The sequence below is a fragment of the Cryomorphaceae bacterium 1068 genome (assembly GCA_027214385.1).
Classification (GTDB): Bacteria; Bacteroidota; Bacteroidia; order Flavobacteriales_D; family Cryomorphaceae; genus JAKVAV01.
Genome location: JAPVXR010000014.1, coordinates 1 through 57,671 on the forward strand (window position 1 = coordinate 1; position 57,671 = coordinate 57,671).

At 42.5% G+C, this 57,671-nt stretch carries 49 protein-coding genes (1 of these 49 running past the window's edge); 29 read left to right on the forward strand and 20 right to left on the reverse strand.

Annotated elements, in window-relative coordinates; all coding sequences use genetic code 11:
• From O3Q51_14890 to O3Q51_14900, 3 genes are all read left to right on the forward strand, one after another.
• The coding region (locus O3Q51_14890; protein MCZ4410107.1) for a fasciclin domain-containing protein at positions 1–1,525 on the forward strand (1,525 nt) is incomplete at its 5' end.
• A gap of 441 nt (positions 1,526–1,966) precedes the next feature.
• Positions 1,967–2,515 carry a hypothetical protein gene (locus O3Q51_14895; GenBank protein MCZ4410108.1) on the forward strand — a complete coding sequence of 183 codons (549 nt, stop codon included), beginning with the start codon at positions 1,967–1,969 and terminating at the stop codon, positions 2,513–2,515.
• Between the two features lie 375 nt (positions 2,516–2,890).
• Entirely contained in the window at positions 2,891–3,781 is an 891-nt protein-coding gene (locus tag O3Q51_14900; GenBank protein MCZ4410109.1) for a class II glutamine amidotransferase, read from the forward strand.
• Positions 3,782–4,084: 303 nt separating this feature from the next.
• On the opposite strand, the gene O3Q51_14905 is transcribed toward O3Q51_14900, so the two are convergent.
• Positions 4,085–4,918 carry a hypothetical protein gene (locus tag O3Q51_14905; GenBank protein ID MCZ4410110.1) on the reverse strand — a complete coding sequence of 278 codons (834 nt, stop codon included), beginning with the start codon at positions 4,916–4,918 and terminating at the stop codon, positions 4,085–4,087.
• A gap of 158 nt (positions 4,919–5,076) precedes the next feature.
• Positions 5,077–6,897, reverse strand: coding sequence for a hypothetical protein (locus O3Q51_14910; GenBank protein MCZ4410111.1), 1,821 nt, complete (start codon positions 6,895–6,897; stop codon positions 5,077–5,079).
• Between the two features lie 116 nt (positions 6,898–7,013).
• Between O3Q51_14910 and O3Q51_14915 the strand changes: the two genes are divergently transcribed.
• From O3Q51_14915 to O3Q51_14930, 4 genes are all read left to right on the forward strand, one after another.
• Positions 7,014–7,871, forward strand: coding sequence for a hypothetical protein (locus O3Q51_14915; GenBank protein MCZ4410112.1), 858 nt, complete (start codon positions 7,014–7,016; stop codon positions 7,869–7,871).
• A gap of 56 nt (positions 7,872–7,927) precedes the next feature.
• On the forward strand, positions 7,928–8,272 hold the full coding sequence (locus O3Q51_14920) for a hypothetical protein (protein MCZ4410113.1): 345 nt from the start codon (positions 7,928–7,930) through the stop codon (positions 8,270–8,272).
• 27 nt (positions 8,273–8,299) lie between these two features.
• Entirely contained in the window at positions 8,300–8,578 is a 279-nt protein-coding gene (locus O3Q51_14925) for a hypothetical protein (GenBank protein MCZ4410114.1), read from the forward strand.
• 70 nt (positions 8,579–8,648) lie between these two features.
• Positions 8,649–11,786 carry a triple tyrosine motif-containing protein gene (locus O3Q51_14930; protein ID MCZ4410115.1) on the forward strand — a complete coding sequence of 1,046 codons (3,138 nt, stop codon included), beginning with the start codon at positions 8,649–8,651 and terminating at the stop codon, positions 11,784–11,786.
• A 7-nt stretch (positions 11,787–11,793) separates the two neighbouring features.
• On the opposite strand, the gene O3Q51_14935 is transcribed toward O3Q51_14930, so the two are convergent.
• Entirely contained in the window at positions 11,794–12,573 is a 780-nt protein-coding gene (locus tag O3Q51_14935) for a TMEM175 family protein (protein ID MCZ4410116.1), read from the reverse strand.
• Between the two features lie 40 nt (positions 12,574–12,613).
• Positions 12,614–13,435, reverse strand: a complete 822-nt coding sequence (locus O3Q51_14940) for a universal stress protein (GenBank protein ID MCZ4410117.1) — start codon at positions 13,433–13,435, stop codon at positions 12,614–12,616.
• Positions 13,436–13,569: 134 nt separating this feature from the next.
• Between O3Q51_14940 and O3Q51_14945 the strand changes: the two genes are divergently transcribed.
• Complete coding sequence (locus O3Q51_14945) at positions 13,570–14,145, forward strand: HD domain-containing protein (protein MCZ4410118.1); 576 nt, start codon at positions 13,570–13,572, stop codon at positions 14,143–14,145.
• Between the two features lie 8 nt (positions 14,146–14,153).
• On the forward strand, positions 14,154–15,041 hold the full coding sequence (locus tag O3Q51_14950) for an RluA family pseudouridine synthase (GenBank protein MCZ4410119.1): 888 nt from the start codon (positions 14,154–14,156) through the stop codon (positions 15,039–15,041).
• 1 nt (position 15,042) lies between these two features.
• Here the strand turns inward: O3Q51_14950 and O3Q51_14955 are convergent, their stop codons facing one another.
• The 5 genes from O3Q51_14955 to O3Q51_14975 all read right to left on the reverse strand — a co-directional run bounded on the left by O3Q51_14955 (position 15,043) and on the right by O3Q51_14975 (position 20,552).
• Entirely contained in the window at positions 15,043–16,263 is a 1,221-nt protein-coding gene (locus tag O3Q51_14955; GenBank protein MCZ4410120.1) for a helix-turn-helix domain-containing protein, read from the reverse strand.
• 70 nt (positions 16,264–16,333) lie between these two features.
• Positions 16,334–17,995 (reverse strand): T9SS type A sorting domain-containing protein, encoded by a 1,662-nt coding sequence (locus O3Q51_14960; protein MCZ4410121.1) that lies wholly within the window; start codon positions 17,993–17,995, stop codon positions 16,334–16,336.
• Between the two features lie 185 nt (positions 17,996–18,180).
• Positions 18,181–18,684 carry a CIA30 family protein gene (locus O3Q51_14965; GenBank protein ID MCZ4410122.1) on the reverse strand — a complete coding sequence of 168 codons (504 nt, stop codon included), beginning with the start codon at positions 18,682–18,684 and terminating at the stop codon, positions 18,181–18,183.
• Between the two features lie 139 nt (positions 18,685–18,823).
• Positions 18,824–19,252: a large-conductance mechanosensitive channel protein MscL gene (mscL, locus tag O3Q51_14970; protein ID MCZ4410123.1), complete on the reverse strand. Its 429-nt coding sequence runs from the start codon at positions 19,250–19,252 to the stop codon at positions 18,824–18,826.
• 160 nt (positions 19,253–19,412) lie between these two features.
• Positions 19,413–20,552, reverse strand: a complete 1,140-nt coding sequence (locus tag O3Q51_14975; GenBank protein MCZ4410124.1) for a T9SS type A sorting domain-containing protein — start codon at positions 20,550–20,552, stop codon at positions 19,413–19,415.
• Between the two features lie 132 nt (positions 20,553–20,684).
• Here O3Q51_14975 and O3Q51_14980 point away from each other — a divergent pair, with 132 nt between their 5' ends.
• The 3 genes from O3Q51_14980 (at position 20,685) to O3Q51_14990 (ending at position 25,205) form a co-directional block, all read left to right on the forward strand.
• A complete protein-coding gene (locus O3Q51_14980) occupies positions 20,685–22,199 on the forward strand; it encodes a HAMP domain-containing sensor histidine kinase (protein MCZ4410125.1) in 1,515 nt (504 codons plus the stop codon).
• Positions 22,189–22,869, forward strand: coding sequence for a response regulator transcription factor (locus O3Q51_14985; GenBank protein ID MCZ4410126.1), 681 nt, complete (start codon positions 22,189–22,191; stop codon positions 22,867–22,869). The genes O3Q51_14980 and O3Q51_14985 overlap by 11 nt, the downstream gene beginning before the upstream one ends.
• A gap of 152 nt (positions 22,870–23,021) precedes the next feature.
• Entirely contained in the window at positions 23,022–25,205 is a 2,184-nt protein-coding gene (locus O3Q51_14990) for a bifunctional alpha,alpha-trehalose-phosphate synthase (UDP-forming)/trehalose-phosphatase (protein ID MCZ4410127.1), read from the forward strand.
• On the opposite strand, the gene O3Q51_14995 is transcribed toward O3Q51_14990, so the two are convergent.
• Positions 25,197–26,984, reverse strand: coding sequence for a glycoside hydrolase family 15 protein (locus O3Q51_14995; GenBank protein ID MCZ4410128.1), 1,788 nt, complete (start codon positions 26,982–26,984; stop codon positions 25,197–25,199). The genes O3Q51_14990 and O3Q51_14995 overlap by 9 nt on opposite strands.
• A 266-nt stretch (positions 26,985–27,250) precedes the next feature.
• On the opposite strand from O3Q51_14995, the gene O3Q51_15000 reads away from it, so the two are divergent.
• The 8 genes from O3Q51_15000 to O3Q51_15035 all read left to right on the forward strand — a co-directional run bounded on the left by O3Q51_15000 (position 27,251) and on the right by O3Q51_15035 (position 34,157).
• Complete coding sequence (locus O3Q51_15000; protein ID MCZ4410129.1) at positions 27,251–27,715, forward strand: hypothetical protein; 465 nt, start codon at positions 27,251–27,253, stop codon at positions 27,713–27,715.
• A 3-nt stretch (positions 27,716–27,718) separates the two neighbouring features.
• Entirely contained in the window at positions 27,719–28,129 is a 411-nt protein-coding gene (locus O3Q51_15005) for an OsmC family protein (protein ID MCZ4410130.1), read from the forward strand.
• Positions 28,130–28,274: 145 nt separating this feature from the next.
• Complete coding sequence (locus O3Q51_15010) at positions 28,275–28,733, forward strand: hypothetical protein (protein ID MCZ4410131.1); 459 nt, start codon at positions 28,275–28,277, stop codon at positions 28,731–28,733.
• Positions 28,734–28,809: 76 nt separating this feature from the next.
• Positions 28,810–30,351 (forward strand): S8 family serine peptidase, encoded by a 1,542-nt coding sequence (locus tag O3Q51_15015; protein MCZ4410132.1) that lies wholly within the window; start codon positions 28,810–28,812, stop codon positions 30,349–30,351.
• 66 nt (positions 30,352–30,417) lie between these two features.
• Positions 30,418–31,671 carry a hypothetical protein gene (locus O3Q51_15020; GenBank protein ID MCZ4410133.1) on the forward strand — a complete coding sequence of 418 codons (1,254 nt, stop codon included), beginning with the start codon at positions 30,418–30,420 and terminating at the stop codon, positions 31,669–31,671.
• Positions 31,672–31,724: 53 nt separating this feature from the next.
• Positions 31,725–32,927, forward strand: coding sequence for an ergothioneine biosynthesis protein EgtB (gene egtB, locus O3Q51_15025; protein ID MCZ4410134.1), 1,203 nt, complete (start codon positions 31,725–31,727; stop codon positions 32,925–32,927).
• Between the two features lies 1 nt (position 32,928).
• On the forward strand, positions 32,929–33,870 hold the full coding sequence (gene egtD, locus O3Q51_15030; protein ID MCZ4410135.1) for an L-histidine N(alpha)-methyltransferase: 942 nt from the start codon (positions 32,929–32,931) through the stop codon (positions 33,868–33,870).
• Positions 33,867–34,157: a DUF427 domain-containing protein gene (locus tag O3Q51_15035; protein MCZ4410136.1), complete on the forward strand. Its 291-nt coding sequence runs from the start codon at positions 33,867–33,869 to the stop codon at positions 34,155–34,157. The genes egtD and O3Q51_15035 overlap by 4 nt, the downstream gene beginning before the upstream one ends.
• Here the strand turns inward: O3Q51_15035 and O3Q51_15040 are convergent.
• The 5 genes from O3Q51_15040 to O3Q51_15060 form a co-directional block, all read right to left on the reverse strand.
• Positions 34,154–35,575 (reverse strand): HD domain-containing protein, encoded by a 1,422-nt coding sequence (locus tag O3Q51_15040; GenBank protein MCZ4410137.1) that lies wholly within the window; start codon positions 35,573–35,575, stop codon positions 34,154–34,156. The genes O3Q51_15035 and O3Q51_15040 overlap by 4 nt on opposite strands.
• 5 nt (positions 35,576–35,580) lie before the next feature.
• Complete coding sequence (locus tag O3Q51_15045) at positions 35,581–36,150, reverse strand: Sua5/YciO/YrdC/YwlC family protein (protein MCZ4410138.1); 570 nt, start codon at positions 36,148–36,150, stop codon at positions 35,581–35,583.
• Positions 36,128–37,129 (reverse strand): glycosyltransferase family 9 protein, encoded by a 1,002-nt coding sequence (locus O3Q51_15050; protein ID MCZ4410139.1) that lies wholly within the window; start codon positions 37,127–37,129, stop codon positions 36,128–36,130. The genes O3Q51_15045 and O3Q51_15050 overlap by 23 nt, the downstream gene beginning before the upstream one ends.
• Before the next feature lie 7 nt (positions 37,130–37,136).
• Positions 37,137–37,949 (reverse strand): 2,3,4,5-tetrahydropyridine-2,6-dicarboxylate N-succinyltransferase, encoded by an 813-nt coding sequence (locus O3Q51_15055; GenBank protein ID MCZ4410140.1) that lies wholly within the window; start codon positions 37,947–37,949, stop codon positions 37,137–37,139.
• Positions 37,950–38,032: 83 nt separating this feature from the next.
• Positions 38,033–39,466, reverse strand: coding sequence for an alpha/beta fold hydrolase (locus O3Q51_15060; GenBank protein MCZ4410141.1), 1,434 nt, complete (start codon positions 39,464–39,466; stop codon positions 38,033–38,035).
• A gap of 57 nt (positions 39,467–39,523) precedes the next feature.
• On the opposite strand from O3Q51_15060, the gene ruvX reads away from it, so the two are divergent.
• Positions 39,524–39,952, forward strand: a complete 429-nt coding sequence (gene ruvX, locus O3Q51_15065) for a Holliday junction resolvase RuvX (GenBank protein MCZ4410142.1) — start codon at positions 39,524–39,526, stop codon at positions 39,950–39,952.
• Positions 39,949–40,524 carry an ATP-dependent Clp protease proteolytic subunit gene (locus tag O3Q51_15070; protein MCZ4410143.1) on the forward strand — a complete coding sequence of 192 codons (576 nt, stop codon included), beginning with the start codon at positions 39,949–39,951 and terminating at the stop codon, positions 40,522–40,524. Before ruvX ends, O3Q51_15070 begins: the two co-directional genes overlap by 4 nt.
• A 51-nt stretch (positions 40,525–40,575) precedes the next feature.
• On the opposite strand, the gene O3Q51_15075 is transcribed toward O3Q51_15070, so the two are convergent.
• Positions 40,576–42,783 carry a BamA/TamA family outer membrane protein gene (locus O3Q51_15075; protein ID MCZ4410144.1) on the reverse strand — a complete coding sequence of 736 codons (2,208 nt, stop codon included), beginning with the start codon at positions 42,781–42,783 and terminating at the stop codon, positions 40,576–40,578.
• Positions 42,784–42,848: 65 nt separating this feature from the next.
• A complete protein-coding gene (locus tag O3Q51_15080) occupies positions 42,849–47,801 on the reverse strand; it encodes a translocation/assembly module TamB domain-containing protein (GenBank protein MCZ4410145.1) in 4,953 nt (1,650 codons plus the stop codon).
• Positions 47,802–47,830: 29 nt separating this feature from the next.
• Here O3Q51_15080 and O3Q51_15085 point away from each other — a divergent pair, with 29 nt between their 5' ends.
• Together O3Q51_15085 and O3Q51_15090 are read left to right on the forward strand one after the other, a co-directional pair.
• A complete protein-coding gene (locus O3Q51_15085) occupies positions 47,831–49,327 on the forward strand; it encodes a hypothetical protein (protein MCZ4410146.1) in 1,497 nt (498 codons plus the stop codon).
• An 11-nt stretch (positions 49,328–49,338) separates the two neighbouring features.
• Positions 49,339–49,920 carry a TIGR00730 family Rossman fold protein gene (locus tag O3Q51_15090; GenBank protein MCZ4410147.1) on the forward strand — a complete coding sequence of 194 codons (582 nt, stop codon included), beginning with the start codon at positions 49,339–49,341 and terminating at the stop codon, positions 49,918–49,920.
• Between the two features lie 87 nt (positions 49,921–50,007).
• On the opposite strand, the gene O3Q51_15095 is transcribed toward O3Q51_15090, so the two are convergent.
• On the reverse strand, positions 50,008–52,578 hold the full coding sequence (locus O3Q51_15095) for a phosphoenolpyruvate carboxylase (GenBank protein MCZ4410148.1): 2,571 nt from the start codon (positions 52,576–52,578) through the stop codon (positions 50,008–50,010).
• Positions 52,579–52,677: 99 nt separating this feature from the next.
• Here O3Q51_15095 and O3Q51_15100 point away from each other — a divergent pair, with 99 nt between their 5' ends.
• From O3Q51_15100 to O3Q51_15110, 3 genes are all read left to right on the forward strand, one after another.
• Positions 52,678–54,195: a DEAD/DEAH box helicase gene (locus O3Q51_15100; GenBank protein ID MCZ4410149.1), complete on the forward strand. Its 1,518-nt coding sequence runs from the start codon at positions 52,678–52,680 to the stop codon at positions 54,193–54,195.
• 2 nt (positions 54,196–54,197) lie between these two features.
• Positions 54,198–54,863, forward strand: coding sequence for a uracil-DNA glycosylase (ung, locus tag O3Q51_15105; protein ID MCZ4410150.1), 666 nt, complete (start codon positions 54,198–54,200; stop codon positions 54,861–54,863).
• 222 nt (positions 54,864–55,085) lie between these two features.
• Positions 55,086–55,445 (forward strand): hypothetical protein, encoded by a 360-nt coding sequence (locus O3Q51_15110; protein ID MCZ4410151.1) that lies wholly within the window; start codon positions 55,086–55,088, stop codon positions 55,443–55,445.
• Here O3Q51_15110 and O3Q51_15115 read toward each other — a convergent pair.
• Together O3Q51_15115 and O3Q51_15120 are read right to left on the reverse strand one after the other, a co-directional pair.
• On the reverse strand, positions 55,423–56,352 hold the full coding sequence (locus O3Q51_15115) for a bile acid:sodium symporter family protein (protein MCZ4410152.1): 930 nt from the start codon (positions 56,350–56,352) through the stop codon (positions 55,423–55,425). The genes O3Q51_15110 and O3Q51_15115 overlap by 23 nt on opposite strands.
• Before the next feature lie 386 nt (positions 56,353–56,738).
• The gene (locus O3Q51_15120) at positions 56,739–56,921 is read right to left on the reverse strand and encodes a CPXCG motif-containing cysteine-rich protein (GenBank protein MCZ4410153.1); all 183 of its coding nucleotides are present in this window, start codon (positions 56,919–56,921) and stop codon (positions 56,739–56,741) included.
• A 67-nt stretch (positions 56,922–56,988) separates the two neighbouring features.
• Between O3Q51_15120 and O3Q51_15125 the strand changes: the two genes are divergently transcribed.
• Both O3Q51_15125 and O3Q51_15130 read left to right on the forward strand, forming a co-directional pair.
• The gene (locus O3Q51_15125; GenBank protein ID MCZ4410154.1) at positions 56,989–57,339 is read left to right on the forward strand and encodes a hypothetical protein; all 351 of its coding nucleotides are present in this window, start codon (positions 56,989–56,991) and stop codon (positions 57,337–57,339) included.
• Between the two features lie 10 nt (positions 57,340–57,349).
• Positions 57,350–57,671, forward strand: partial view of a hypothetical protein gene (locus O3Q51_15130; GenBank protein ID MCZ4410155.1) — the start only. 791 nt of this gene lie beyond the right edge of the window; 322 of the gene's 1,113 nt are visible here — the first part of the coding sequence; it begins with the start codon at positions 57,350–57,352; its stop codon lies off the right edge, out of view.

A 57,671-nucleotide genomic window follows, 5' to 3' on the forward strand; every position in this document is an offset into this window, starting at 1 on the left:
CATCAATCAAGCGGTAGTAGAACTAGCTGATGTAGGTGCCGACAATGGAATCGTACACGCCATCGACGCGGTATTGCTTAGCTCAGAAACTGTAGTCGATGTAGCCATCGATAATGGATTTACGTCACTGACTGCTGCGGTAGTAACGGCTGAATTGCTTCCTGCGTTAACTGACCCGTTTGCGGACTTTACTGTATTTGCCCCGAGCAATGAAGCATTTGTAGAATTGGCAAATGAGCTAGGAACCAACGCTCAAGGAATATTAACCAATCCTGAATTAGCTAATATTCTTTTGTATCACGTTTTGGATGGTGCAGTGATGTCATCAATGATCAACAATGGAGACATTGTGACTCCACTGAACGATGCGAATACACTTAAACTCACTGCTACTTCCGGTGGAGATGTTTTCGTGAATCAGGCTCAAGTAGAACTAGCCGATGTTGGCGCCGACAATGGTGTAGTGCATGCCATCGATGGCGTACTGCTTAGTTCTGAAACTGTAGTAGATATTGCCATTGACAATAGCTTTACGACGCTCACTACCGCGGTGGTGACCGCAGAGCTTCTTCCGGCTTTGACTGATCCGTTCGCAAATCATACTGTATTTGCGCCAACTGATGAGGCATTTGATATGCTTGCTGCAGAACTAGAAACAGATTTGGATGGTCTGTTGGGATTACCAAATCTCGCTGATATACTACTCTATCATGTTGTTGGTGAAGACCTTCTATCCACAGAGTTGACAGAAGGTGGTTTGTTGATGTTGAACGGTCAAAACACAGTTATTGATTTAAGCGATGGCGTTCAAATCAATAACGCCACGGTAATAGGGCCAGACAATGGAGCTGATAACGGAATAGTACACATCATCAACGCAGTGCTTGATCAAAACTTCGTTAACTGCGAAACAGACTTTTTCCTTGCGCCTCAAAACTTGGAAGTAGTACAATCGCAATTCTCTGAAGATATTACGTTTCAGTGGGATCCGGTTCCGGGATCAGTTATTTGTCAACTGAGGCTTCAAACTTTCATTACCGAAACTGCGGAGAATATTTTCGTGGAAGCAGATGAGGACGGAAGTGAGCCTTCTCAAATAACTCTTTCTCAATCTGATTTTGACGGCAATGATATTTACCAAGTCAAAGTTCGCTGTGCTTGTTCTATAGACCCATTGGTTGCGAGTGATTTTTCTCAAATAGTATTGTTCGTTCCTTTCGGAGACAATGTAATCTCTTCGGAACAAGGCATTCAAACAGCTAATGGAATCAATACGATGACTGTCTTCCCAAATCCATCGAATCTAGGATATATCAACCTAAGGATTTCGAATTCTGAGAATACTGCCAGTGAGGGTTTGCTCGAAATAAGAGACATTACCGGAAGAAGTGTTGCATCGAGAAGAGTGGTGGTTGAAGCAAATCAACTACTTCAAGTAGAAACGAATAATATGCCTGCAGGGATGTACACGGTTTCTTATACTTCCGGTTCAGAAAGAGTAACGGAACGATTTGTAGTAGAATAACTACCGTCCATTCTAACATTTATATTAAAATGACTAAGAGGCTGTCCCTACAAAAGAGACAGCCTCTTTTCTATGAAAGATCTTCAATTTTAAGCATTCCCGCTTTAGTGAATGTGTTTTCACTCTAAAACAAACTGTAGTTCATTTGATTGTTGCTGTTGAATTGCATTGTGGTGCTTCAATTTGTTTTATTCCCTTTTGAATCTTTATTTATAATCAGCCACTTTTCTTAATGTCTCACACCTATTCTGAGATCAAACTACTTGGTAAAGTCTCCTCAGACCTTGAAGCATGATTTTGCGAAGTGCTTTCAACTTAAAAGATGCAAGTACTTTATCATAATTGGTAAAGCAAGCCAGAGCCTGAAGTTTTTCATCTACAAGGAGAGTTGAGCATCCTTAAAATGTCACAAATCCTTATCTTCGAGCAAACAAATGTAATATGAGACAATTTACAAGCATTTTGATTTGCTCCTTTTTGGTTCTGTTCTTCTTTTCTTGTGAGGAGATTTTCGAAGACGATGCCCAAAATCTTGGAGAAGAGTACTTCGAATGCAAAATAAATGGAGAGCCTTTCGAAGGGATTGGTATTCCCGCTCAATGCAATAAATTGACTTTTGATTATTTCCCTGAGCCTTATCTGGATTTACCGGCGGGCTATATGGCGATGGGTGCCAATAATTGTGTCGACACGATGTCTTTTCTCTTGACGTTTCAAGGAATATCACCTGAAGCTAATGGAATGACGTCTCTTGGGTCCCTCAGTTATGCAGACGCTTTCAGACCTTCATTGCGCTTGACCAATAACACAACTTATGATCGCTTGCTGGATGGTAGTTTTAAAATCGACCAGTTCAATGGGCGCAAGAAGCACGGAGCAGGCAGGCTAACAGGAACCTTCGAAATGAGGTTGATAGATTCCGAAAAAACTGACACCTTGACCATTACGGATGGTCGGTTCAATTTTTACATTACGCAAAAGCTTCATTGAAAAAAATCTAAGAAAAGATAGTTTAGAAAGCCGCTTCACAAGCGGCTTTCTTGTTTAGTTGCAATCGGGAGCACTGAAGGCTACAGTTTTAGTGTTGCCTCTGGAGATGGCCGTTGTCATTTCAAATCTCAAGGTGCGTGAGATCGAGGCAGGCAGTTAAGCTTGAAAATATTAACTACTTAAAAAAGCTTCCAATCTACCCGAGGTGAGGGTATTTAAAGAGATTAATACCGTCTAAAAGCCATGATAGTATCTCGTTATCACCATTGTATGTAATCGAATATTGACTAACTTTAAACTAGTCGAAAAGCTCGAATAGTAAGCCGCTAAATTCTAGTATTTGACATCAGTGACTAACAACTAAAATCATATGTCATGTGTAGATTTGTAGCATATTTAGGAGACCCTATCATAGTAGAAGACATTATTGTAAAACCTGCCAATTCGTTGATTCACCAAAGTTATGACGCCGAAGAGTCGGTTATGACTGTAAATGGTGATGGTTTCGGTTTAGGTTGGTATAATTCGGGGATTAGAAAAGAGCCTGGGTTGTTCAAATCCGTGCTACCTGCATGGAACGACATGAATTTATTGAGTAATGCTTCTATAATCAAAACCAATTGCTTCTTTGCACATATTCGGGCAGCAACTAATGGAGGAGTTTCCATAGAAAATTGCCACCCCTTTAAATACGACGAGTTTTTAATGATGCATAATGGGGGGATTCAAGATTTTGAAAAGATTAAGTATCATCTCGTTTCATTATTGGATGAAGAGGCTTTTATATGGATAAAAGGGCAAAATGATACGCAATACATTCTAGCTTTATTTATGACTAATTTCAGAGAAATGGAAATTGCAAGACCTGCAAGCCATCAACAATTAGTCGATTGCTTCAATAAAACTTTCCTTGATATAGAAAACTTAAAATCGGCTAAGGGAATAGATAGCATTTCAAACTACAATATCGTGCTGACTGACGGCAAAAGAATGATTGCCACGCGTTATTGTACAGATCCGAAAAAGGATAGTAGATCTTTACACTTTGCAGAGAAAATCACCTGTAATATTGATAAGCACGGTGGAGAATTAATGTTAGACGATGTCGCATCACATGAAAGAAGTGCAGCGTTGATTTCATCAGAAAGGCTTACAGGGGACGGGCATTTCTGGAAGGAAATACCTCAGAATCATTTGGTGGTGATTGATGCTAATATGGAAGTGAACTTATATAAATTGGAAGAGGTCAAAAACGATGAAGTATAAGTTCCTTCGATTAAACTCTTAAGGTTTTTAATAGCATATAACCACGATTTCGTAGGATGTGACATTCCGGAGTACTCGTAACTGGCGATATGCTTCCACTTGGAATTACTGAATTCTTGAGGATGCTGAAAGTAAGTTCTAATAAATGTTAGATGCCGTTTACACGAGACCGTTATCCGATGAATATTTGTCCTTTAGATGAGCTGACCGATCTGTACCTAAATTAAAAAAAGCCCCGACACAGTTGTCGGAGCTCTCTCTTCAATCAGTCCCGAAAATATTTCGGGATGATTTTTTCAAATTCTAGTATAGATCAAAGATCTCTGATACAATCCCTTCAGAAACGGAATAGAAACAAAACTGAGTTCCATCTGCGCTGAATAGAAGTTCATCGATGCGGTTGGGCTCGATGTAGCGACATGCCGCACTGATCCTATCAAATGGGATAAGGCCGTCAGCACCGCCACAATTGTTTTCTGCTGTCCATAGATCAGTATCAAAAGGACCATCAGAGAAGAAGAATCCCGGGATATCATATGGTTGCATTTGGTCACCGTTGCTATCGGCCATGTTCATCGTTTGGTATTCAACGAAAGCATCGAAGCAACCATCTCCGGGATTGGTAAGGGTCCACATTGCAGATACACGATCAAAGGATATGGTATTATCGGGACCCCATTGATTGGTATTGCTAAATCCGCTGCTCCACTCAAAGAGATCTTCGTCGTTCCACCCTCCTTCCACATCAGAATCGTCGAATTCGGCGAACGTATATTGCTCACCCTCCTCGTTAAAAATATAGAGCCTACTTGCTGTCGTAAGGCAAGCTGCCCCTGCAGAAGGAAGTTGAGAGTCGCGAAAGATGCTTTCACTATCATCGAAGTCTAAGACTACTTTTACTTCTTCGTCCTCATACCAAGCATATTTGTCTCCATCTTGATTGAAGAGAAGCATTACACCCATGCCAAGATCTGTTGCGGCACCAATTCCATTTCCATCAAAAATTCCCTGAAGCGCACGGTATTTTTCGGGAATCGGATTATCGGCAGGAGTGGCGGTTTCTGTATTGTCGTCGTCATCTTTATTGCAGGCGAGGAAAACGAAAGAGAACAGTAAATAGAAGAGTACTTTTTTCATGATATTTAAGTTTTTGTGATTGAAGAATTGCTTGAGTACAAGTATCCTTCAGTCTTAAGTCAAAAACTAAAATGCACGGTAGACATTAAGGGGACAGCCGTAAGAATAGGTTAGGACAAATCGTGGACAGAAATCCTAGATGCCAGAAAAATAGATTGTTACAGATTTACGATAAAAGTCTCTAAACTGGCTTCGGCAGATAGGTTGAGTTTTTTTCTAAACCGATGACGGGCTTTTTTTACTCCATCAGTTGTGATGTTTAAAGTTGATGCAATCTCCTTTGAGCTTAAATTCATCTTCAGTAGAGCGGCCAACCTTAGGTCGTTTTTGGTTATTCCATCCGCCTTGGAATTCAAACGCTGATAGAACGCAGGGTTGATTTCCTGAAATTGTCTGGTGAATTCATCCCAGTTGCTATCGATTGATTTTTCGATTTTTAAGGTGTTAAGCACTTCTTTGACGCTTTTGTCGGCCTCCGCATCCAAAGAAATGTTTTTTACTTCTTCCCGCAGACTTTCCAGTACTTCGTTCTTTTGGGCGATCTGTAATGCTTGACTGGCAAGCTCACGTTTTTTGAAAGACAACTCCTCTTGGAGTCTTTGTTCATGCTCCTTTTGTAATTCAATCTCTTTTTGGTGGAGTAATTTGGCCTTCTTCCGTCGCTGTATTTCTCTGTTGATAATCAGAATGGCTGCAACGAGCACTACCATGACCAAAATGATCAAACCGTTCTTTTTTTGTTTTTCGAGCTCTGCCTCTTGAGCCAACTTTTCGATTTCTCTTTCTCGCTTTTCGGCGTCAAGTTCTTCTTGCATGGCAGCCACTTTTTCATCGCGGGATATACTGCGCAAACTATCTTTGAGCTGAATATAATCGAGTGCGGCTTTGTGAGAAGCATCATATTTTTCCACCTCATGAGCGGCGGACATTTTAAATTGAAAGATATTCAGTAAACCTTCATAATCGGAGGTCTCCTCAGCGAACTGCTCCGCCTTTAGTATATGCTCATAAGCTTTCTCATGATCTCCCATGCCTGTGTAACACTGCGACCTGGATATCTCGATTTCCATCAAAAAGCGGGGAAAATCAATATCTGCACATACAACTGAAGATTCCTCGTAAAGCTCCAGCGCTTTTTGGTAATCCTCTTTAAGCATATAGGCTTCGCCCAGATTGTACACTGCAATGGCGACTCCTAGCGCATATTCACTTTCCCGGTAGTATTCAATTGCCTCAGGCAGTCTTTTAATTACGGAGTCAGGTCTGTTTTGATCCAGATAATTGGCACAGAGATCAGTGATGCAGTTGGCATAACGAAGATCAAGCCCCATTTCTTTAAAGATCTTCGCCGATTCCAGCATGATTTTATTTGCTCCATCCAAATCATCCATTGAGGCATAGATGTAAGCCATTTCCTGATTGCTAATGGCCACCATTTCTCTGTTGCCCAGCTCTTGATACAAACGCAATTCCTCCGTATGAGCTTCGATAGCAGCGGCGTATTCACCTGCATCTTGATAAGCTAATCCCATACTGGCGTAGCAGAATGCCAAGATCTCTTTGTCGCCGCATTGCTTGGCTAGTTCCAGGGCTTCTTTCGTAAGTTGCATCCCCAGATCTCCCTCTTCGCTTGTTTGGAGAAAAGCTGCGCGGGCTCTCCTCGCTAATGCTCTGCCGCAAATCCAGCCGGCCTTCTCATAAAGTTCTTCGGCACGGAAGAATAGTTTTTTTACCTCTTCGTCCCACACCCCCATGTCTTTGCGTATCTGTGCCAACTCGATGAGGAGTCGGGCTGAAGCGGTATCTGACTTTGCCGCCATGGCATAATCAATTGCTTCTTTGAACAAGTCATCGCAGTTTTGCTCTCCTTCAGATTCGCAGTTCGCATAAGCCTCAAATGGAGATGAATTTTCAGCTAAAAGCGTTTTTTGAAAGACAAAAAAGAGGAGTAGGAGAAAGGCGTATTTGATTGTGTTCAATTGTGGTCGTTTTCTTGGGCGTCTAAAGTAAATTTTTTTCATAAACCTCCGGAGTATTGCCATTTCGGAAGCTTTTCGATCTTTACCGCTTCGATTGTGCCAATGAAAGCCTCACGATGAGCCGAATTAAAAACTTCATAAAAGATAGATTTCTGATACTCAAAATCAGAAACAGATTCAATCCGTCAGTCCAGATCGGTCAGCGGCAGTTGTTTCTGCAGTACCGCGAGCAAGCCAAGAAGAAAGAATTGCCCTCCATCTCTGAAACGGGGTTTCGCGTTTTTTCTCAGTTCGAAGAAGACGGAATGCTGCTTTTCATCTTTTCCGTTCTTGGAATGGACAAGAAAGTCTTTGTAGAAATAGGCTCGGATGATGGAGTGAACAGCAATTCGGCCAATCTCTATTTCAATTTCGGTTGGAGAGGGTTATTCATCGATGGCAATCCCATCAGTATCAATCGTGGTAGAAGGTTCTTTAGCAAGTATCCGCACTCTTGGTTTTACAAGCCTACCTTTCTTTGCGCCAAAGTAAATCGGGAGAATGTGAATGACCTGATTTCGAATGCAGGATTTACCGGCGAGATAGGCCTGCTGTCTATTGATATAGACGGTTACGACTACTGGGTTTGGGACGCTTTGGAAGTGATAGACCCTCAAGTGGTGATCATCGAAACGCACAATGAATTTGGGATGGAGAACATCGTGGTGCCTTACGATCCCAATTATTCTTATCCGGGCAAGCATCCGATTTACCACGGGGCATCTCCTGTTGCCATGACCAAATTGGCCAATAAAAAGGGCTATCGATTGGTGGGAGCCAACGAGCTGGGTTTCAATTTTATTTTTGTGAAAAACGGATTGGCCGATGACCTCATTCCCGAAGTCTCAGTAGAATCTGTATTGACTCATCCTTCCGTTGCCGAGGGACATCAGCAGTTTGAAGAGATCAAGGATTGGGAATACCTGAAAGGGTAGATGCCCATTCATTGCCCCCATTTCGTTTTTGCTAACTTCACTGAAACTTCATGTTTATGGAACAAATCAAAACCGGGTTGCAGAAGTCTGTACCGAAATGGATTTTGCCTTATTCTATTGTCGTAACCGTTTTGCATGGGGCTGTTCTCGTGTCGTGGCTGGTTCTTTTCAATCTTACTCCCGAATTGGGTCATTCAGATCGCGTAACTCTTTTCGCAGGGTATTGGCTTGTTCCCGAAGTGATCGGAACCAAATGGTTTACGGGAATTTTGCTTTTGTTTTCGTTGAGCGTTGTTATCATTGCCGGAAGGCTGGCCGAGCAAGGTAAAAGCAGTTTGGCAATCATTCTTTTGGTGCTGAATCTTTGCTTTGTTCTAATGAGCGGGTGGAGTTTGTCCTAGGTTTATAATACTTCACTAGATTAGAGGATGTCTTCTTTCGGTCACGTGCGAGATATGATGGAGCGTTACGCTGCCAGTCGTGAGTTGCTTCAAGCAAAGCGAAATCGCCATTTTCGAAAATCACATCTATACGATGATGTGCGCTTCAAAGAAAGCTCAGGCCAGCTGAGAGAATTGGATAAAGCCGAATGGGAGCGCGTCAAAAATCGCATCAGAGCCGGAAAGAAAAGAGAGAAATGGCTTTGGATTTATACGTCAATCATAGTGTTGATTTCTTTATTATTGCTCATCCATTGGTTCTTCTGATTCGAACCTGACTAAAGCATTCTACTTGGGCCTATTTTTTTTCGATAGCAAGGATTTTCAATCAGGCCGTTTGGCCTTCCGGCAATATTATCTCCTTTTTCTATTTCTGCTTCTTCTTTCATTTTCGGCGAAAAGCCAGAGCTACCATTTCAGAAACTTTGGCATCTCTGATGGTCTTATTTCCAATAATCTGGAGTCGGTTGTTCAAGACAGCTTGGGTTTTATCTGGATTTCGGGAGAGTTGGGATTGAGTCGATACGATGGCTCTTCTTTCACTCATTACTACAGTGAGGTAGGAGATTCTGCATCGCTCATGAACAAGAGCGCGGGGAATATGTATGTGGACGAGAAGGGCAGACTTTGGATTGGTATGAGGCAAGGAGGCTTGGCACGGTACCTTCCGGAAACGGATAATTTTAAGAATTACCCGGTGGCAAAAGCTGATTCGGGCGAAATCTATTTATCGGCTACTTATTACTTTACGACGGATGCAGAAGGAAGCCTAATCATCCGCACCGTAGACCAGATGACTTTTCGCTACAGCGAAGAGGAAGATATTTTTGAGGAGTATTCACCTTGGAGCGAAATCAAGACCGATGAATCTACCCCGCCATATCCTGTTTATTTCGATTCAGATTCTCGTTTTTGGCTATCAACTCTTATAAATGGAAGGCGGTATTTAAAAGCATTTAACGAATCAAATGTGGATTCCACCAATGCAGGTTTTCGTGTTCACGGTTTTGTGAACTGCGCCGTTGAGGCACCCGAGGGAGTCCTTTGGATCGGAACATGGGGAGCTGGCCTGTACCGATACGATATCAAGACCGACTTAGCTTCGAGGTATTTTCCAAGTGAAAGTGCGGATAGTTTGCCGGGCAGTGTTATAGAGGATTTGGAACTTGACAAAGACGGAAATCTTTGGATTGCGACTGAACAAGGTTTGGCTTTGGTAGAGAGCGAAGTCCTTAAAGGAAACGGAAAAGGCGTTGCCTTTATTCGACCTGTTAGCTCGGCTACAGGGAGGAGTTTGAACGAAAGTTTCAAAGAAATACTTTGTGACACGGGAGGAAGGCTCTGGTTTGCATCACCCTCGGGAGGTCTTTATCTCCATGACCCGCGGTCAATGCCTTACAGAGTCATCACATTGCAGAAAGGTAAGAGTCAGGAGCCTGTGATTGTTCGCTCTGTTTATGACATAGAAGATTCTGATGGTCTTCAGTGGTATGCCTTGACAGACAGTGTGCTTCGTTATGATCCGAAAACAGAAGAACAAGCGATTATCGATCTCAACTACAGTGAAAAGCCCGAAGGAGGATTAAAGACCGTTACGAATCTTTCCATGGCTGCGGATGGCCGAATCATGGTGACATATCAAGGTGGAACATTCGTGCTCCTGGATCCGATTACGCTGGATCAGGAATACTTTCCCTATGATGATAAATCCATTGTTCCCAGAGGAGTTCTGAACACTTATCGCGATTCCCGAGGGGCACTTTGGGTCTCAACCTACCGTGGAGTTTTGCGCCATCCCGGTAGCGACTTGATGGAATTCGACACCATTGTAACAAACTTTGACGGCCGAGAAATCATCGAAGATCAAAGCGGTATAATTTGGGTGGGTTCATGGAATCAAGGAGTAGTGCGAATTGATCCGAATACACTTGAGATCAAAAGATTTGATCCCACACGATTTGATGATACCGGTTTGATGGGAAGCGACGCCCAAAATTTAGTGTTGAGCATGGATGGCAGGCTGTGGACACTCACTTCAAAAGGACTGAACGTTTACGATCAAGAAAAGGATCGATTTGAATTTCTTGACCCATCTGCCAATAATGAACTACAGTTGACCGATTGTTTCACTATTGATCATCAAGGAAACGTCTGGTTTAGCTCGCTTAAAGGCCTCTATCATTGGAGGCGAAAAACCAAAAAGGTGATGTTTTTGGACGAGGATTACGGTTTGCCTCAAACTGAGTTTTATGAAATAAGATCAGGTTCTGACGGAGACATTTATGTTTCAACGGGTATTGGATGTCTTCGTTTTGATCCTAATCAAGTTCCCGATCCTGTCTCTCCCGGTGAGGTGCTTTTTACGACATTACTTGTAGAGAGCGAAAGCGGGGAAACCAAACAGAGCTTACTCGGGATAAAAGAATTTCAGATTTCTTATCGCGAAAATTTTGTTGAAATTGACTTTGCACCGCTCAACTTCGATTTGGATGGAAAGATCAATTACGAGTACATGCTCGACGGTGGTTCGGGAGTTTGGGTGGATATCAAGCAAGAAACCAAGGTCAGCTTTTTGGATATACCGCACGGGGATTACGAGCTGAAGGTGAGAGGCAGAAATGATTGGGATGAATATGGGCCGGTATCGAGTATCTCTTTTCAGGTGAGTCCACCATGGTGGTTTTCGAAAATCGCCATATTTGGTTATTCGTTCCTTTTGGTTTTGGTTGTTCTGCTTTACAATCGATTCAGAACAACTCAGCTGCTGCGCAGACAGAAAAAGCTAGAGCTCATTGTTGAAGAAAGAACGGAACAAATTACGCTCGAGCGCGACCGATCGGAATCGCTTTTGCTAAATATCCTTCCCTCGGAAATAGCAGAGGAGTTAAAACACAGCGGACAAGCTCAAGCGAAAAAGATTAATCACGTAACCGTATTATTTACAGATTTTAAAGGGTTTACGAAGTATTCTGAAAAGGTAAGTCCCGAATCTTTGGTTCGAGATTTACACGAGAGCTTTACTGCCTTTGACGAAATCATGGTCAAACACGGCGTAGAAAAAATAAAGACCATCGGCGATGCTTACATGGCAGCGGGTGGATTGCCGACTCCCAATGAAACTCATGCTCAAGATGTGCTGGCTGCTGCGTTTGAAATTCGAGATTTCATTGAAGCGGGAAAGGCAAAAAAAATCGCGAATGGGTTACCGTATTTCGAAATTAGAATAGGAATTCACACAGGGCCGGTTGTTGCGGGAATCGTAGGAGTGAAAAAGTTCAGTTACGATATTTGGGGCGATACGGTAAATACAGCTTCGCGCATGGAGAGCAGCGGCCATGAAGGAAAGGTGAACATCTCTCAAACAACCTATGAATTGGTTAAGGCGATGAGCGACTACACGTTTGAGTCGCGTGGAAAGATCAAAGCAAAAGGAAAGGGAGAGATGGAAATGTTTTTTGTTGAACGGGTGAATTAGAAACACTCTACTCCAAGAGATCCTTTGCAGATTGCTTTTGCTTCTTGAGGCGTCTCTTCTTGTTCAATCCCAAAGCAAGAGGAACTAAGGCATAAACAGAGCCCGAGTAGGCAGAAGCCGTTCCACCGAATACCAAAACAATACTCATTGAAAGTACTGAAATCATTACGAGAATCGAATAGCTCTGAATGAAGGTTTTGGTTTCATAAATTTCTGTCTCGTTCAAATCGAGAGATTCCTTTTTTCTCAAAGCATGCACATGCATCAAACCCAAAAGGAGATAGATGAAGAAAAGCCCCAGTCCGAATCTAATCATGATGTTCTCCCACTCGGGTGTGGTAAGGTTTGATTCGTTCAGTTTGGAGAGCGCAAGTTGGAGCGCTTCAGAGCTGTCGCCCATTTCTATTTTCACTCGGGCGTAAAGCGAAGTGCCCAAATAGGAAAATAAATACTTTAGCGGATAGATATAGAAAAGGAGGAGAAAGAGAAATAGGAAGGTCAAGGTTTTGGTAAGCCTGTCCTGCATCCCATAATACAGAAAGAAGTTATTGTGGTTATTCCAAATTCCCAATAGTAAAAGGATACAAAAGATAAATCCGCTGAATCCGTACATGGAAGCTTCAAGCTCTACGTAGTTTGTCGGAACTTCTGAAGCGATCACCAAAAGGGTAATGGAAAATCCAAAAACGGCATCCGTGAGGTTTTCAAGCCGACTGGTTATGATTCCTCTATATCGAAAGCCAGTGGCCGAAACTTTTTGTCTTCGCTTGTAAGATTTCGATAGCATTAAATCTGTTTTTCTGTTTATCACTTAAAGCCGACCTGCCCTATTCCGAAACCAACAGAATGGAGATTCCTTTCTCATTATTGATAAGGTTTTCTCGATCTACCGAGGAAATAAAGGAAAGGTTTCCGCTATCATTAGCCATTACAGCGATCATATCTGCACCCATCGTTTCGGCGTATTTTATGGTTTGGTTCGCAAATCCTACCGAAAATTGAGTCATGTCTTCCCTAACTCGCTCGGTAGATATTCCTTCCTGATTGAAAAATTCTTCTGCCTTATCAATGTTTTTATGGATGCTTTTACTGATTTCCGCCGCAGGTCTATTGACCGAGTAAAAATGGACATCTGCATTAAAATGACTCGCCAGCATCGCTACTGCATTTACCTTATTCTCGAAGTTTTCGTGCCCACCGTGAGGGAAAATGATGCGGCTGATCCCAGACTTAACGTCTACCACATCAGGAACAGTCAAAACAGGAGCGGGAGAGCGCTCTGCTATTTTTAGTGCATCGGCCCCGAAAAGTTTTTGTCTGAGCCCCCTTGTGCCGTGAGTTCCCATTACTACCAATTCAATTTCGGGCTCAGAAGCAACAGATGGAATTGTCGTTAAAATACTTCCTTCTTCAATACGGTAATTTGCTTTTACAGCGTGCCGCTCTATAGCGCTTTTGCACAATTCATCGAGGTACTCCTCTAATTGATCGAAAGTTTTGTCTTTTTCTTTGAGAAGTTTTTCCGTTGATCCACCTTTGATATGAAGGAGCTCAATCTCTTGATTGCCTACTGATGATACTTGACAAGCGAGTTCAAATGCATTTTCTGCAGCGGAAGAAAAGTCGGTGGGAACTAAAATTTTGCTCATGGAAGGTGTATTTCAGTGCTAAATGTGCAAACTTTTTTTCAATCAAATGACGAATTGATTGCTAGAGAATTGCGTTGGAAAATGAAACTATTAACTTAGGCACTGAGTTTAGTAAGTGACGACTCAAATTTGGAATGACAAAATACAACCACATTTACGACAGAATCTTCAAAAAACTTGAAGAAAATCTGGATCCGAACTTGACTTACCACAACTTGGAGCATACCAATTTGGTGCTCAATTGGGCGCGAGAAATTGCGAAAACCGAGGGTGTCAATAAGCGCGAGTTAGCACTCATCGAAATAGCAGCACTTTATCACGACTGCGGGTTTCTTGTCTCTCGAGAAGAACACGAAAAGCGTGGTTGCGAATTGGCCAGAGCTGATTTGGCCGACGAGGATTTTAGCCATGAAGAGATAGAATCCGTCTGCGGGATGATTATGGCGACAAAGATTCCTCAAAATCCCACCAACCAGTTGGAAAGGGTTTTGGTCGATGCCGACTTATATTATTTAGGCACTGACGATTATGATAAATATTCGAGTTTTCTCTACCAGGAATTAAAGTACTTCAATCCTTCATTGACTGATGAGGAGTGGAAACAGATCCAAATCAAGTTTCTCGAAACCCATCAATACACCACAGACTTCGCCAAGAACAATTTGGAACCCGCCAAGAAGGTACATCTAGAAAGAATTAAAAAATCATAACCAGAATCATGAATACCTCCAATACTGAAACGGTTGGGCACGGAGACAATGATTTTAAATTTAACTGCCTTGAAGAGCACTTAGTACCGTGTACTCCTCAAATGCGTCTGAGCGACTACGCCGTCTCCAAATTCGAGTCTTTACCCTCGCGCAAAAGCGTAAAAAAAGCTATTAAAAGAGGGCTACTTTTGGTCAATGGAGAGGTGTCTGAAACAGGCCATTGGGTGAAGAAAGGAGAAGTTCTCACCGTAATTTACGATGAAACGGTTAGGCCTATTTACGAAAGAACCATCGAGGTACTTTATCAAGATGATCATCTGGCGGCGGTTCAAAAACCTGCCGATATTCCCGTAAGCGGAAACTCTTTTCGTACACTGCAAAATTCGCTTTCATTCAATTTAGAGCCTTCCTCTCAAAAAGATGCCTTAGCAGTTCCTCGTCCCGTTCATCGGCTGGATCGCTTGACGGGAGGTGTTATTTTAATTGCAAAAACATTGAGCGCAGCAGCGCATTTGGGTAGTCAATTCGAAAATAGAACGGTAGAAAAGACCTATTTCGCGTGGGTTTCGGGATTGATTGAATCTCCCTTGATTCTTGAGGAACCTATTGATAAAAAAGAAGCAATTACCGGGATATTGCCTCTGAGGAGTTTGAAACACCGACGGTTCTCTGAACTAACATTAGTAGAAGCCAAACCAAAGACAGGTAGACGAAATCAAATAAGAATACATCTATCAGAAGCTGGTTATCCCATCTTGGGCGACCTTAATTTCAATGGGCTAAAGTCGGGAAAGGGTCTATTCCTATTTGCCAAGAAGATCAGTTTCGTTCACCCAAAGTCGAGTGAACAGATTGAAGTAGGAGCCAAGATTCCAAGGAAGTTCCAATTGACTTAATCTATGCGCTAGCCTTTTGCAATGCGCTTTCTTGAGTTTTTTTATATGCCGACGGAGATTGGCCCGTCTGTTGTTTGAAGACTCGATTGAAACTCGTTTTAGATTTAAATCCCGATTCGTAAGCGAGCGCCAAAAGTGTGAGGTGAGCATATGAATGGTCCATCAACTTTTCCTTAAAAGCGGCCACACGGTAGCTGTTGACGAAGTCATAAAAATTTGTCTCTAAATGTTTGTTCAGCAACTCAGAAAGCCTCTTATCTGTTAGGTCGATTCTGTTGGCTAAATCACTGAGAGCTAAGCTTTCATCCAAATAGGGGTGTTCAACTTCCATGACCTCTATCAATTGAATCTCAGCTTCTTTGGCCTGTTTTTCGCTAAAAAGGGAATCTGCTGAAGTAATTGATTTTGAAGAGCTAGGTTGCTGTTTTTCCAAAAGAAAATCTGGCAATAGAATCTTAGCCTGCACAGTGCCCTTGTAACCCAAAATGGCAAAGAATGCGATAAGAAGGATAGCAATAATAAGTCCTGGATTCAGAACCAACTCCACAGGCGGATAGATCAATTCGTAAATGGAAAGCAGTGAATCTGTCAGGACGATGATTCCTATGCCATAAACGAGTGTTTTGCACCAACTCAAATCTTCTATGCCCAAAGTCGAAAAGCTTTGCTTCACCAAGCCTTCTGTCTTTTGCACTTCTCGATAAGCTAGGTATGCGTAAAAAATCAAGAAGGCATTTTCGACAAGATTGGTGAAGTCTGCTATGTCAGCAAGAACCTGACTGTAGTCAGGAAACCAGTTTTGAAAGATTAAATTAAGACCTAAAGGAAGGCTAATGAGTATCCAATTCACAAGGTAGGGGGTGAGTTGGATCAGGTAGGGTCTTATGAATTTCGATTTTTCCTCCCGCAAAGACTTCACGAAAAAAAGCAGACTTGGCCCAAGAAGGAAACCCATTCCTTGCCCAAAGATTATTGCTATACCGGCCAGTACACCTGCGCGATGCATAAATGCGTAGTAATAGAGCGCGAAGAAAAATCCCGATGCAAAAAAGAGTGCGGGGAGTTTGCCTGAAAAGGTTATTCGTGTCTTCAGGATAAAAAATACCATCAATGCAGCGAGTGTCATACCCGCTACCAAAATAAAATTGATAAGCATCTGGAGGTTTTCCATCCGCCAAAAGTCGAAACGAATTTCGTGAGGGCCAAATGCGAATTCCTCCATTTTAGGATTTTTATGAAAAGGCCTCGACACGAATTGCCGAGGCCCTAGCTCTAAACTTGCAGGTTTGATATTAATTCTTGATGAATTTGGCTGATCGGAATCCATCCACTTGAAAAAGATACAGTCCCTTAGCGAGGTCGTGAATATTGACACGTTCACTGATGAGAATTCCTTGTCGAACGGTTTTTCCCAGTGCATCAACAATACGGAAATGAGTTCCTGAAAGCCCATTTACGGCAATCGATTCCTTAGCTGGATTTGGGTATAGACCAATCTCAGGTAATTCTTCGTTACTCACTGACACTGGGCTTGGCGATAGCTTAATAAGGTAACTGTCTCTGAATGCTACAACGCTAACGTTATCTGCAGCGTCAGGATCAGGATTGATATCTACCGTATTTTGATAGGCAGCACTCAAGTAAATATTCCCCTCTGAATCGGTATCAACACCGTGATGCTCGGTAAAATTTGAACCGCCAAAATTTGCTGCGTAGATCAGTTCGCCGTCAGAATTGAGCAATGTAACAAAGGCATCAAAGGGCTCACTTGACTCTTTAGCCAACAAGAATGCTTCATCGGAAGGGTCAAAATCGACTTCTCCCCCAAAGTATCCTGCGAGAACAACATTCCCGTTAGGATCTGTATTGACATCATATGCATTTTGAAAATTGAGACCTTGGAAGGCTGCAGCCCACAATACATCACCAAAAGCATCTATCTTCACAACAAAAGCATCTTCGAATTCAAGCGAAGTGATGGGCGAGTCAAAACCTGTGGAGAATGATCCTGTGAATGAACCTGCTGCAAGGGCATTTCCATCTGAATCAATCGCGACATCATAAGCTGTTGCACTTCCTACTCCTCCAAAAGTCGCGGCGTAAACAAACTCGCCGTCAGTGTTTAACTTGAGCACAAAGCTATCTGAACTGCTGATAGGAGTGCGCTCTTCTACTGATGGGCTCGGGTCAAAATCAACTGTACTCGAAAAAGGTCCTGTTAGGAAAACGTCGCCTTCAGGGCTTACATCCATTCCCAGGAGAAGTTCCTGTTGAGCCCCGCCAACATTATAGGCCCAGACGAATTGACCGTTTCCGTCTAATTTTACGACAAATGCATCTTGACTCCCGTTTGAGGTCAATTCAAACTCGCCTTCTCCCGGATCGTAGTCACCTGTAGAAGAGAAGTATCCACCTATGTATACATTACCGTCGTCATCTGTCCCGATTGAAACCGGTTCTTCGTAAGCAGGACTTCCCATGCTTACTGCCCAGATCAGCTGGCCTTGAGGACTAAGTTTCAATGCAAAAATATCTTCAGCACCTAATGAGGTCAGTTCAAAAGTTTGATCGGACGGATCAAAATCCACTGTTTCTTGGTACACTCCTGTCAAATAAATATTTCCTTCACCGTCTACTTCTATTCCTGTGCCATAATCAAAAAATTCACCTCCAAAACCGAAAGCACCGACCAGATTTCCGTCTGGATCAACTTTCTGTATGAATATGTCGAAGAAACCATTTGAAACCAGAATGCTTTGATTTTCCATTGGGTCAAGATCTGCAGTGTCGGTGAAATATCCCGTAGTGTAGACATTCCCCGCGTCATCAACGGCCATAGCACGGACAACATCATCGCCGACTCCGCCAAAGGATCCTCCCCATTGATAGGTTTGCCCAATTGCAGTAATACTGCCAATAAAAAATGTGATTAAGAGTAGTTGAATTCGTTTCATGCAAGTCTGTTTTTTGTTTTCGAAAAATTAAGAGATGCAATATCACTCAACTACTAGTTTGGAACGCCCCATTGGAAGCAATGAACCAATTAAATACTAAAGACAGAATGATACTGTTCTCTTTTTCAGTATGCTATGTGTCTTTGAGAATTATCAGAAATATTTTGAAAATTGGTTCTGAAAGCCTAATCGAATCGAATAAAATCAACTTCCAGTTGAAATGGAATTTCTTTTTTATCACTTTTTATTATCCCCATTCTGATAATCTCCGACAGGTCATCCTTTGAAATTTTGTCACCTGTTTTATCTGCTAGCCTCCATTCAGGCATTTCGCTTAAATCGAAACTTGATTCCTGCCACTCTTCGGTCGGTGTGAATTCGACCTTGTAATACGGCATATAGAATGGCTCCGAAGTTTTGAGTCTGAAACCGAAAGTCCCACCATATCCTCGATGCTTTATGGTTATAGTCTTAAAGCTTGAGAGATCGTATTCTCCGCGTCTTCCTTGGAAGGAAGCGAATCCACCATTGTTTGCCAAGCTCAGCTCACCTTCAAAAATCACGGAACTTTCTGTATAGGTTAGTTTTCCCTTAGAGAGTCCACCCATCACACCATCATTCACGACATTCCAGTCGTTGGTGTCGGAAGTGTTGAAATTCAGAAGGTAAGTAGAAGTTAAAAGGGACATGAGAAGTAAAAATGCTTGCATGCTTCTAAAACACCCGAAATGAAAAACTGTTCTGAATAAAAAAAGTGGATACATCTTTCGACGCATCCACTTCCTTATTTCTGATTCACTTGTCAGTTCAATCTGACAAATGCGAAAATTACTTTTTCAAAAGGTCTCTGATCTCACCAAGCAATACTTCTTCTTTCGTTGGCGCGGGTGGTGGAGCCGGAGTCTCTTCAGCCTTCTTCGCCATCTTGTCTTTCATTTTATTGTAAGATCTGATAACCATAAAGACGGCAAATGCAACAATAATAAAAGTTAGAATGGCATTGATAAATACACCGTAAGAAATCGCAACTTCAGCAACTGCATCTCCTGCTCCTTCCATGCTTTCTGCCTTGCCTGCGGTAAGGACGTACTTCAACTCGGCGAAATCGACTCCACCTAGTAAAAGCCCTATTGGAGGCATAATGATATCATTTACCAACGATTTGATAATTGCACCAAAATAAGTGGCAAGGATCAAACCTACAGCCATCTCCATTACATTTCCTCGGCTAATGAACTTCTTAAACTCTTCAATCATGTTATTGGGTTTTATTGGTTTTTACAGCGCGCAATATATGTAATGAATCAAGACCGTAACATACTTAACCTGCTTTATTTCGAATAGTTAGAGGTGTCCATAAAAAAAGCCGCCTACACTTTGCAGACGGCTTAGCCAGATTAATGTTTAACCGGATTGCTTAATTCACAATCAGTTTTTCAGCCAATCTTAAATTGTTTTGGGTAATCTGCATCACGTAATGGCCTGAATCAAGATTGGAAATGTCAATATTGTCGTTATAAGCTCCTTGGAAGTTTCCCAGATTCTCATCGAATACCATCCTACCGGTCATGTCGTAAATTTGAATTTGGGTTTGTCCTCGCTCGGGAAGAAAAAATTCAAGTCTGAACTTACCTTCACTCGGATTGGGGTAGTATGACGGGCCTTCGATGGGAAGCAATGCAGGGTCCGAAATGAAGCTTTCGTCATTTTGGTTTTTGTCATCAGAGATTTTACTAACTATGGCGATGGTGTGCTCGAAGTCCATAATCTCGTCCATGTCCAAGTCCATTTTATGTACGGTTATATTTTCGCCGTCGCCAAAACGCTCTTTTCTCACTTCTGAGCGAACTACAATCACTTGCGCGTGTTGATCTCCCTCACTTTTCAATTCATAAACTACGGGACTTTCTTCGTCTTGAATTCCGTCCAGTCCTTCTTTTATTAATCCCAAATGTACTTCTGAAAGATTTTCATTTTCGTCAAGCTTGTCAATGTCAATTGTTTCTCCGTTCAGTTCAATGGTTATGCTGCCGTTGACATTTTCAATCTTTACATTATCCTCATTATTGGTTACGTTGTAAAAGAAAGTGTCCTCGCCTTCACCTTGCATTTCTTCGACTATCACTTCTATTTCCTCACCTCCTGTAAATTCTTCTCCTATTATTTCTTCAGTTATCACCTCAATCTCTCCTTCATTTTCTTCTGTGACTACGGCGATTTTGCGTATGTTTTTGACAACAAACTCGTTTTCACCGTCGGGCTTCCAATCGTTGTCTTGACGCATGTATAAGAAGGAACTCTCGCCTTCAAAAATGTGCTTTCCATCAAACGCATCAGTATCAATGATTTTCGCTTTATCAGGATTGAGTCCATTATCGATCAAGAATTGCTCAGCAGTATATTCCGATTCTGCGTCAAATATGGTATCCATCACGGTGGTTTCACCATGGCTGTAATGCAATACGCTTACCTTTATTTGTTCTCCGTTTTTTGTTGCAGCTCCCGCAAGGATTAGAGCTGATACAGTCGCTCCGATTAAGTAGTTCTTTAGATTCATGACCTTATGTTTTTAGTTCGATACAAACTTATGGCAGACTCTGGGCTGATTTGGTTAACAGTCAGTCAATGAAGGTTAAAGAAAGGTTAAAGTCCTTGTGAAGCGCATGGTGTAGGCTTAGTTTTGTTCGCAATGAGAGGAAATAGACTTTCTGCGATTATCTTCTTAATGACTATTTCGATCATCGGAATAATCGGGCTACAAACTTATTGGTTGCAAAACGCCATTGAGGAGAAAACTCAAGAGTTTGATAAAAGTGCAAAGCGCGCACTCTACGCCACCATAAAGGATTTGGCCAGGTCTCAAGCAGAAACGACCTTCATAGCTCGCTTTGGTGAAATGCCTGATGTCGAGCAAATTTGGGAAGAGGCGGAGATCGAAGTGGAAAATGTGCTCATCGAACGTGACACGGTTTTTTATGTTGATGGAGTTAGAGTCAACTCAAGTGAACGAATTGAGAACCTTTCTACCCCAAACGGAGATAATGTTTACATCATTGAAAGGCACAGTAGTAAAGGCTCGGGTGAGGAGGATATTCGAGTAACGAATACTCAGACTATCGAGATTATTGAGGAAGCTATTCAGAATGTCGTTGTTCGTGGAATTACGCAGGAACCAAATTTGGAAACTCGAATTGGCGAAAAAGACATGCAGGAAATTCTGGCTAAAAACCTGGAGCTTGAGGGTGTGCAGCTTGACTTTTCATATGCAGTCATTAAAGATACATTGGTTGCCGCTTACTCTAATGTCGATCAGGTCGATAGCACATATTTCTCTGCTTCACTTTTTCCTGACTTTCCTGGCTACTCTGCTCTTTATCTAGGATTTCCTTCCAAAGGGCTTTTTGTTCTTCAAGCTATGGGCGGAATGCTATTATTTGTGCTCGTGTTCTCGATTTTGATGGTTACCAGTTTTATTTATGCCGTTCGGTATATGCTTCAGCAAAAGCGACTTTCTGCTATGAAGAGTGACTTCATCAATAACATGACACATGAATTTAAAACGCCACTTGCCACAATTGGGCTGGCCGCCGAAAGCATCATTCACCCCAAGATGAAAGGGGACGATACATCTCTACAACGTTATTCGGAACTTATCCTTCACGAGAGCAAACGACTCAATTACCACGTTGAAAATATTTTGCAAATGGCTAAAATTGAGCGAAAGGAGTTGATGCTCAAAAAGGAACAGGTTTCTATTTCTGAGTTGGTCTTGGATGCCATTGATACGCATAGGCTGATGATCGAGAAAAGAAGCGCGAAGGTTGAAAAGAGCTTTTGCCAAGAGGATGACAAAGTGTTTGGAGATGTGCACCACCTCTGCAATGCCATTTCAAATCTAATCGACAATGCGCTAAAGTATTCTTTCGATACCCCTCACGTCGCGGTTGATGTCACTGTCGAAAAAGGGTTTGTTTGTTTGATCGTGGCAGATCAAGGAATAGGTATGAATGCAGAAGCCAAAGAGAAAGCCTTTGATGCTTTTTACCGAGCTGAGTCCGGCGATGTACATACCGTAAAAGGTTTTGGCGTAGGGCTTAGCTATGTAAAGGAGATCGTGGACAGGCACAATGGAGAAGTGATTTTAAAAAGCAAGTTGGGTCAGGGCACTACAGTAACTATAAAGATTCCACAAAATGAAAGCTAGAATTTTACTTGTGGAAGACGAGGAAAATTTTGGACTCGTTTTGAAAAATTACCTCGAGTTATCGGACTACACCGTGGATTTAGCTCCTGACGGAGATGTGGGATTTGCAAAGTTCAAGAGCAACAGCTACGACTTGGGAATACTCGATGTAATGATGCCTTTGCGTGACGGCTTCACTTTGGCCAAAGACATCCGCAAGATCAATACTGAATTGCCTCTAATATTTCTTACCGCTCGTAGCGAAAAAGAAGACCACATCAAAGGATATCAAGTTGGAGGCGATGACTACCTGACCAAACCATTCGATTCGGAAGTACTTCTATTGAAGATTGAAGCAATTCTGGGCAGGCGGAATTACAATGCAAAAAGTGAAGAGAGAATTTGGTTAGGAGAATTTGAATATTTGCCATCAAAACGAGAACTGAAATATCATTCTGATACAACTAAGCTTTCACCTAAAGAAAATGAATTATTGAATCTCTTGAATAGCTACTCCAATCGTGTGATGCCGAGGTCGGAAGCACTCAACAAAATCTGGGGTAATGAAGACTATTTCACAACGCGAAGTATGGATGTTTACATCGCTAAATTGCGAAAGAAGCTTTCTAAAGACCAGAAAATCAGTATTGAAAACATTCACGGTAGCGGATACATTTTGACTATTTCATAAATTCGAATCATTTGCCGATTTCTCAATTGGTGCAAAGTTTTTATTCAAAGCGTACTTTCAGTACATATTTCCAATATTCTGAGCTCTTCAAGTAGGTGTTTTGCGCTATTTCAGATAGATTAAGTATACTCTCCTCGAAATCTTGAAGCTATATGTCAAAAACCATCATCGTATCAAATCGACTACCTGTAAGAATTGAAAAAGACGGAGATAAGTTAAGCTATAAATCGAGCGAAGGAGGACTGGCTACAGGCTTAGGTTCTATTTACAAGGAAGGAAACAACATTTGGATAGGTTGGCCGGGTGCTTCTTTTCAGACAGAAGAGTTGAAAGAAGAAGTGAGCGAAGGACTCAAAGCGGAAAGCATGCGACCTGTCTTTCTAACCGAGGACGAGGTAGAGTCTTTCTATTTGGGTTTCAGTAATCAAACACTATGGCCCGCCTTTCACTACTTTATTCAATACATCGATTACAAAGACGATAATTGGGAAAGTTACTGCCGGGTAAATGAAAAGTTTGCAGAAGCAATAGCTCAAAATTTAGAAGAGGATGATACTGTCTGGATTCACGATTACCAGCTTATGTTGGTGCCTGAATTATTGAGAAAAAGCCACCCGAATATTACAATTGGATTTTATCAGCACATTCCATTTCCCTCTTACGAAGTCTTTAGAACACTTCCTTGGCGAAGAGAGTTGCTCGAAGGAGTTTTGGGGTCTGACTACATCGCTTTTCATACCTATGATGACATGCGTCACTTCTTGAGTTCTGTGCACCGATTGGTGGGGTATCCTTATCACGGGAGTGAGATTCAGACGAACAGTAGGGTAGTGGTGGCAGATTCCTTGCCGATGGGAATCGATTATGAGAAGTACGAAGAAAATGCCAAACACCCGGAAGCATTGGAGCGAGAAGACCGCTACCGAGAGTCTCTAGGTGATCAGAGGCTCATTCTGTCTATGGATCGCTTGGATTACTCAAAGGGTATTCCGAGGCGATTGGAGGCATTCGATGCGTTTTTAGAGGCTTACCCTCAATACAAGGAAAAGGTCTCTCTTCTATTGATCGTTGTGCCCTCACGTGACCAAGTGCCAAATTACCAATTACTCAAAGAGCAGGTGGATGAGCTCGTTGGCAAAATCAATAGCAAGTATGGCCGCATTAGTTGGACTCCCATCCATTATTTCTACCGTAGCTATCCATTTCGTGCTTTAGGAGCTTTTTACCGAATGTGCGATGTAGCCATGATTACACCACTGCGGGACGGGATGAACTTAGTGTGCAAGGAATATGTAGCCTCTCGGGAAAACAAAGATGGTGTCTTGATCTTGAGTGAGATGGCAGGAGCTTCTAAAGAGCTTTCAGACGCTGTTTTGGTAAATCCTACCAATCAAAAGCAGATGGTAGAAGCCATTAAGCAGGCACTCGAAATGAGCCTTTCAGAGCAGCGTTCTCGAATGGAATTAATGCAGGTCACCGTTAAGAAGTACAATATTTTCAATTGGGTCAATCTCTTTTTTAATAACCTTCAGAATACCAAGGACAATCAGAAGGCTAGGGCTGTCTTAAAATTGGAAGGAGAAAAGCTGGAGATGATGATGGATAAATACAAGAATGCCCAAAACAGATTGATTCTTTTGGATTATGACGGCACCTTGGTGGAATTCAATGAGGACCCTGAAGCATGCGCACCTGATACCGATTTATTGAAAGCTTTAAAGAAACTTGGAAATGTAGCCGGGAATAAAGTAGTCATCATCAGCGGCCGTAAAAAAGAAACTTTGGGAGAGTGGCTGGAAAAATTGCCTGTTGAATTGGTGGCGGAGCACGGAATGTGGTCAAAAGAAAAAGATGGCGAGTGGCAACAGAACAGCCGTGATTCCGGAGTAGAATGGAAAGAAGAAACAATGGAGATCATGAATTTTTATGTAGACAGAACTCCGGGTTCTTTTGTCGAGAAGAAAAGTCATTCACTAGCGTGGCATTACCGAAAGGTGGAAAAAGGCTTGGGCGAGGTGCGAAAGAGTGAATTGAGCAGCCACCTCAAACACATGATGAATGAGCGAGGTTTTCACGTGCTTGATGGCGATCACGTTATTGAGTTAAAGCCCGACTACACAAATAAAGGAATTGTGGCCAAACAGCTTTTCGATCAAATCAATCCTGACTACGCCATGTGCGTAGGTGATGATACGACCGATGAGTACATGTTTGAAGCGTTACCAAGCGAATCTTTCACCATCAAAGTGGGTAGCGGTTCCAGTCATGCTCGATTTGGATTGGAATCAGTTAATGAGGTGAGAACATTGCTGGATAAACTTCTTGACTTAGGATAAGAAGCCAGGTTTATCCAGCCTGCCGTTAATACGTGCAGCAGCATTGATTAAGCCAACATGGCTGTAAGCCTGTGGGAAGTTCCCCCACATCGAGCCATCTTTCGAATCAACGTCTTCACTCAGTAAGCCGAGTGAGTTGGAATAAGTGACGAGCTCTTCAAAGGCTTTTCTGGCGTCATCGATTCGGCCGACACATGCGAGGGCTTCGGCATACCAAAATCCACAAATAAGAAAAGTCGAATCGGGCTCACCAAAATCATCTTTGACGCGGTATCGATAGAATAATCCGTCGTTCACTTTGAGTTCCTTTTCCAGAGCGATCAAGTGATTTTTCGCAGCATCTGAATCGTGAGGGATGTAACCCATGATGATCAGCTGCAGTGTACTGGCATCCATATAGCCAAACTCTTGCGCGGCACCGTAAGCCTTTTGCTCTTTTAGATAAGTCGATTCGATGTGGTCGTGTGCCCGTTTTGCCAAGCTTTCGGCCTTTTTGGTCAGAAGGTCATTCCCCAATTTTCTGGCTACCAATGCCGCTGCCTTGCTTCCCGCCCATTGGAATAAATTCGAATAGGCGTGGCGCTGAGATCGGTTTCTGAATTCCCAGATCCCTGCGTCCGTTTCGTCGATAGTTGCTTCTATTTTCTTTAGAAGTGTCGCGACCAAGTCCAAAGATTGAGCACCTTCATGATCCGTAAATCTATGGTCGACGTATAGAGGTAGCACGGCCATGAGTATCTGTCCGTAGACGTCGTTTTGGACGTGAGTATATGCATCATTCCCCGACCTTACGGGAACATTTCCTTTGTAGCCCGGGAGACTGTGTTCAATCTCGGTCAACTTTGATTCACCTGTGATACTGTACAATGGTTGTATTCGATTCCCATCGGGCACGGGTAGGTTTGAGATAAAAGAAAAGTATTTCTCCATTTCCTCGAAGTGACCTACACTATTAAATGCTTGTAACGTGTAGTACGTATCTCTCATCCAGCAGAAGCGATAATCCCAATTCCTGGTACTCCCCGGCGATTCCGGCAAAGAGGTGGTAGGAGCTGCTATGATGGCGCCCGTGTCTTCGTATTGACATATTTTTAGAGTCAGCGCTGATCGGATAACCTGAGACTGATATAAATTGCCAATACTCGTGGACTTTACCCAACGCTGCCAATAGGTAATGGTCTTATTTAGAAAGCTTTCTGCCGTCTCTCTAATGGGCCCCTCCAATGGAACACCATAGGTGAGAATCATGTAATAAGTTTCCCTGAGTACAAATTCCTTTTCCTCAGCAATGTAAGTGAGGGGAATGTTCGTGGTCAATCGCAAGGTTTCCTCTAGTCCACTGAAGCGTATATGGTTACTTCCCGTTTCGACTTCCAAGTCATTCTCACCATAGTTTCCTTTTGGCTTACACATGACTTTGACTCTTGGATTTCCCTTCGTCGGTTCTATTTTTCGAATGATCACCCGTGGTCGGTAGTATCTGTCCAATTGCATAAACCGAGGGGCGAAATCAGTAACTTGATATTCGTGATCTCCCTCGCTAATAGTTGTGCAGAGCACATTCGTATTCTCGATATACTTATGTTCGGATGAATAGTCATCGCCACATGGCTTCACACTAAATTCCCCTCCTTTTTTCTCTCCTGCTATCAATGACCCGAAAACGAAACTGCTGTCAAATCTTGGTAAGCACATCCATTCGAAGTTGGTGTCTTTTCCTATTAGAGCTAGAAATGAGCAATTGCCTATAAGGCCGAAATCATAAGTGTGTTTGTTCATATAAAATCTTATTTTCCTAATCCGCAGTTTAGTTATTGAAGTCGAATTATCAAGTTATTATAATGAGAACTTGATAGGAATGCAAACGATGCAGTCCAAAGAGGGGTTTTATTGAAATACTGCTATTCTCGGAAGTGCGAGCTCTCCAAACTTACATAGATCAGAAAGCAACTTACACGATGAATTAACAAGCGTATTTCAGTATAATAAGGACAGCTTTTTCTTTTGACATTCTTATATTTCCGCAAAAGATTAAAAAACAGCTGATGTCAACACCCAAAATAGACGTTTCTCTAAAAAAATCAATAATCAAGTCGTTCAAAGATCATAAAGAAGAAGTGCTGAATGATTTCAGACAGGAAGAGCGTACCCGATTAGATCAGGTAGCCAATGACGATATGGACAACAGGCATATTGATTCCAAAAATGAGGAAACCCTGCATGAGATGGATTTTCTAACTCATAGTATGGAAATTCTGGAAAAGGAAATTTATATGCTCAGAAGTATTTCTACTGAAGTTATAAGCGAAAAAGTAGAATTCGGTTCCTTGATAAAAACCGATAAGCTAGTTGCCTTGGTTGGGGCGGCTCATGAGAGAATGGACGTGAATGGTATCAGTGTAGTAGGTGTGTCAATGGCTGCGCCTTTGATGCGTGCGCTGGAAGGTAAACGAGTAGGTGAAAAAGTACAACTCGGTTCTATGACGCATATTCTCGAAGAGATTTGCTGATTTATGGATAAGCGAGTATCCATTCGAAGGCTCGATGACAATCTTCATTTTGAAGCTGTTAATCCTTCAGGTAAAAGGATTGAAATTGATGGTAGTGATGAGGAGAAAGCGATGTTGCCTATCGAATTACTTCTGGCTGCAATCGGTTCTTGCAGTGCTTTCGATGTAGCAATGATGCTGGAAAGGCAAGGTCAAAAAATAGACGATTTGCACATTGAGGTGGATGGGCAACGAAGGGAAGAAGGCGAATGCAAGCCTTACCATGCCATGCATATGATTTTCACTATCCACGGTGAAATAGATCCAAATAGAGCCGAAAGGGCTGTTGCCTTAGCCGTAGAAAAATATTGCTCAGTTGGCGCCACTTTCCGTCCCGAGACTAAAGTGACTTACGAGCTTCAGATGCAGTCTTGATCTTTAAAATCACATTCCGTTTCAGTCAGATTTAGTGACAGCTTAGCTGTACTTTTCAGAATATGGATAAAGATGCCATGAACCATTATTACGCCCTTTTGACATCAAGCAAAATTCTATATTTGCCAACCTAAAAAATGAAAACATGTTAAAGAGATTTGCATTTGCTTTATCTGTCGCTTGCCTGCCAGTTGTGGCTTTTGCTCAAAGCCCTATTGGCCAAGGAGGAAAACAGCTTAATCTTGGGGTTGGCCTGTTCGATAGTGGTATTCCGATATATGCGGGGATGGATTTTGGAGTACATCCCGATATCACTGTAGGTGGCCAGTTAGGTCTGGATCTTGGTTTTGACTATTTTACATTATCAGGTAGAGGAGATTACCACTTCAATACACTTCTTGAAATTCCTCGCGATTGGGATTTTTATGCAGGATTAAGTCTCGGATTTATTGCAGGTATAGATAATGATTTCAATTCTGGTTTTGACCTTGGCGTGCAAGTTGGTGGTCGATACTACTGGAATAGCGATTGGGGGATTAATCTTGAATTTGGTGGTGGAAATAACCTATCCGGCGGGAGATTCGGAGTCTCTAAAAGATTTTGATATTTAACAAGAATTGCACTCTGACCGCCAACCTGATGACAGCGTTGGCGTTTCTTTTTTGTACAAAACGAGATCAATGAAATTTATCACTCATCTTACCATTCTTTTTTTTATCCCTTTATCCGGTCAAGCTCAGCAGAAAACTGACTGGTTCAACCTTTCCTTCGTAGAGGGTGAAACAGCAGGAGCTGATGTCAGTGATGCTCTTAAACTTATTGGAGATAGCCCTCTAGATACAATCATAGTAGCAGTAATAGATGATGGAGTGGATATTTATCATGAAGACTTTGAAGGGAAAATCTGGACAAATATCGACGAGATTCCCGATAACGGTCTGGACGACGATGGAAACGGATACATTGATGATGTACACGGTTGGAATTATCTTGGGAATCCGAACGGGGAAAATATAAAATATGAAACGCTGGAATTAACCCGGCTCTACAGGCAGTATTCTAAGGAATTTGAACACAGAGAGGCTTCATCTATTTCTAAATCAGAAGATAAGGATTATAAGACTTACCTTCAATACAAAGAAGAGTTTGAGGAAGAGTTGACTGCAATCGAAACTCAGTTCTCAGAGTATGCCCAACTCGCAGCCTTATACAAGGGAGCTCAAGCCTTTTATTTCGAAGAAGTAGGTGGTGATACTTTTTCTATAGAAATATTAAACGGATGGAATCCTAGATCGCAAGATGGGGAGCAGGTTAAAAGCTTCCTGCTTTTAGCTGAGCGAGAAGGACTCAGCGAATACCTCGAAGAGGGAGCTGAGTATTTTGAGAACTTTCTAGAGTATAATTTGAACATTGACTTTGATCCCAGGCCTTTGGTAAATGAAGAGGAACTTCCCATTGGATATGGAAACCAGATGGTATGGGCTGAAGATCCATCACATGGTACGCATGTAGCCGGAATAATCGCAGCCGTTCGATCCAATGGAAAAGGTATTGACGGTATTGCTCCAAATGCCATCATTATGCCTTTACGAGCGGTGCCGGGTGGCGATGAGCGTGACAAGGATATTGCTTTGGCTATTCGCTACGCTGTTGATAACGGTGCGAAGATTATCAACATGAGTTTCGGAAAAGCATACTCTCCGCAAGCCGAGCTTGTTTTTGATGCCATTAAGTATGCGGCAAAAAATGATGTTTTATTGGTTCATGCTGCTGGCAACGATGCTTCGGACAATGATGAAGTTCTGAACTACCCTGACGGAACACTGGGTAAGTCTAAAAGCGCCAAAAACCTTCTGACTGTCGCAGCAGGAAGTTCTGATCCTGATGCCTCATTTTTAGCTGACTTTTCGAATTATGGCAAAAAGTCGGTAGACATTATTGCTCCGGGAGTTGAGATAAATAGCTTGGCACCCGATAATCAAACGGCGTCTCAGTCAGGTACCAGTATGGCCGCTCCCGTTGTATCAGGAGTCGCCGCACTTGTTTGGGGTTTAGATCCCGACTTGTCAGCCGTAAAACTAAAGCGTCTGTTGGTCAATTCTGCAAATGATCTGGAAGACTTGATGATAGTAGTGGAGGGTAAAACTTTACCACTCGGAGATTTCTTGAGAAATCCCGCAGTTGTTTCCGCTGAAGGCGCTGTGGAAGAACTCCTAGACTAGTCATGGTATAGTAATTCCGGTATCTTAGACGAAAGTTTCGTACCTTAAGCGACTGATTGCGAGTCAATGTTTCGTTTAAAGCCTACCATACTAGCCCTAGTCGTGCTCTTTTCGGCCTTTTCAGGCCAAGCACAATCGGGTATGGACGAGAAGTCCGGAGCGATGAATGACTTCTTCGGTTTTGATGGGTTGAGGCTCAATAATCCCGAATTACTTTACAATCAACGATTCCTAAGAGACTCTACCTATTTTTACGAGAAACAAGATACAGACGCTGATTTTCTTTTGGCTAGGAAGATTGGTTTTGATTATGATAATCAAGGTCGACTCTTAGTTGAAAATGAGTTTGAGAATAAATCAGGTACTTGGAGTAAATCATCAAAGCGAATTTTCAATTACAATAGCGATGGACTTGTTGAATACAGCGTAGTTAAAACGTGGAATGCCACCATAGAAGAATTTGAAAATGACCAAAGAACCTTTCTCTTCAGAAATTACTTAGGCTTGATATCTGAAGAGATTGTTGAGCTTCACGGGGGCATTGACTGGATGTTGCACTCAAAGCGAGAATATCAGTACAACGATCATAACAAGATATCTGAAGAATTAAGTTTTGAATGGCTAGCTGAGCAAATGGCTTGGGAACCGCAAAGAAGGAAGCTATACGAATATAACGAGAATAAAGAACTGAGTTCAGAGGTATATCAAGTTTGGGTTGACACTTTGGGAGCTTGGGTAAATACCTCTTTGCGCGATTACGAATACAATGACGAAAATCAACTTGTAAATCTTTCGCAAAGTACTTGGAATAAAAATTTGGGTCAGTGGATAGAACAGTCTTTTCAGGCACTTTCTTATACTTCTCTCGGCCAAATTGAGAACTCGAACTCCTATAATTCTCTTGATCCGGACGGAGATGCTCAGGCCAGTGTTGAAGTAACCTATGACGAAAACGGCAATCTGGATTTGACACTTTTTAAAGAGTGGAATTCCGAAGAGAACGCATGGAATACTTATGAAAAACATGAGCATTTTTGGAACGAGTACCTTATCGGAAATTTAGATTATTCCAATAAAAATATTGAGTGCTTTTATGCAAACCCCCATACAATCGGATTGCCTTGGTATTGCAATAGCCTCCTCAAAGATGAAACGTATACCTTGTCGGTATTTGATCACAACGGAGGCTTGCATCACTCTCAACAATTTCGAGGAGGAGATACATTCAGATTGACTAAAAGTCTGAACAATGGCCTCTACATGATTGTCATTACAGGAGGGCTCACCATCCATACCGAAAAGGTTATAATCAGAAATTAGATCACTTCACCTCTAGCCCTATTTATAATTGTAATTTTAGGACTGGAAATTCTATGGAATCTATTACCGAAACTAAGACTGGCGAAAGCACAACTGCTCCAAAGCCATTATCAATGCGTTTTTTGGAAGTAAGAAACAGAACCTACGAAATCTGTAAACCGCTTAAAACCGAAGACTACCCTGTTCAGCCCGTTACGGATGTATCGCCGCCAAAGTGGCATTTGGCCCACACTACTTGGTTTTTTGAGACATTCGCTCTGAAGGAGTTTGATCCGAATTACCAAGAGTTTGATCCGACTTTCGGATTTCATTTCAACAGCTATTACAACAATGTTGGGGAACGTGTACAGCGTTCAAATAGAGGGGCGATGACACGACCTGAGACTGCCCGAATCTTTGAGTATCGCAAATACGTCAATGAAAAGCTGATTGATTTGCTCAGTACAGCAAGAAACAGTAAGAATCTGTACGACGTCATTGAGCTTGGACTACAGCATGAAATGCAGCATCAGGAACTATTGCTCACGGATATTAAATACATTTTAGGGCACCAACCGTTTTTCCCATGTTACCGTGTAGATTCATATATAGATCGGCAACTAGCCGATGTGAACTTTGATTGGGTCAAAATTGAATCTGGATTAAAGCCCATTGGATACGAGGGAGATGGGTTTTTCTTTGACAATGAGAAAGGAAGTCATCAAGTTTATTTGGAAGAATTCAGTATTGCCAATAGGCCTATTACCTTCGGCGAGTACATCGAATTCATCGAATCCGGAGGCTATCAGGACTTTAATCTTTGGCATTCCGATGCATGGGAATTCATAGACCAAAATGGAATAGTCGCACCATTATTCGTCCACAAAATTGATGGAGAATGGCAGCGCTATACCTTGTCGGGATTGCAAAAGATCAAGGGAGATGAGATTCTCGTTCATGTTAGTTACTACGAAGCTGCTGCATTCGCTCAATGGAAAGGTTTTCGACTCCCCACTGAGTTTGAGTGGGAGGTAGCCTCTGAAAAGTTTAACTGGGGTCAGTGTTGGGAATGGACCAATAGTGCTTATCTACCCTATCCGCGTTTTGCCAAAGCTCCGGGAGCATTGGGAGAGTACAACGGCAAATTCATGATCAACCAAATGGTATTGCGCGGTGCATCAGGAGCTACAGCTCCCGGTCATAGCCGAAAAACGTATCGAAATTTCTTTCACCCTCACTTACAATGGCAATTCGCCGGTATTCGTCTAGCAAAATAATATGGGATTAGCAGAAGATGTGGCCGCAGGCCTATCGTCCGAGGTTAAGTATTTACTTTCAAAATACTTTTATGATGCAGAGGGAGATCAGCTCTTTCAGCAGATTATGAAAATGCCCGAGTACTACTTAACTGATTGTGAGTATGAAATATTCTCGACCCGTGGTGCTGACATTTTGAAGGCATTCTCAAAAGATTCGAAGCCGTTTGATTTACTGGAGTTTGGAGCAGGAGATGGCACCAAAACCAGGATTCTGCTAAAGCGTCTCCTAGAAAACGGGGCAGATTTTCGCTATGTACCGATCGATATTTCAAAAGATGTCTTAGAAAACCTAAAAAAGGACCTTTCGGAAGAGTTTCCTCAATTGACAGTTCGACCTGAAAATGCGGACTATTTCTCAGCATTGGATAATGTGCGATTAGAATCAGATCGACCAAAGCTTGTACTTTTTATCGGGTCGAGTATTGGCAATTTTCGAGAAGAAGTCATCCATCGCTTTATGGCAGAGCTTTATAAAAAGCTAAATTCGGGTGATGAGGTGCTACTTGGTTATGACCTGATGAAGAATCCACAGACCATTCTTCGCGCATACAATGATCCTACGGGAATTACCAAAGCTTTTAATCTCAATATTCTGAGAAGAATTAACCGTGAATTGGGTGCAGATTTTAACATTGAAGCATTCGAGCACTATCCTTATTACGACCCCGAGACGGGATTGGCAAAAAGCTATCTGGTCAGTCTGAAACAGCAGATAGTTAAGGTTGATAGGCTAGATCAAACCTTTCAGTTTGAAGTGGGAGAGGTGATTCACACCGAAATCAGTCGTAAGTTTAGGGTAGAGGATATAGAGACTTATTTTGAGAAAGCGGGATTCGACGTTGTCGAACATTTCTACGATTGCAAGCATTACTTTGTAGACACTCTAGTAAAGAAACCATGAAAGTTCAAGCCAAATTCAAAGGACAAATTATAGCTGAAAGCGAAAACACAAAGCAACTGGAAGGGAACCATTACTTTCCTGTCTCTGATGTCAAAAAGGAGTTCCTTAAAACTTCCGATACAGAAACTGTGTGTCATTGGAAAGGCACCGCATCCTACTACAGCATTGATGTAAATGGTGAAATAGGATCTGATGCTGCGTGGTATTACCCCGAGCCGAAAGACGCTGCAAAAGCCATCAAAGATCACATTGCTTTTTGGAGAGGCGTGGAAGTGAGCGAAGTTTAATTTTTCGGCGCAAGCCCTAGTTTCTCTCCTTCTTTCAGCATGAATTGCCGAGCTTCCTCGGGATCATTGGAAATTTCTCCTTCCAAGATAGCCTCCTTGATGCTATTCTTTATGATCCCTACTTCTCTCGACGGCTTTATGCCAAAAAAGCTCATAATCTCATCCCCTGAAATAGGTGGCTGCCAATTGCGCACCTTGTCTTTTTCTTCTACTTCTATCAAGCGCTCTTTTACCCGTTCGTAATTAGACAGGTACTTTCTGACTTTCTTCTCATTTTTAGAAGTGATGTCAGATTTACAGAGGATCATCAAGTCGTCAATGTCGTCTCCTGCATCAAAGAGTAGTCTGCGAATAGCTGAGTCTGTTGCTTCTTCTTTGGTAAGTGCAATAGGGCGTAAGTGCAGTGCAACCATCTTCTGCACGTATTTCAATTGATGATCCAATGGAAGTTTGAGCCGTTTGAAAATTTTTGGAGCCATTCGAGCGCCTTTGTCCTCATGTCCGTGAAAGGTCCAGCCTATTCCCTGGTGAAAACGCTTCGTAGGTGGTTTAGCAATATCGTGAAGGATGGCACTCCATCTAAGCCAGAGATTATCCGATTCAGCAGCTACATTGTCCAACACCTCGAGTGTGTGGTAAAAATTATCCTTATGGCGGATTCCATTTTGCTCTTCAACTCCTTGAAGGCTGACTAGCTCAGGAAAAAACTCATTCAATAGTCCCGTTTTGAATAGCAGCTTAAAACCAATTGATGGCTTCTTCGCCATGATGATCTTATTCAATTCTACGCTTATCCTTTCTGCACTAACAATTTCAATACGCTGCTTCATTTCACTTATCGCAGCAAGAGAACTTTTTTCAATCGTAAATCCTAGCTGAGTGGCGAAACGAATGGCCCTCATCATTCGCAAAGGGTCATCGCTAAAAGTGGTGTGCGGGTCGGTCGGGGTACGGATAATACCTGATTTCAAATCAGCGACCCCATTGAATGGATCAGATAGTTCACCTCGATCGTAATTATTCAGGCTAATGGCCAATGCGTTGATGGAAAAATCTCGACGCAGTTGATCGTCGCGCAAGGTTCCGGGCTCAACTTCAGGCTTCCTCGAATCTCTTACGTAGCTTTCTTTCCTTGCTCCAACGAATTCCAAATCCCACTCTTCAAATTTGAGCATTGCAGTCCCAAAGTTTTTAAAAACCTTGACGGGTTGGTTGTCCAATTTTTTGCTCACACACTGAGCGAAGTCAATGCCATTTCCGACGGTTACCACATCCAAGTCTTTGACTTCCCGACCCAATAGGAGGTCTCGAACGAAACCACCAATGACGTACGCCTCAGTTCCTGTTTCGTCAGCAACTTCCGACAGCGTCTTGAATATCGGCATATCCAAGATTACTTTGTGGTCATTAAAATCCATTTTGGTCAGGGTCGAATGATTTTCACTTCCCCGTCCAGGCTCAGCTTGACAATGGGAATCTGCTTTTTGTCCTTGAATTTTGAAAGGGTGGGCAAATTTAGAAGATAATCTACCTCTTCCAAGAGCGAATTTTCAGCATCTTCAGGTTTATCGACAGCTAAACCTGATGCATCGAGCAAAGCGGTGCAGGCAACGGGACCATTTACCATTTGAACTAGCTTTCTTTCTGCTGGATCTTTTACCAATCTAATGGCAATGCTGCCATCGGCTGCCAAAGCTTGTTTATCCACATTTCTTCCTCCTGGTAAGATCAAAATCAAATCGCCATCGCTTGTGTCCAGTATATCCCAAGCTATCGAGGGAATATCGGTAACCAATCGATTTAACCGAGCATCACTTTCCACTAAAACAGTAAATCCACTTTCTGCGCCGCGATTTTTCAAACTACGCAATGTTTTTAAAGCATCGTTGTTTCGGGCGTGACACAACAGGCTCCATCCGGCCGAAGTTGGAGCAACGAGAAGGTTTCCTTCTACTATTTTAAGATGGCCATTATCTTGATTTATTTTTTCCAACCTTCAAGATTTCAGAAGTATCAATAGTATAAGCACATTTAAAATGTCCTTTCGGACAGGCTTTTTTTCCGTGTAAGCCACATGGCCTGCAATCCAGACTTTCTTGTGTCTCAACTACGAATGCTTTCTCTCCGATTGGTCCAAAGCCAAATTGTGGAATAGTACTGCAGAAAACAGCAGTAACAGGGGCATTCACGGCAGAAGCGATATGAAGCGGGGCAGAATCATTGACGAAGTTCATTCTCGCATCTTTCATCAAAGCTGCGGATTGTAAAAAGGTGAGTTCACCTGCTAAAATGCGAATATTGCCGTGAACGGACTTTTGCTGAATCTCGGCACAGGTATCTAAATCACCGGGAGCTCCAAGGAGGTAAACCGGGGTATCGTGATTTATTCGATCAATCATTTCAACCCATTTCTCAGCAGGAAACTGCTTGGTGAACCAAACCGATCCGGGAGCTACGCAGTAATAGGCGCCGTTTCGTTTTAGCGGGGCAATTTTGTCGAAATCAGTCTGAGAAGGGTAGAGGACAGGCGGTTGAAAAGAACTGTCTGTCAATTCCTCGATCAAACTCAAGTTTCTTTGGACTTCATGCATTTTCTGGTCAATGACATGAGGGAATTTATGAGTGAAGGCGAAAGAAAATGGATTTTTGGCAAATCCTATTTTAACTTTTGCTTTGGACGAGGTCGTAAGTAATCCCGATGAGGCAAAGCGCTGAAGGTTGATCAAGAGATCGTACTTATTTCTTCGCACCTCGCGTCCTAGCTTAGCCAGACTATTGTATTTGGATTTCTTTTTATCCCAAATCAAGACCCGGTTGATTTTGGGGTGGTCTTTTAGTAATCCTTCATTTCCCTTTCTCAAAAGAAAATCAATTTCTGCCTTCGGATAAAAATTTTTGAGCTTCTCGATGAGCGGAGTAGCCAAAATCACATCGCCAATAAAGGCCGTTTGTATGATGAGAATTCTCTTCATAAACAGACTAGACGGCTACTTGATACTCACGAAGAGCATCGTTTAATGAAGTTTTTAAATCGGTTCCTGCATTTCTCTGACCAATGATCAGTGCACACGGTACTTGATAATCTCCGGCAGGAAATGTCTTCGTATAACTTCCGGGTATCACAACGGATCTCTCAGGAACTTCACCTTTAAAAGTGACAGCTTCATCGCCTGTTACGTCGATGATGTGTGTGCTTTTTGTCAATACAACGTTCGCACCGAGCACTGCCCCTTTTCCCACTCTCACACCTTCTACGACTATGCTGCGTGACCCTATGAATGCTCCGTCTTCAATAATCACGGGAGATGCCTGAAGTGGCTCCAGTACACCACCGATCCCAACTCCTCCGCTCAAATGGACATTTTTGCCTATCTGTGCACAGCTTCCAACAGTGGCCCATGTGTCTACCATGGTGTTTTCGTCTACGTAGGCTCCAATGTTGACATAGGAGGGCATCATCACTACGCCACGCGCTAAAAAAGCTCCGTATCTCGCAATAGCATGCGGAACAACTCGAACACCTTTTTCTTTGTAGTTCGACTTGAGCCGCATCTTATCGTGAAACTCAAAAGGACCGACTTCGATGGTATGCATTTCCCGCATGGGAAAATACAGAACCACTGCTTTCTTGACCCATTCGTTCACAGCCCAACCATCGTCTGAAGGAGCTGCACAGCGGAGCTCTCCCAGGTCAATTTTTTCAATGACTTCTTCAATCGCTTGGCGATGAGAAGGGTTATTTATCAGACTTCGATCGTTCCAGGCTTCTTCAATAAGAGACTCTAAATCCATGGTGCTTTCTTGAGGGTGGACAAAGATAAGATATCCTGAAAGCTTCAGGAGGTTTAGATGTCACTGAGCCTGTGTCCTTGATGTTATTTTTTTACAACGAGTAAAGTTCCATACTGAGCACCGTTGTGAGTAATCGTCAAAATATAATTCCCGTTTGGCAAATCGCTCACGTCGAAAGTGGACAACTCCGAGTTCACGATTTGCTCTTTGAGCAATCGACCATTCACATCGTAAAGTGCCATTTGGCCTGAGCCAAGAGCAAAGATTATTTGTACTACATCTCGCGCGGGATTTGGCCATATGGCAATTGACTCTTCAGCTGCATCAGTTACCGATAAGGTAGAAGAGCATCCGGAAGCCAATCCATCAAAGAATTCATAAGTCGCGAAGAGGGCAGGTTCAACACATCCTCCGTGATTGGCTCCAGGTAGTACATTTTCAGAAGCTACATCCTCGGCGCCATTATCGTTCATGATTTGATCGGTGGTGGTACTATTGGTGAAAGCTACCTGCTCGTCCCCATCGCAATAAAACATGCGCAGCGGCATTTCGGGAGACCAGTCGAATAGATCATTGTCTTCAAGTGCTACTCTGAGCGGATGATTCGGGTTGGTCTCAAAATTAGTCAGTACTGAATCTCTTAGCAGTTCGTCGATATTTCCGGGAAGAAGCGCATTGACTACCGTCATTTCAAATTCGTCTTGCTCACCGTCAAAATAAGGTGCTACGAGGTCGGCATAAGGTTCTTGAACGATGTCGCTTAATTCAGTGTAAAGGTTTCCGTAAACGCTGTTGTAACCAACTAAGAGATAAATGATGTAACCGGGGTTAGAATAGGGCTCTCCGCTCAAAATAACTTCAGATTGAGAGCCAGACATATTATATGGGCCGCTCAATGGTGCACCTGCTACAATGCCTAGTTCATCCACCAGATCATTCTCTTGTGCATACTTAAGGGCCGCCATTGATGCATGGCCTCCTTGTGAATAGCCGGTGATGAATACCTCTCCATTGTCTTGCATATCCGATGTTCCCAAGAATTCTCTCACAGCGCTGATTAAATCTATGGTAGCCGTTGCTTGAGATTCCGCGTGAACATAGGGGTGAACACCTTCATCAACCCCTAATCCCAAATAATCAGGAGCAATTCCAATATATCCCGCTGATGATAGCACGGTAACTACCAAGCTCTCGAAGTTGCGCTCAGACGGCACATCATAACGTTTGAGAACGGTACCGTGACAATAAGCCACCATAGGGAAAGAATTGCATGAGCCGGATACGGGCAGGGTAAAGGCTCCTGATGCGATAGTAGGTTCTCCATCAGTATCTGTAGTAGTATATGTTATTCGGTAGAAATCTACCGCATATTCGACAGGAAGGGGGAAGCCAAGGAAGCTGATTAAAGCGGTGTTGTAGTTAAATACCAGTTCAGCTGAAACGAGTTCTTGAGCCTTAGCGGAATTGAAGCTGATCAGTGCTGCTAAGATTGCCAATATCATGTAGATTCTTTTCATCTTTTTTAATTTTTGCGAGTGTGAATTTAGGTCTTTCAATCCTATTACTTTTGTGCAGTGCCTCGAATACTTTCTATTGATTACGGAACAAAGCGTTGCGGTATTGCCGAAACCGATGATATGCAGATAATTGCCAGTGCATTAGAAACCATTGAGCGCCGACAATTGTTCCCTTTCCTTGATAAATACTTCAAATTTCGTGAAGTCAATGAAGTGGTAGTCGGACAGCCTTTTAAAATGACGGGAGAACTGAATGAGTTGGAAGATGAAATTCAGAAGTTTTTGCACACATTTACGCAGCGGTATCCTAAAGTTAAAGTTCACAGACTGAATGAGGCATTTACTTCAAAGATGGCATTGGAGTCGATGATCGCAGCAGGGAGCAAAAAAAAAGACAGACGAAAGAAGGAAAATATCGATAAGATTGCCGCAACCATTATCTTGCAAGAGTTTTTAGAAAATAGAAGAAATCAACGATTAACATGAGCGAAAAGGAAAAAGAAGATAAAAAGAAAGATCCCGGTCTTTCTAAATTAATTGAAGATCAATATGTCAAAGACCGCAAAGTATTTCTTTGGGGTGGGGTAGATGATGATTCTGCGAAGCATGTCATTGACCGTTTGCTTTACTTAGATGCCAAGCATCCGGGTAAGGATATAACATTGATCATCAACAGTCCGGGTGGATATGTCACTTCGGGTTTTGCCATTTACGATACTATGAAAACCCTCAAGAGTCCTGTTAGCACCGTGTGCATGGGACTAGCTGCTTCAATGGGAAGTATTTTGCTTTCTGCAGGTGAAAAGGGAAAAAGATTCATTTACCCGATGGCCAAGGTGATGATTCACCAGCCTAGTGGTGGGGCAAGAGGTCAATCTACTGATATTGAAATTCAAGCCAATGAGATTTTGAAAACGAAGCAAATCGGCGCTGAAATACTCGCTGAGAATTGCGGACAAACTGTAGAGAAAATCATGAAAGATTTTAACCGTGACTATTGGATGGATGCGGATGAGAGCCTTAAATACGGCATCGTAGATAAGGTTATGAAGTACTAGTATTTCGATATGTCAGAAATAAGGGGCGGCCTATGGTCGCTCTTTTTTTATTTAGAATGGATAACCGATGGCAAAATTCAGAATAAGGTTATCACTTACCCAAGAGTTATTCCATTTAATTCGGTCAAGCAACCACCTTTCGCCTTCTTCAAATGAGGGGTCGCGGAATGGCAGGGCAAAATCAAAACGAACGATAATAAAGTCAGCATCGATCCTAAGTCCTGCACCACCTGATACGGCCAACTCGTTCAAGAAGTCATTCCACTCAAACCGTCCACCCGGGCGATTGGAAGCTTCATTTATCAGCCAGACATTTCCGGCGTCGATGAACAGAGCGCCCTTGAGGTAACCGCCCAAGTCAAAACGAGATTCAGCATTCCATTCTAACATGATGTCTCCTGTTTGGTCAAAGTAACTATCGTCGGTATTCTCCTCATTTTTATAAGTACCCGGACCTACTTCTCTAGGTTGGAATCCTCTTAGTGAAGATGCACCTCCTACGAAAAATTGTTTGGCGAAAGGAAGGCTATTGGAATTGAGGTATGGGATGCCGACACCTAGGTTTTGACGAAAAACAAGCTGGGTATATTCTGCAACATCCAAGTATAGTCGAGCGTCAAGCTGGGTTCTGGCATACTGTGCAAAAGGTACTCCGACAACAACATATTGTCCGTCTTCATTAACTTCAGAATTGGACCAATTATAGGCACCATAAAGTAGGTTTCCGGAAGACTCGAGGCTTCCGCCGATAAAGTAATTTACTACACCCCCTTTCCTTTCAGGACTATACGTAATGCTGTAGCTAGGGCCAAATATCAGCTGGTCGTTGAAACTTTCTCTATCAAGCACACCTTGTTCGAATAAATCTTCAAGACGTTGCGATGATTCCAGCAGCCTCACATAGTCTAAACGAATTAGTTTAAGATCATGAAAGGTGGTTTTATTGGTCAGCCACTCATAACCAAAGCTAGCTCCAAAACTACTCTGGGCGTAATAGTCGGGTTGATTGAATAGGCGATAGGATAAGCTATATTTAGTCTTGGGTACATTTCCTGTAAGTTTCCTTGATTTTATCGGGCCCGAAACACGAGGTACAAGTAAATCAGCCGAAAGATCAATTTCATAAGAGGTCAAACCCTTTCTTGATCCTGTGAGCTGTTGTTCATATCGCCCCGTAGCACTCAATCTCAATTGTTCGGCACCTCTGAATAAGTTTCGGTTGGTGTAGCGCAGTTGTAGGCCAGGCCCGGTAAAATTAGTAGATGTAGTCGTAAGCACCACTTGTGAACGGAGGGAATGCTTTGGCCTTGGTGAAGTGATAATATTAGCCCTCAGCAAGTTTTTCCCGTCTATAGTATCGGTAGTAAAGCTAAGACTTACATAATTAAAAATATCGAGCTTGTTGAGGTGTTCCAAGGTGAGGGCTTCATGTCTCTTGTTGTAAATTTCGCCGGGCTCCATAATGATGAATGGCCTTAGCTTTTCGGGTTTTATAAAGAGCTTTTCCTTGTCAATGATTGCCCTGAGACTATCTCCAATGATTTCTGTGTTTTCAGAGTCCACTGCCAAATTGATTGTTATGGAGTCAATTCTGAATTTTTCAATGGCCGCCTTTGGGGTATTGTCTTTTAAGTCCAGGCTAAGCCTTACGTGTCTGTTCTCATAACTGCTATCTGCGAGGTAGTACAGAAGCGATGGAGAAAAGTAGAAGTATCCCTCTTCCTTTAACTTTTCAGAGATGACTTCGCGCTGTGTTACAATACTACTTTTCTTGAATAGATCCCCTTCTTTAACGATAGGTTTCTCTTGGTAGACTCTACGAAGTTCGTCACTCCAAGGATGTGGCTTTGAAGAAATTTGTAGGGTATCGAAATAGTATGGCTGTTTTGGTTCAATTCGATAGACGACAGAGGCCCTGCGCTTTGTGGTATCAACCCTCTCTTCAACATGAGCATTAAAGAAACCTGCTGCTTTCATACGTGATTCTATGACTTCTCGGTTCTCACCAATTTTCACCTCTTGCAGTAAGGAGGGGTTGTTTCCAAGTCGGTATTTGATGAAATACTTGAGCCCTTTGTCGCCTGGTACAGAGTCAACTTGATAATATATCCAAGTCCCAGGTCGACTTAAGAAAAATCTTCTGGTGGCCTCGGGTTCTAAACCTGACAGGATCGAGTTTCTTACATCTTTAGGAATTTCAGTTTCTGCGTCTGCGTATTCTACTTCAAAACCTTCAAAGAATTTTTCGCCAGGTTTCAAGTACTTATTTGCCGAACAGGATGCCAGAAGTATCAAAAAGACCATATTTCTAAAAACTTTCAACACTATTCCTCTATCTCATTTTGCTCATTCGTATTCTGTGAGTCCTCTTCAGGTTGCCTAAAAATATATCTGAATCGATCAAAATCTTTTTGAAAGACGAAGCCTCCACCTGATCGGGTAATTCTTCCAATCACGATATCCTCCAAATCGGTTTTACTAAAAACCAGCAATCGATAGCGGCCATCGGGAGTGAGTTTGTATTCTACCTCAATATTGGTCATAAACTGTTGTTGAGAGGATTGGGCAGACCCCGAATTACCATCTTCAATGGCCACAGTGCTTCCTACTTTTACTATGATTCGATCATCCGCAAATGATTTAGCCAGGTTAACACTCAAATCAGTGTTCCCCTGTCCTGTGGCTCCCCCGTAGGAGTACATGTCGAAGTTTATATCTACCCCTTTCACATACTTATCCGAGAGACTGTTTAATTGATTTGTCAGAATCTGACTGGCGCTGTTCCGCGCTTGGTTCGCCAATACATTCGAGTCAGAACCTCCGTCCTGAGGTAGAAACGTACCAAGAATGAGAAGTGCAAACACCTGTTTGTTTAGCCGACTTTCGTTTTCTCTTAAGTCATTGAGTTTACCCTCCACAGAGCCACTCAGGGCGCCTTGTGCCTCTTCGGCCAAAATGATGTCAAAGGTAATCCGGGGTTCCAGCAGTTTTCCATCTACATTGAGCAATACCTCAAAAGGTAATTGTTGCTGAAATGCTTCATCATAAGAGGTAGAGCCATCTATCAACATTAGATTTGAAATACCCGCGCGGGTCTTGTATGAAGCAGTGATGTCAATATTGGCATTGGTAGGCTCTCCATTCCAAACCAATTTACTTCCCGGCATAAAGTCAAATTTTTTCTTTTGAATGTCGTAGAAAGTCATCTGATAGAAACCTTTCGTGACTTCATATACACCATTAAATCGAAGAGCGCCTGTTCGGTCATAGTCAATCCCTAGTTTTCCACTTCCCTGAATTTGCAAGTAATCACCTGCCGAAGAATCTACCACGACTTGAAAAATAGCTGATTTATCAATGGTCAACTCTCCTTTGATTTTTGGATTACTCGCAAAAATATTCCCTTCTAATCCCTGCTCTTCCTTTCTTCTGGTTAAGATCTCATTATCTGAGCTCTTTTCGAAATTAGTCCATATCAAAAGAGATTCGTCAAAGGCCTCCACCTCCGCCGAACCGGTTACGATGTAGCTGAAATATGTAGGTTCGTTGATTTTTACTTTGGCATCGACAATAGGAGCGGTCGGAGGGCCCGTTATACCCAGGTTTAAATCGGCAACCAGCTTTCCGTGGATAGGACTGATTGCCGTTTCAGCGATATCCACTAAGGTGAAGTCTTTGCTTTCAATCCTTAAATTCAATTGGGGATCGGTGAATTCCTTGTGTTCCACCGTTCCATCGATTGACAGGTTGCTACCATTCTTATCGGTGACGGTGAATTGACTGAACTTTAATCCTTTAGGAGTTATTTCTATTTGCTCATCCTTAACGGTATAACCTGCGTTGAGATCAGTAGGGCGAATGAGTGCATTTTTAAACCTTAAAAATCCGCTCAACTGTGGAGTGTCTGTGGTGCCCTCAATGGCTATATCTCCTGAGAGTGTTCCCGAAGCCTCATCGATATTATTTGCCACAAGCACTTCGAGTAGTTGTAGATCAAGTCGGTTGAGTTCAATATCGAGGTCCAGCGCTGACAGGGAGTCATTTTGTGGGAGTATGTCTCCGTCCAGCACCAGATCTATGTGATCTCCTTTAGTACTGATAAACGTTTTGAAATTGTTGTTTTCTTTCGAAGCCCTCCAGCTCAGTGTTCCGAAATCTGCTCCTGATATTTGGAAGGTTGTTATATCTCCTTCGCCTTCAAAAGTGCCGTCATTATTTAATGAGACCTGACCATTAATGATTCCATTAAAAACTTTCTCCTCTGTATTGAACATCCCCGTGAGCGCGTGCATAGGAAAGTTTTCTGCAATAATATTCAGCGGCGAATCGCTTTCCTCTTTTTCAAGTTGGATCACTCTTTCATCTCGGTAAAGTCTAAACTCTCGGAAAGTAATTCCATCTATGTTAGAATTTATCGCGCAAGAATCCTCGTAATACCATTGTTTGCCATTTAAAACCATGGTATCTGCAAACTGAAAAGTAAATCCATTTTTAAGGACGATCGAGTCTGCTACCAAATTTGCTCCAATCCTATAAAAGTTATCAGAAGTGTCGGGATTGATGGTAAGGAGCACCTTAGCACCTTTCTCAATTCTATCCAATTCAAACTTCAAATCATCCACACCCAAAGTATCGTAAGCCATCCTTTTAATAGAAAGTCTTCTTTCCATCACATCTCCGGCATCAGTGGTAGTAATGAGAAGACTATCGAGATCAAACGCACCATACTCTATTCCCGGAAATACCGCCTCAGCGAGAAGTTTATTGTCTTGAGTATTAAAAATAATGTTGGCCATGGAAGGCTTGAATTCACCAAGTTGGGGAAGAAATAATTCTCCAATTTCCGTTAAGTCGGAGATGGTGAGAGTTGCATTCCAGAAAGCTGTGCTGTCGTTTACAGCTTCACTTTCACCGCGTGCTATTGTTTCAGCAATCACCGATGTCAGCGAATCAATACTGCGATTTGATACAGAAGATAACTGTATAAAGCCCCCTTCAATATTGGCAGATGTCGAATCGTCGCCTGTATAAAACTCAGCTTTTAACGGCTCGAGTGGAAAGCGGTCTCCTTCCTTCACAAAAAGGATCTCGTCAATCAGGACATTTGCCATCGTCGAAAGGCTATCCTGTTTGAATGATGCCTTGAGGTCTATCTTTCCTCTGATGTCTTTCTCGGCATATCCGAGACCTTGCAAGTCTATTCCGCTTACGGTTCCCGATACCAGAGCATCGATTCCTGAACTGAAATCCAGTGTTCCTCCAAGCGAAGCTTTGGCAAATGTGTCTTCAATAGCAAATGCATACTGTATCTCATTGCCTAGCATATCGACATCCAGATCGAGTTGGGTGAATTCTTTTCCCCTGTAATTCAGCGTGTCAACTGAAAGATCGGCACATAGATGCAAGATTGAATCATTCAAGTTTTCTGATTCTACTAATACTGAAAAGTCCGTATTGAGCTCCTCAGATAGCTTCAAGTAATCTCCAATTCGAACTTGATCAGAATTCAAGGTCACGGCTATGCCCTGCTGGCTGTTTGACCAACCGTCGCCTGCTAAATCAATTCCCACTTCTCCGTAAGGGGTTTTCAATAAACCATTGGCTTTGGCTTTTCGGGAGTTGTACTTTCCACTGAGCTGCAAGTTCAGCGATGGTGGAATCTGTGCCGTGTCGACACCTAAGTAATTCGTGTAAGGGATGAGATCATTTTCTATAAGGTTCACCTCCAGGCGTTGAATGGACAGGTTCCCGGGCCAAAGACTGTCTCCTATAGAAGTTGCATTTCCAATTAGTTTTACAAAGCTGCTTCCTGTTTTCAGTCTTAAGTTTTCGAGGTCAATAGACTGCATGTTTCCTTTCGCTTCCATGTTGATGAAGATGTCACTCCCAGGTAAAGGAAGACTGTCCATTTCCATGATCGCGTAGATTTTTTCTATGTCTTTCGCGGCAATCCGAGTTTCGTTGATATCAATATCGAGAAGGTCAAACTTGAATTGGCTTAAAAACGCGTCGACATTTTTATAATCAATCTTAGCATGCATATTCAGGTTTGACTCTCCGTAAAATAGAGTTACTCCTTCCGCCTTTGCAGTTGAGTTGGTGAGGGCGAAATCACCCCGAAACTCTCTGAGGCCTTGGAAGTCATTGTAGCTTCCTGCCAATTCTTCAAGATTTATGGAATAACCGTTTGAACCCACTTCAATATCCTCAGCCGTGATAGCCAAATTAGAAAGGGTGTGCAACGTGTCGGCTCCCGTGAATGCCCTGACCTGAATATTTTCAAGAAAGATCTCTCCGACTAAAGCAGTTAAATCGGGAAAAAAGCTGTCGGTGTTACTTGGAGTATCCGCAGAATTTGGCTCAGCTGAAGTTTGAGTAGAATCTGTTGGAGGAAGTGGAATGTAAAAGCGGCTATTAGTAAGAGTAAATTCTTCGACCAGGTACTTGTTTTCGTTGAGGTCTATTTCATCTGTTTCCAGAAAGAGTTCACCTAAATCGAATTTGTAGGCAGGGTCGTCGCCCAATTTCAGCTCGACGATGGCATTCGAAATTTCCAATTCATCCAGGCCGATCCTCGGCAGCAGGTTGGAGGAAGAGGAGTCAGGACTTTCCTCCGTTGCGGTGATCTGAGCATACACTGCACTATTTTCTAATAGGATGCTCTCCGCTACGTAAGCTTGGTTTTCCAGATCCAATTCATCCATATCCAATTCAAAGTTCCCGAGATGGATATCGATGGAATCGCCTGTGGTACGGTCAGCGAAAATAAATCCCAATTCGGAGATGTTCAAATCACCGAGTGAAAAGCCCCAAGCGCTTGCGGTTGTATCCTGAGGTTCTGTTGGAGCTGCAGTGGTATCGCTGAAGCCATCGATGATAAAGTCGAAGTTGAAATCACTGCTTTTGTTGACGAATATTTTCCCTTCGATTCCGCTGAGATTAATCTCGTCCACACGGATTGTATTCGCGAAAAGCATGCGCCAACCCGGATAAATTTCGAGACTCTCTATGGAAGCAAGCTTGGAACCGTCAGGAGTTAGCAAGCTGATGTCTTCGAGACCTATGAAAAATGGCAACTTTAAATCGACGTGTCCGATGCTAAGATCACCACCCGTTTTTTCGTTGAAGAAGGAAGTTCCTTTATTTACGGCATATTGATGAACGGCAGGGACTTTCCAGATCACAAAAATCAGGATGAACAAAAAGATGAAAACAATAAGAATCCATTTAAATACCTTGGCGGTAATTCGTAAGGATTTCTTAAAGAATTCTTTCATTTAGTTTTGCTTCGATAATTGACTGGCAAATGACGAGCCAAAAAGTGGTGAAAAGTACGAACTTTTCAGGGGTTGCAAGGATTTTAGGCTTGGCACTCTTGGCTTTCTTCTGTGCCTTGTTTGTGCACTTGGCAAACCATGAATTTCTTGCGTCAGATAATCCTGAGGCACTTAGAGATGGCATCAGCGTCAGAACGGCTGATGACGCCTCTTATATCAGACCCGCTCTTAATTTTATCGAGACAGGAGTTTGGAAAGGAGCTAATCCGGGTCTCGGTGGTTATGTGCTTCGGTCTCCCGGATACGGGATGATCTATGGAGTTTTTTCCTACTTATCCGATGCGACGAATGGCCTTTGGGCGATGGTGTTGTTTCAGCTGATCTTATGGAGTTTGGCCGTGGGCGCTATTCCGTTTCTCGCTCGAAGTCTGGGATTTACAGAAAAGGTTTCTTGGTGGTTGGCCGTTTTCATTTCCCTTATGCCCATGTTTTATGGGTTTTTGAGCTATACACTCACTGAGGCATTAACTCCTTCATTGGTGGTCTTTTTCTACACATTTCTTTTCCTCGGAATCGAAAGGAATCGCAAGCTATTATTGGTCTCTGCCATAGCACTTGGATTTTTGATCCTGCTAAGACCAGCCATGATTCTGTTGGTTATTTCATACCTACCGTTTTATTCCTTATTGAAGAAAAGGCTGGTATCAGTTCTACTTATTTCACTGCTGCCGATTTTTCTATGGCAAGTTCGAGTCCACCGTTTTATCGGAAGATTCGACCTTCACCCAATCTATCAGACGGATGCTGCAGATCTGTACAGGCCACTTCACAAGGCTGCTTGGGGCTTTCATAAAATGACGGGGCAAACGGGAGTGGAGTTTCACCAATCAATGGGCATGTTGTGGCAAGCCGCTGAGGGAGCGATTTCGGAAGGTAAAGCCATCAATGGCACTATCGAGAAGCTTGACGGCTCCGTTCTTCAAACCTTCAGTCGCGATGAGCTGACGGAGTTTTATAGTCAATACATTGCCGTTTTGAGGCAGCAGGTTCCTTATCAACTGGCAAATCAGCCCATCAATCATTCTTTGACCGGCGAGGCAGACCTATCCAAAAGATTTGATTTGGTGAAAAAGGAGTATGTGTCGGACAATTTCACTCGAGCTTGGTTGGTTGGCCCCGCTACCGTTGTCAAAGAATTAACAGTTCACAGCAACTTGTCTCTGTACCTCTTCCAAAAGCCCCTACGAGGAAATGTCTTGATTGAATTGCTGAGATGGCTTTCACTCTTGGTTCATTTGTTCACTTACTTGTTGGCATTCGTTTTCCTTTTCAGGAAAAAGAGTTCATGGTACACCTCCATTTGGCTGCCGGCCATGCTTTTCTTTTTCTATCTCATATTTATTCAAAGAGGAATTGAAGAGCGGTACATGTTGCCTTATTTGATTCCACTATTTTTGTTAGCGATTCATACCGTTAATTCCCTTTTCCCCGGAAGGGTCAAGGGGATAATCAATCAAACGCCGTAAAGATTCCTACTATGAAAAGTATCGCTGTTTTTTGTGCCTCATCCAGAGGTGTTAATGATCTCTATTTTGATGCTGCAAAGAAGACGGGAGGTACAATTGCCTCCGAAGGTGTCAGGGTAGTTTTTGGTGGCTCAAAACTAGGCCTGATGGGCGCTGTAGCGGATGGTGCTTTGGAAAATGGGGGTGATGTGATCGGTGTTTTGCCCACCTTTATGCGCAAGAAAGAATTGGAGCATAAGGGCCTTACGGAATTGATTTTTGTGGAATCCATGCACGAGCGAAAGCTCAAAATGCACGATCTGAGCGATGGCGTGATCGCCTTGCCCGGAGGCTTTGGTACATTCGAAGAACTCTTTGAGATGTTGACATGGGCCCAGTTGGGGCTGCACACAAAGCCCATCGGAATTCTCAATGTAGCGGGCTATTACAACAAGCTCTTGGAAATGTTTGACCACATGGCCGAGGCAGGACTGCTCAGGGAATCATGCAAAGACATGGTTCTGGTAGCTGAAGAAATGCCCGAACTATTGACCAAAATGCGAAATTACGAAGCGCCTCCGTCGGCTTTAGAGATGCTAGAGGAGCAGACCTGATCTACTGAAAGGCTAAATTTTAGACTTTTAACTAATCATTCTCTTCATGGAAATCTCAATACCCAATACTCCATCCCCAATACCACGTTAGGCACTATTCCTACTCGCATTAATATTCCCGTAAAGGGAGCGCACGATGAGCTTGTTATAGCTTTCTCTTAATTCTTCGTTCTTTTTGCCTTTCGATTTTTCCAATTCTTTAATACGTATCAACGCGTGCTGCTGAATGGTAAGTAGAGGCAATACAATCTGCTCTCTCAGTTTGATGCTTGCCTTGATATCGGGATTGGTTTGGAGTAACTCATCCTGTCCTGAGATGAGCAACAAGTATTTTTTTGCACGCAGTGATTCCTCGTAAATGAGTTTCCAGAACTCTCCGAATTCTTTATCTTTCTCCATGTAGCGGGTTAGCTCAAAGTAGGTCTTTGAAAGCGATTGCATAGAATTACCCAGCAAGGTCCTGAAGAAAAGAGAGTTGGTATAAAGCTCTTTGATCTCCTCAAGTCTTCCTGCCTTGTCGAAGGCTTCAAAGGCTCTTCCAAGGCCATAAAAGCCCGGTACGTTTTGCTTCAATTGGCTCCATGCTCCAACGAAAGGAATAGCACGTAAATCTTCGAATTTTAATTTGTCACTGTTTCCTCTTTTGGAAGGGCGGCTGCCAATATTGGTCTGCCCATAGTACTTCAACGTACTCATTTTTTCGAGGTAAGGCACAAATTTCGGATGTGCTTTAAAGTCGCTGTAGGCTTTGTAGCTGATGTCCGAAAGCTCCTCAAGCGTTTCACGCGCTTCTTCTCCGAGAATCTTCTCGGGAGAGTGAATGACCTGGTTTTCGAGACCTGCTGTGAGCAGTTGCTCCAAGTTGTGACGAGAGGATTCCTCTGTACCAAAGTTCGAACTTATCGTCTGTCCTTGAATGGTGAGTTGGATCTGACTACTGTCGATGGTCGGCCCAAGCGACGCATAAAATTTATGCGTATTTCCTCCACCACGAGCAGGTGGACCTCCTCGTCCATCGAAGAATACGACCTGAATCCCATGTTCTCGGGATACCCAAGAGATCTCCTCTTTAGCTCTGAAAATGTTCCAATTGGCAGAAAGATAGCCACCATCTTTTGTTCCATCAGAGAATCCAAGCATCACAACCTGCTTCATATTTCGGTTTTTCAGATGCTTGAGGTAAGTCGAGTTTTTGTAAATCCTGTCCATCACTTCTCCTGCAGCTTGCAAGTCGTCGATAGTTTCAAAGAGGGGGATAACATCCATAAACATCTTTGAGCCCATTCCGCTGAGTTTCGCCATTCCAAATACTCTGGCCATATCTATTTCACCGCGGCAATTGCTGATGATATAACGATAGCATCCTGAAGTGCCATTTCGCTCTTGAATTTCCTGCATGGCGTAGAATGAAGAAATGGTATCGTTTAAGGTGGGATCTTCCAATCTTGGCTTCGATTTGAGCGGCTCCAATTCGAGTAATTTTTCAAAATCGTCTTTCAAACTATCCTGTGCCTTCGACTTGTTGATCTTTGGCAGAAGCGCCTCAAATGTCTTGGCTATAACACGGCTGTCTTGGCGAATGTCCAGGCTGGCAAAATGGAAGCCAAAAACTCTCAGCTTTCGTCGCATCGACTCCACTTCTTCAAGATAGAGCCCTCTGTGCTCTTCTTCAATAACCGCTTTAAGTTCGTTGAGTTTATTTTCAAGCCACTTGAGTCGAATGACCGGATTATCGGGATTGACAAAAGCAGATTTGTAAAGCTTCGACTCAATGGCTTCAACAATTTCGAGCGCTCCACGGAAGGTGATTCTTCTCTTGAGTTCGCGAATATCTTTGTAGTAGCTCTTGAATACGCTGGTTCTCAAACGGTCGGCTACTTGAAGCGATGTGTCTACGCTTACGAAAGGGTTTCCATCGCGGTCTCCTCCCGGCCAGAAGCCAAGTTGGAGTAAGGAATTATCTCCCAAGATGTCTTCTGCATGATCTCCTAATTGAGCACATACATTGTCGTAAATCTCAGGGATACTTTTGTAAAAGACATTCTCGAGGTACCAAATCAAGCTTACGGCTTCGTCATAGGGAGTCGGTTTGGTTTTTTTGAAAAATGGTGTTTTTCCAAGTTGAGCTAAATATGACTTAATGTTGCTCAAGTCATTTCGTTCGATTGCTTCAGCCAAATCGGTAATGATTCCGAGGACAGGTCCGGGATAGAATTGTGTAGGGTGAGCTGTCAAGACTACTCGCACTCTAAAGTTTTTGAGAGCTTCTCTTAAAGCTTCTCCGGCATTTCTGTTGGCTGTTTGATTGAAAAAGGCATGAACAGAGCCATTTCCATCCATTTTGTGTACAAGGTCGTAAGCAGCATCTTCGAGAGCGTCTACCAGCACTACTTGTCTTTCGATGTACTGAACAAATCTAAAGAGTTGATCTATTTGAGTTTCCTCAGTATTGTATTCCTTTCTGTCTTCAAAGAATGCTTCGACGATCTCTTTTGGTGAGTACCCGTTTTTCAACCCTTCAGCACAACGCTCTTCCAAAAGTGGAAGAAGAATGCCTGTTCTGTGAACTCCATCAAGGTTAAGCGTCAAAAAAATAGAATTGTAAATCTTGAATCGAAGAAGCACCAAGTCATTGAATGCGCTCACGTTATTGTTCATAATGTGTATTGAGTTTTTCAGCGGATGAAGGTACAAAAGGAAAAGGGGACAATTGGGTTTTCGCTAACCATTCATTCTCGTTAACTTTGTGCCGTTTTTATGGAAGATAAGGCTACATCAGTATCTGTGATCGAGAAAGAACTCTACCCTTACCAGGAAGAAGCGATTGACAAGATCTTTACCGCATTTGAGAAGGCGAAAGGCAAGGTCGACGTGCTTTTTCAGTTGCCTACAGGTGGAGGGAAGACCATTATTTTTAGTGAGATTGCCAAGAAGTTTATTGGTGATACCGGTAAGAAGGTTTTGATTTTAACGCACCGTGTGGAGCTTTGTGCCCAGACCTCCAAGGCTTTGGGTGAGATTGACGTAAAAAATAAGATCATCGACCGTGATGTGAAGGAACTCCATGATCGCGAGGAGTATAGTTGCTATGTAGCGATGGTCGAAACGCTCAACAATCGATTGAATGAGGATGATCAGTATCTCAGAAATATTGGTTTGGTTATTATCGATGAGGCGCATTATAATTCGTTTAGAAAGCTTTTTAAGTTTTTTAAAGAAGCCAATATGCTTGGTGTTACGGCTACTCCGTTATCCTCAAATCGAAATTTGCCGCTCAATGAGAATTACAATGAGCTCCTTGTCGGTCACAGTATTAAAAGCCTTATTGCCGATGAGTATTTGAGCGACGCGACTACCTACACCTTCAACGTGAATTTAAGATCGCTCAAAGTTGGTACCGACGGGGACTATACGATCAGTTCTTTGGACCGATTGTACAGCTTGTACACCATGCAAGACCGACTCTTGGCAGCATATCAAGAGCGAGCAGCAGGTAAGAAGACATTAATTTTCAATAGTGGTATAGCTACATCGATCAGAGTATATGAGCTGTTCAAGAACGGTGGTTTCAAGGTAAAGCATTTGGACAGCACGTTCACCGCAAAAGATCGAAAAGATACTTTGGACTGGTTTAGAAATACGGATGGAGCGATCTTAACCAGTGTCGGAATCTTGACAACAGGTTTTGATGAGCCTTCGGTTGAGAGCATCATTATCAACCGAGCTACACGCTCGCTCACGCTTTATCATCAGATGATTGGGAGAGGTTCGCGAAGCACCAAGACAAAGAAGCACTTTACTATTATTGATTTGGGTAATAATGTCGAAAGGCTTGGTTTATGGCAAGACTACATCAATTGGCAAGATATTTTCAAATTTCCCGATAAGTACTTTGAAAAGATCAACGATCGGGATAATCAACTTATGGTCGATTACCACTATGTGCGACCCGAGTGGCTACAAGAGCTTTTTCCAAAGAATGGCCCCGAAGATGAGTTTAATATGAAGCGTGTCTATGCTGAGTTAGCTGATCGCGGAGAGAAGCCAAAGAAGGCAGTTGACTTGAGCATAGACAACCACATGAAACAGATCATTAAAAATTCTGAGGACTATTATGATGGACTTGAGTTGGTAGATCACCTTAAAGAGGAGATTGAGTATAGGTGCCGACTGTATTGCTCTTGTTTGCATAATGCCACTGAGAGCTACAGCGATTGGCTAAAAGACACTTACATCAGAAAACTCAAGAACGGGTTGAGGTTAGAAATGATGTAATTATGTCTGAGATCAGATTACATCCGTCTTGGAAGGCCGTTTTGAGTGATGAGTTCACGGAACCTTATTTCCAATCGCTGATCTCATTTGTGAAGCAAGAATATGCGAGTACAAAGGTTTATCCCCCGGGCCAGCTCATTTTTAGTGCCCTCGATCATACGCCTTTTCAAGATGTGAAAGTAGTTATCTTGGGTCAGGACCCCTATCACGGGCCTGGTCAAGCCAATGGATTGTGTTTTTCTGTGAATGAAGGTGTAGCACTGCCTCCATCATTGAAGAACATATTTGCTGAGGTACGTGATGACTTGGAGATAGAAATGCCTGTCAATGGAAACCTGGAGAGATGGGCAGATCAAGGGGTTTTGCTTTTAAATGCTACCTTAACTGTGCGAGCACATCAAGCAGGCTCTCATCAAAATAAGGGGTGGGAGAGATTTACCGATGCCGCGGTAAAGGCACTCAGTCAAAAAAGAGAAAACATAGTATTTATGCTTTGGGGCAGCTATGCGCAAAAAAAGGGAGCTGTCATAGACCGAAACAAACACCTGGTTTTACAGGCTCCGCATCCTTCGCCTTTGTCTTCCTATCGCGGCTTTTTCGGCTGTAAACATTTCAGTAAGGCCAACGCTTACTTAAATGGTGAGGGTAAGGCTCAGATAGAGTGGTGATTAAGACGCCATCCAGATCAAAAGGACGATTGTCGCCAGAATGAAGATGGCAAATACTACCGGCATTGCGATTTCAGGCTCTAAGTCTTTATTTTTCTTTTCCAGCATGGCTTAATCTTGAAATTTTGGCAAATATACATTTTGTCATTCTTAATCTGAAATGAATCGGGCTTTCATCTAAAGATCAAAAATTGCTATCTTGAAGCTACCAAAGCCAAAGAGATGAAAAAGCAATGTTTGGAATGTCAAGATCAGTTTACAGGTAGGGTAGATGCCAAGTTTTGTTCGGACTCATGTCGAAGCTCTTACCACAACCGAACAAACGTAGAGGGAAGGGAAGAGATGAAAAGAGTCAATGCCATTCTTAAGAAGAACCGCAGGACACTCGCGGGATTGAACAAAACGGGCACAACCAGAGTGCGTCGAGATCTTTTGCTCGCAGAAGGGTTTAATTTTAACTACCTAACCAATATCTATACTACCTCAAAAGGTAAAACTTACAAATACTGTTACGATCACGGGTATCTCGAATCAGAAGATGAGTACCTCACGTTGGTGATTAAGAAGGAGTACGTTCGGTGAGCCGCTTATCACGAAGTTGGAAAAAGTAGGACAGTGTAAGTCCTGAAATGATATGCCAGATGCCCCACCATGCTGCTATCATAGCCATCCCGCCATTTCCATCGAAAAAATTAAAGATAATGATGAGGCCCAGGCCTGAGTTTTGGATCCCTGTTTCGATAATAACCGTTCTTTTTAAATCATCCTGCAAGCCGAAAGCCTTTGCCGAAAAGTATCCGGAAAGCAAAGCTACACCATTATGCACCAGAACGAGCACGAAAACTAAATCGATATGATCTAAGAAAGCATCGAAATTATTGAGTAATCCGACGGCTATAAACCCCAATAGTACTAGCATACTTATAATTCTGATAGGCTTCTCAATTTTTGAAGTGATATGGGGAAATCTCTTTCTGAAAAGAATCCCTAGGATCAATGGGATTACCAATAAGATCAAAACGGTTTTAAGCATATCGAAAAAACTTAGCTCAAATGAGGTGAGAAAATCACCGGCTTGGAGCGCGCTCTTCGAATAGAAGTCAAAGTTGAAAGGTGTCAAAATTGGACTTAGAAAAGTTGCAACCGCGGTAAGCGTTACTGAAAGAGAAACATTCGCGCCTGAGATAGAGGAAAAGAAATTTGAAATATTTCCACCCGGACAAGAAGCCACCAGAATCATCCCAAGTGCCAAAGCAGGATGAGGTTTGAATACAAGAACCAAGATGAAGGTCAGAAGGGGTAGAATAATAAATTGCGAGCATACACCAGCCAAAACGGCCCTAGGGTTCTTCATAAGCTGCTCGAAATCTGCTGTGTTTATTCCCAATGCAACGCCAAACATGATAAAGCCTAGGCATAGGTTGAGCAGCACTAAGCTATCACTGGAAAATGAAATCGAGATGGAATCGAGTGAAACTGTAGAATCCAAAGGCTTTTGATTTCTACAAAGAAAGAAGAAAAAGAAAAACCGCAAGTGCGTCCTGAAAGCGATTCAAAGAATCGATAACCAATCAATCTAAAACAACCATTAAAGATCGGACTACACTTGCGGCTGCTAGCATACCTAAGTATACTAACGGGCTAACCAAAACCTCGCTGTATTTCTAGAATCGAAATACAGGTCAAATATAGTGGTGTTTAGTCTATGGGAAAAGGCGATTTACAACAATGTGAATGCAAGTTTGGAAAGCCAAGAATAGTTTATGTCCAAATTACACATCATGGTATCGACTAAGGTGGTCTAACAAGGTATGAAACAGGTTTAAGCCCTCATGAACATGAGGTTTGAGGGTTTTTACTGTTGAATCTTCAAGATCATTGTTCGATTGAAAAAACCTCGAAATTTGTGATTTCCTGATTTTCAGCTGAAACTTTCACCTCGATAGGATTACAACAAACTTCACAGTCTTCAATGTATTCTTGTTCAGGCAATGAGACGTCTACGAGCATGGATATTTCTTGAAAACAGTAAGGGCAAGTAAAAAAGTATTCGATCATTTTTAATTCTTGGTATGGACTATCAACCTTTGTAACTTTAAAGTGTTTTGAATAAAAGTGCAAAATAATGTATAGACAAGGTGATGTATTGTTAGAGAAGTTGAACTCTATACCAGAGAGAAGTACTACGAATGAAACGCTTTTGGTAAGGGGTGAAGGACGTAATCATGGTCATTTTATAAAAGGTGAGGCCGTTGAAATACTTGTCGCTGATGAAAACGAGTTGACCGATGGAGGAGGACTGGTGACTCAATATCTGAATGTAGAGTCAGAAGCTGCGCTTGAGCACCTCTTGATTGATTCACGTGAATGGACACAAGAGCATGCGCCAATAGTCATCCCACCGGGAAAGTACAGGGTGATCAAGCAAAGAGAGTACAATCCATACTCAAAAGCTATAAGAGCTGTAAGAGATTGATCCAGAGAGAATGAAGATCACGAGAAACGAGGCAAATAGTCTTTATAATTTCAAGAGGACTCTTCTTGAGAAGGGGTTTTCTTGTGAGCTTGATAAAATCAAATTAGCATCTCACTGCCACGAATTCTACACGGATTTTTTAAATATTTCAAAGCCGAACGTCTTTATAGCAGACGGGCCTAGTGATGCTGCTTCTATTTTAGATCATATACAGGGAAGGATATTTTCAAAAAAGCATGACAATATTATAGAATTTGCCCTCCATACTGAGTTTTGTTCAATTCGCAAAAGGATAGATTTCTCTGTTTTTAATCTTGCCAAATCTGCTAAGG

Excerpts from the sequence above, each read along its gene's own strand:
- O3Q51_15120 (MCZ4410153.1), bottom strand. The coding sequence starts at position 56,921 with ATGATCGAATACTTTTTTACTTGCCCTTACTGTTTTCAAGAAATATCC.
- O3Q51_15060 (MCZ4410141.1), bottom strand. The coding sequence starts at position 39,466 with ATGAAAAGAATCTACATGATATTGGCAATCTTAGCAGCACTGATCAGC.
- O3Q51_14980 (MCZ4410125.1), top strand. The coding sequence starts at position 20,685 with ATGAGAGGAAATAGACTTTCTGCGATTATCTTCTTAATGACTATTTCG.
- O3Q51_14985 (MCZ4410126.1), top strand. The coding sequence starts at position 22,189 with ATGAAAGCTAGAATTTTACTTGTGGAAGACGAGGAAAATTTTGGACTC.
- O3Q51_15100 (MCZ4410149.1), top strand. The coding sequence starts at position 52,678 with ATGGAAGATAAGGCTACATCAGTATCTGTGATCGAGAAAGAACTCTAC.
- O3Q51_15125 (MCZ4410154.1), top strand. The coding sequence starts at position 56,989 with ATGTATAGACAAGGTGATGTATTGTTAGAGAAGTTGAACTCTATACCA.
- O3Q51_15015 (MCZ4410132.1), top strand. The coding sequence starts at position 28,810 with ATGAAATTTATCACTCATCTTACCATTCTTTTTTTTATCCCTTTATCC.
- O3Q51_15055 (MCZ4410140.1), bottom strand. The coding sequence starts at position 37,949 with ATGGATTTAGAGTCTCTTATTGAAGAAGCCTGGAACGATCGAAGTCTG.
- O3Q51_15050 (MCZ4410139.1), bottom strand. The coding sequence starts at position 37,129 with ATGAAGAGAATTCTCATCATACAAACGGCCTTTATTGGCGATGTGATT.
- egtD (MCZ4410135.1), top strand. The coding sequence starts at position 32,929 with ATGGGATTAGCAGAAGATGTGGCCGCAGGCCTATCGTCCGAGGTTAAG.
- O3Q51_14950 (MCZ4410119.1), top strand. The coding sequence starts at position 14,154 with ATGAATACCTCCAATACTGAAACGGTTGGGCACGGAGACAATGATTTT.
- O3Q51_15110 (MCZ4410151.1), top strand. The coding sequence starts at position 55,086 with ATGAAAAAGCAATGTTTGGAATGTCAAGATCAGTTTACAGGTAGGGTA.
- O3Q51_15040 (MCZ4410137.1), bottom strand. The coding sequence starts at position 35,575 with ATGGATTTTAATGACCACAAAGTAATCTTGGATATGCCGATATTCAAG.
- O3Q51_15080 (MCZ4410145.1), bottom strand. The coding sequence starts at position 47,801 with ATGAAAGAATTCTTTAAGAAATCCTTACGAATTACCGCCAAGGTATTT.
- O3Q51_14905 (MCZ4410110.1), bottom strand. The coding sequence starts at position 4,918 with ATGAAAAAAGTACTCTTCTATTTACTGTTCTCTTTCGTTTTCCTCGCC.
- O3Q51_15020 (MCZ4410133.1), top strand. The coding sequence starts at position 30,418 with ATGTTTCGTTTAAAGCCTACCATACTAGCCCTAGTCGTGCTCTTTTCG.
- O3Q51_14915 (MCZ4410112.1), top strand. The coding sequence starts at position 7,014 with ATGAGCCGAATTAAAAACTTCATAAAAGATAGATTTCTGATACTCAAA.
- O3Q51_15010 (MCZ4410131.1), top strand. The coding sequence starts at position 28,275 with ATGTTAAAGAGATTTGCATTTGCTTTATCTGTCGCTTGCCTGCCAGTT.
- O3Q51_14995 (MCZ4410128.1), bottom strand. The coding sequence starts at position 26,984 with ATGAACAAACACACTTATGATTTCGGCCTTATAGGCAATTGCTCATTT.
- O3Q51_14960 (MCZ4410121.1), bottom strand. The coding sequence starts at position 17,995 with ATGAAACGAATTCAACTACTCTTAATCACATTTTTTATTGGCAGTATT.
- O3Q51_14935 (MCZ4410116.1), bottom strand. The coding sequence starts at position 12,573 with ATGCTATCGAAATCTTACAAGCGAAGACAAAAAGTTTCGGCCACTGGC.
- O3Q51_14945 (MCZ4410118.1), top strand. The coding sequence starts at position 13,570 with ATGACAAAATACAACCACATTTACGACAGAATCTTCAAAAAACTTGAA.
- O3Q51_15005 (MCZ4410130.1), top strand. The coding sequence starts at position 27,719 with ATGGATAAGCGAGTATCCATTCGAAGGCTCGATGACAATCTTCATTTT.
- O3Q51_14925 (MCZ4410114.1), top strand. The coding sequence starts at position 8,300 with ATGTCTTCTTTCGGTCACGTGCGAGATATGATGGAGCGTTACGCTGCC.
- O3Q51_14920 (MCZ4410113.1), top strand. The coding sequence starts at position 7,928 with ATGGAACAAATCAAAACCGGGTTGCAGAAGTCTGTACCGAAATGGATT.
- egtB (MCZ4410134.1), top strand. The coding sequence starts at position 31,725 with ATGGAATCTATTACCGAAACTAAGACTGGCGAAAGCACAACTGCTCCA.
- O3Q51_15095 (MCZ4410148.1), bottom strand. The coding sequence starts at position 52,578 with ATGAACAATAACGTGAGCGCATTCAATGACTTGGTGCTTCTTCGATTC.
- O3Q51_15000 (MCZ4410129.1), top strand. The coding sequence starts at position 27,251 with ATGTCAACACCCAAAATAGACGTTTCTCTAAAAAAATCAATAATCAAG.
- mscL (MCZ4410123.1), bottom strand. The coding sequence starts at position 19,252 with ATGATTGAAGAGTTTAAGAAGTTCATTAGCCGAGGAAATGTAATGGAG.
- O3Q51_14900 (MCZ4410109.1), top strand. The coding sequence starts at position 2,891 with ATGTGTAGATTTGTAGCATATTTAGGAGACCCTATCATAGTAGAAGAC.
- O3Q51_15085 (MCZ4410146.1), top strand. The coding sequence starts at position 47,831 with ATGACGAGCCAAAAAGTGGTGAAAAGTACGAACTTTTCAGGGGTTGCA.
- O3Q51_14895 (MCZ4410108.1), top strand. The coding sequence starts at position 1,967 with ATGAGACAATTTACAAGCATTTTGATTTGCTCCTTTTTGGTTCTGTTC.
- O3Q51_15070 (MCZ4410143.1), top strand. The coding sequence starts at position 39,949 with ATGAGCGAAAAGGAAAAAGAAGATAAAAAGAAAGATCCCGGTCTTTCT.
- ung (MCZ4410150.1), top strand. The coding sequence starts at position 54,198 with ATGTCTGAGATCAGATTACATCCGTCTTGGAAGGCCGTTTTGAGTGAT.
- O3Q51_14965 (MCZ4410122.1), bottom strand. The coding sequence starts at position 18,684 with ATGTCCCTTTTAACTTCTACTTACCTTCTGAATTTCAACACTTCCGAC.
- O3Q51_14955 (MCZ4410120.1), bottom strand. The coding sequence starts at position 16,263 with ATGGAGGAATTCGCATTTGGCCCTCACGAAATTCGTTTCGACTTTTGG.
- O3Q51_15035 (MCZ4410136.1), top strand. The coding sequence starts at position 33,867 with ATGAAAGTTCAAGCCAAATTCAAAGGACAAATTATAGCTGAAAGCGAA.
- O3Q51_15090 (MCZ4410147.1), top strand. The coding sequence starts at position 49,339 with ATGAAAAGTATCGCTGTTTTTTGTGCCTCATCCAGAGGTGTTAATGAT.
- O3Q51_14975 (MCZ4410124.1), bottom strand. The coding sequence starts at position 20,552 with ATGAATCTAAAGAACTACTTAATCGGAGCGACTGTATCAGCTCTAATC.
- O3Q51_14940 (MCZ4410117.1), bottom strand. The coding sequence starts at position 13,435 with ATGAGCAAAATTTTAGTTCCCACCGACTTTTCTTCCGCTGCAGAAAAT.
- O3Q51_14990 (MCZ4410127.1), top strand. The coding sequence starts at position 23,022 with ATGTCAAAAACCATCATCGTATCAAATCGACTACCTGTAAGAATTGAA.